The organism is Cryobacterium sp. PH29-G1 (genome assembly GCF_030063365.1).
GTDB lineage: Bacteria > Actinomycetota > Actinomycetes > Actinomycetales > Microbacteriaceae > Cryobacterium.
Window position 1 is genome coordinate 56290 of record NZ_JASISY010000002.1, and the last position, 57671, is coordinate 113960.

Here is a 57671-nt window from a genome sequence, read left to right on the forward strand (position 1 = left end):
AGGCCGCGCAAGTCCTCGATTACCTCAGCACCGAAATGGATGCCCCGTTGATCACCGGTGCCATCACCAAGCCCGGCGATACGTACTACAACAGTTCGCTGCTCTGGGAGGCCGGCCGGGGAGCCGTTGACGTCTACGACAAGGTCCATCCGGTTCCCTTCGCGGAATATATGCCGGACCGGGCGTTCTGGCGGCCGTTTGCGCCGGAGCTGATCGACTTGATCGGTCGAGACTACGGCATCGGCACGCGGGATAATATCTTTGATATCAACGGGGTTCTGGCCGGGATCGCGATTTGCTTCGACATCGCCGACGATCAGCTCGTGCACGAAATGATCGATGATAAGGCCGAAATCATTCTCGCGCAAACCAACAACGCCGATTTCGGACACACCGACGAAAGCGTGCAGCAGTTGGCGATCGCCCGCCTGCGCGCGCTGGAAACGGGACGCACCGTGGTGAACATCTCCACGGTCGGGTCCAGCGCCATCATCACGCCTGACGGCCAGACGCTCGATAGCCTGCCGACGTTCACGGCGGGCGCCATGGTGCAGACGGTTCCGCTGAGCAACACCATCACGCCGGCGATGGTGGCCGGCCGCGGCTGGGAATGGCTCGTCTCGGGGCTCGGTCTGGCCGGATTGGCGCTGTGCGCTGCTGCTGCTCGGCGCCAACGACGAGGGTAGCCAGATAGCTGGTTAACCAACAACGACCCCGCCACGAAGTGCGGGGTCGTGCGGAGTGCTCTCGGCCGTTATGCGCCGATTTTCTGCTGGCCACCGCGACGGAGGCGTAATACGGAGAGGCGCTCTTCGAGCAGCTCTTCGAGTTCGTCCCTGGTGCGGCGTTCCAACAGCATGTCCCAGTGGGTCCGAGGAATCTTCTCGTCGGAGTGGTCAACGATCACCGGCAAGGAATCGACGAGTCGAGTCGCCGTCCGTGCGCAGTACTTGCATTCCCATTCGTCCGGAGCTTCAGCTTCGGCCGAAAAAATCATTACCGTCTCTCGCCCGCAGGTGTCACACCGGTAGGTGTGAGGGACTCGGGGGGAGAAGGTGACGCCTTCTTCGCTCTGTAGGCTTTGTGCGCCTAATCTCATGCCACGCAAACTGCGGTCAGCCATAGTGTGGTCTCCTCTCGTTCGCGATCAAGGTTCGATCACGATGCCTTCACAGTTGTAAACCATCAAGCTGGGTGTTAACCTTCCCTGACCCCCATTCTGGGAGGTAATTCTCAGGTTCGGCGGGTAATGACGCCTACGGCAAGGTCCGTGCGATCCGTGACGAGGCCGTCCACTCCCAGATCGAGGAGCCGCATCATATCGATCGGATCGTTGACGGTCCAGACGTGGACCTCGACGTTCAGCCGGTGCATCATGGCGATGAAACGAGGGGTGACGATGTGAGCGGGGCCGGCGCGTTCGGGGACCTGCACCGCGACGCAACCCTGCAGCGAGCGTCGAACGAGGTCGGTCAGTCCCAGGGCGGTCGCCGCCAACGCCCGGGCGACGAGGGGAGACGAAGCCGACGAGACCACGCCGGGCAGCAGTCCGACCACGTGCCTGCGGCGTGTTTCATTGAATGAGGTGACGAGCACCCGGCTGACAGCTCGCTGGTCGCGTATCGCGCGTGCGGCGGGCTCGGCCGCGGCATCCGTCTTGATATCGATATTGAACCGCGCGGTCGGAAACGCCTCGAAGGCATCGGACAGCGACGTGAATGATTGGCCGGACCCCAGGGCGATGCGCTTGAGTTCGGCCATGGTCAGTTGATCAATGCGCACGTCCCGTCCGAGCAAGGAAAGATCAGGGTCGTGGCTGATGACGGCCACACCGTCGAGCGAGACGTGCACGTCGGTCTCGAGGTGCGTCGCGCCGCCGGCGAGGGCTTTCACGAACGCGAGCAGGGTATTTTCCGGCGCCTCCAGGGCGAGTCCGCGGTGGGCAAAAACCCGTGGGTACGGTGCGGCCAGAAAAACCGACTGTGCGCTCGCTGGCACCGCCTAGACCTGCGGCGACGAAGGTGCCGCAGGAGTCGGACTAGGTGGAGGAGTTGGTGCAGGAGTTACCGGCGGGGTCGGTGCGGGGGTCGGTGCAGCAGGACTGGCACCGGTGACGTTTGCACCCGTGACGTTTGCACCCGTGACGTTTGCACCCGTGACGTTTGCACCGAACGCACTGCCGATTCCCTTCATGGCTTCGCTCAGTTCGCTCGGTACGATCCAGAGCTTGTTGGAACTGCCTTCAGCAAGTTTGGGCAGGGTGAGCAGGTACTGGTACGCGAGCAACTTCGGGTCGGGATCGCCGTCGTGAATGGCCCGGAACACGGTGGTAATGGCCTCGGCCTCGCCCTGCGCGCGCAGCACGGCCGCTTTCGCATCACCCTCGGCCTCGAGGATCGCCGCTTGGCGTGCGCCCTCGGCGGTGAGGATTGCCGATTGCTTGGTGCCCTCGGCGGTGAGGATCAACGCACGGCGGTCACGTTCGGCGCGCATCTGCTTTTCCATTGAATCCTGGATGGAGTGGGGTGGTTCGATCGCTTTGAGCTCGACACGGCCAACGCGAATGCCCCATTTGCCGGTCGCTTCGTCGAGCACGATGCGCAACTGGCTGTTGATGTTGTCACGGCTGGTGAGCGCCTCTTCCAGATTCAACCCGCCCACTACATTTCGCAGGGTGGTCGTGGTGAGCTGTTCGACGGCCCCGAGGTAATTGTTGATCTCGTAGGTGGCGGCCCGGGCATCCGTCACCTGAAAGTAGACGACGGTGTCGATCGAGACGACGAGGTTGTCCTCGGTGATCACCGGTTGCGGGGGAAAGGAGACGACCTGCTCACGAATGTCGAGGAGCGGCCGCACCCGGTCGACGAACGGTACCAGAAGGTTCAGCCCCGGCAACAGTGTCTTGTGGTATTTGCCGAGACGTTCCACAACCCCCGCGTTTCCCTGCGGAATGATGCGAATAGCGCGGACCAGCACGACGATGACGAACACCGCCAAAACGGCGAGCAGCGCGATCACGAAGATCTGACCGATGAAAGCAGAGGAGTCGAGCATGAATTAGGACCTTTCGGCGATAGTGACGACGGCGGTGGAGCCTTCAATGAGATGCACGGTGACCGGTCGGCCGGGCTCGATGTTGGTGTCGGTGCCGGTGGCAGCGGGCTGAACGCGCGCCGTCCAGGTCTCACCGTTGGCCAGTTTTACCAGCCCACCGGTTTCGGTGACCGTTGAGACGACCCGCCCGGTCATTCCAATCAGGGCATCGATGTTGCTGAGCGCCGGATCGCCGCCCTTGCGTAAAACGCGCAATAAGAACGGACGGATGGTCAGCAGGAGCAGCACGGACAGGCCCGCGGCCACCACGATCTGCAGCCACCACTCCAAGCCGAGCAAATTAGCGGCCAGGCCGCCGAGACTGCCGATAGAGATCATCAGGAAAGTAAATTCCAGGCTCAGCAATTCGATGATGATTGCCACGAGGATGAATACGAGCCACAAGATCCAGAGATAGTCGGTCAAGTCGACCATTCGTGATACCTCCCATATTCCGATTCCATTAGAAACTAGCAGGTGCCAGTGACAACACGCCGAGGGCGCGACCGGGCTTATTGATAAGGTCGACAGCGAAGACGGTGGAGGAAATTGTGCCCACCGTCCGTCGGCACCAACATGACTGATTTAAGAGGAGCACGCGTGACCAATCCACTGCCAGCAGGATCACTCGAGGGCAAGCGCGTACTCGTCACCGGCTCGTCGCGCGGTATCGGCGCCGACACGGTCGGGTATTTCGCCGAGGCCGGTGCGCGGGTCGTCATCAACTACCGCAATAAAGAGGCGCGGGCCAATAAACTTGCTGAGTCCATCCGCTCTGCCGGGGGAGAGGCGATCACGGTTGGTGCTGACCTGACCGATCCGGCAAGTGTTGCCGCGATGTTCGCGACCATTCAGGCGGAGTACGGCGGCCTCGACATTCTCGTGATGAATGCCTCGGGGGGAATGGAAAGCGGCATGGCCGAGGACTACGCCATGAAGCTCAACCGGGACGCGCAGGTGAACTTGCTGACCGAAGCCATCCCGCTGCTCGGCGACGAATCCCGCGTTGTCTTCGTAACCAGCCATCAGGCGCACTTTATTAAAACCACGCCGACCATGCCGGAGTACGAGCCGGTGGCCCGTAGCAAGCGGGCCGGCGAAGACGCTTTGCGTGCCGTTATCCCGCAGCTCGAAGAATCCGGAATCGGGTTCGTCGTTGTGTCCGGCGACATGATCGAGGGCACGATCACCGCGACGCTGCTCGAACGGTCCAACCCCGGCGCTCTCAGCGCCCGCAAGGAGGCGGCGGGTCGCCTCTACAACGTCAGCGAGTTCGCAGCGGAGATTGTCACGGCGGCCACCGAGCCGGTTCCGGTCGGCAATACCCGTTACGTCGGCGACACGACCGGGTTTTCGGGCGAGTGAGCGGCGCGTGACCGGCGCGCGGCGGGTGAGGAGCTAAAACGAATCATGAAGGCCGCCGATCTGCCACTCCTAGCGTCGGTGTCGCGCCCGACGATTCATCCCGACGGGACGCGGGCAGTGTTCTCCAGGGTGCACGCGAGTTTTGCAGCGGACGACTATATTGGCCAGCTCTTTACCGTCGCGCTGGGGGGAGAAGCATCTCCGCGCCGTCTGACCCGTGGTTTTCGTGATTCGTCGCCCCGGTTCTCTCCGGACGGTAACCTGATCGGCTTTCTCCGGGCCACCGTCAACGGGCCTGCGCAGCTGTACGTCGTTGACGCGGCTGGTGGCGAACCACTGGCGATGACCGACGCAGCCTTGGGCGTGACCGACTTTCGGTGGCATCCGCGCGGTGACCGGATCGCTTTCCTTACGCGGGTTCCCGAGCACGGCCGTTATGGCACGGTGGCGGACGTCTCGGCGGAGTCTGAACCGGCCCGACACATTGTCACGCTGCGGTACCGTTCAAACGGCGTTGGCTACACGACAGACCGTCGCGCGCACGTGTTCCTGGCCGACGTTCCCGATGTTTGGGGCGAACCTATTCCCGCTCCAGCGCCATCGGCGCACGATCTGAACCCGAGCAAATCGGCCGCCGAGCTTGCGGCGCACCGCGACGACGAGCGTGCAGGTGCCGCTCTGCCTGCACCCGGACTTCCGGTTGCGTGGCAATTGACCACGGGCGACTTTGATCATTCCGGGCTGGCCTTTACACCCGACGGGTCGAGTCTGTTCACCATCTCTGCCCGCCACGACGGCCGTGACGACGACCTGCGCAGTGCGGTGCTGGCCATCGATGTCGGCGGCGCAGCCGACGGCCGAGCGGTGTCCTCGACCGCGGTACAGCACGGCGCCGCGCCCGAGGATCCCGCCGCTGCCGCGTCGCGCGGCGCCTCCGTGCGCACCGTGGTGCGCGCGTCGAACAACCTGAGTGTTTCCGCTCTCGCATGCTCGGCCGACGATGCCCTGTGGATGCTCGCGACCGACGTGGGTATCACCGGCCGGGACTTCGTGGGCCGGAATACCGCGCTGTACCGGGTGCCCACCCTCGTTGATGGTTCGGCTCCTATCCGTGTAACCGACTCGGATCGCACCGACCAGGCTCAGCTCGATCTGGATGCCGCGGGGGGTATCACCCCGTTGTCGGACGGCTCCATTCTCGTGCTCCGCCCACATCGGGGTCGAGTCGAGCTGGTACGGGTACACCCGTGGGGCACCTTCGAAGCGGTGGATTGTGGTGCGAGCGTTGTCACCGCCGTCGATGCTCGCGACTCCGCGGTTGTCGCCGCGGTGCAGTCCGGCGGCACTTCCGGCGATCTCGTACTCATTCCGTTCGACTTCCCGAGCACGTTGTCTTCGGCGGGGAAACCCCGGCAACTGACCGATTCTTCCGCGGCAGTTCGCGCGACCGGACTGGTATCGGGCATCGAACTTACAGTCACCGGGCGCGACGGCTACCCAGTTCATGGCTGGGTGCATACCCCGCGCGGACCCGGCCCGCACCCGGTCCTGCTGACCATCCACGGTGGCCCGTTCGCGCAGTACACCACCGCGCTTCTCGATGAGACTCAGGTATACGTCGACGCGGGCTATGCGGTCGTCCTGTGCAACCCGCGCGGGTCATCCGGCTATGGCCAGGCGCACGGGCGTGCAATCCGCCAGCGGATGGGTGCCCTCGATCTCGCCGATGTCCTCGATTTTCTCGACGGTGCGCTCCGATCGGAGCCTTCCCTCGACGCCAAGCGGCTGGGCATCATGGGCGGTTCCTACGGTGGCTACCTGACCGCGTGGACGACGGCGCACGATCACCGATTCACCGCCGCTATCGTGGAGCGTGGTTTTCTCGACCCCGAGGCGTTCGTCGGTACCAGCGATATTGGTGACTTCTTCGGTGACGAATACGTCGGCACGGATGCCGACCTGCTGCGGGAGCAGAGTGCACAGTTCATGGTTGGTCGGGTCACCACTCCGACCCTCGTGCTGCACTCCGAGCAGGACCTCCGCTGTCCGCTGTCGCAGGGGGAGCGTTACTACGCAGCGCTCAAACGCGGGGGAGTCCCCACTGAACTGGTGATTTTTCCGGGGGAGAACCATGACCTCAGCCGCACCGGTCGTCCACGGCACCGGTTGCAACGGTTCGAGATTATTCTGGACTGGTGGGCCCGCCATCTGCCCATTGACCCGACTCACAGGAGCTTCGATGAGCCCGACCGCGAAAACGTCCGTCCCGTCAGCTGAGCTGACCGTGGCGGACAGTCACGATCTGATCCGCGTGCAGGGCGCACGGGAGAACAATCTCAAGAACGTCACCGTTGCGATCCCCAAGCGCCGGTTGACCGTGTTCACTGGGGTATCCGGCTCGGGTAAGAGCTCGTTGGTGTTCGGTACCATCGCCGCCGAATCCCAGCGCATGATCAACGAAACGTACAGCACCTTTGTGCAGGGTTTCATGCCGACCCTGTCCAGGCCGGACGTTGATGTGCTCGACGGGCTGACCACGGCGATCATTGTCGACCAGGAACGGATGGGGGCCAACGCACGCTCCACCGTTGGCACGGCCACCGATGCCAACGCGCTGCTGCGCATCTTGTTCAGTCGGCTGGGCGAGCCGCACATCGGCTCACCCCAGGCCTACTCGTTCAACGTGGCCTCGATCAGCGGCGCGGGGGCGGTGTCGATGGAGCGCGGTGGGCAGACCGTCAAGGAGCGGCGCAGCTTCAGCATCACCGGCGGTATGTGTGCGCGCTGTGAGGGTCGCGGTTCCGTCACCGACATCGACCTGACGGCGTTGTACGACGATACGAAGTCACTCAACGGCGGCGCGCTGACCATCCCGGGGTACAGCATGGATGGCTGGTACGGCCGCATCTTCACCGGTTGTGGATTCTTCGACCCGAATAAGCCGATCGCGAAATTCACCAAAAAGGAACGGGCCGACCTGCTTTACAAGGAACCGACCAAAATCAAAGTCGAGGGCATCAACCTCACCTACGAAGGTCTGATCCCGAAAATCCAGAAATCCATGCTCGCAAAGGACGTCGACTCGCTTCAGCCGCACATCCGCGCGTTCGTCGAACGGGCGGTGACGTTCACCGTGTGCCCAGACTGCAGCGGCACGCGACTCAGCGCTGGCGCCCGATCGTCGAAGATCAACGAGGTCAGCATTGCGGAAGCCTGCGCGATGCAAATCAGCGATCTGGCTGACTGGGTGCGGGGTCTGACTGAACCGTCCGTCGAGCCGCTCATCGTAGCGCTACAGCATCTGCTGAACTCATTTGTTGAGATCGGGCTGGGTTATCTGTCCCTGGACCGCGCCTCGGGCACCCTGTCCGGGGGAGAATCGCAGCGCACCAAGATGATCCGCCACCTGGGTTCTTCCCTCACCGATGTCACCTATGTCTTCGATGAACCGACCATCGGGCTGCACCCGCACGACATTGCGCGGATGAACACCCTGCTGCGCCAGCTGCGCGACAAGGGTAATACGGTGCTCGTGGTGGAGCACAAACCGGAGATGATCGCGATCGCCGACCATGTCGTCGACCTCGGCCCGGGCGCGGGAACTGACGGGGGACAGGTCGTGTACGAGGGATCCCTCGCCGGGCTTCGGAACAGCGGCACGCTCACCGGCCGGCACCTAGACGACCGGGCCGTCCTGAAATCGTCGGTGCGGGCGCCTTCGGGCGTGCTGGAGGTGCGTGGTGCCAGCGCGCATAACCTGCAGAACGTCGATGTGGACATCCCGCTCGGTGTTCTCGCGGTGCTGACCGGTGTGGCCGGCTCGGGAAAGAGTTCACTGGTCCGGGAGTCGATTTCCGGACGAGACGGGGTGGTGACCGTTGATCAGGGCGCGATCAAGGGATCCAGGCGGAGCAACCCCGCCACATACACGGGAATGCTCGAATCGATCCGCAAGGCATTCGCCAAGGCCAACGGCGTCAAACCTGCACTGTTCAGCTCCAACTCCGAGGGAGCCTGCCCCAATTGCAACGGCGCGGGCGTCACCTATACGGACTTGGGCATGATGGCTGGTGTCGCCATACCCTGCGAGGTGTGTGACGGGAAGCGGTTCCAGGCCTCCGTTCTGGATTTTCACCTCGCCGGGCGGGACATCAGCGAGGTGCTGGCAATGTCGGTGTCCGAAGCCAGAGAATTCTTCGGTGCGGGGGAGGGGCGCACGCCGGCCGCCCACGCGATCCTGGGCCGGCTCGTCGACGTAGGGCTCGGCTATCTCAGCCTCGGCCAGCCGCTGCCGACTCTGTCCGGCGGCGAACGGCAGCGGCTGAAACTCGCGACCCACATGGCAGAAAGGGGTGATGTGTACGTTCTGGACGAGCCGACTGCCGGACTCCACCTCGCCGATGTGGAGAATCTTCTCGGCCTGCTCGACCGACTCGTCGACTCCGGGAAATCGGTCATCGTCATCGAGCACCATCAGGCGGTCATGGCGCACGCCGACTGGATCATCGACCTCGGCCCTGGCGCCGGCCACGACGGCGGCCTGATCGTCTTCGAAGGCACACCGGCCGACCTCGTGGCTGCTCGACCGACCCTCACCGGCGAGTATCTCGCGGCCTACGTCGGCGCCTGAGCGAACTGCGACGCGAGCTGGGACGCGAGCTGGGACGCGAGCTGGGACGCGAGCTGCGGGCCAATTGGGTCGACGCCACCACACGCGTGGGCTCGCGGGCTGCCTTTCGCGGACTGGGCAGCACCCGTGTACTGGCTGCTGCTGCCAACCCCGCGGACCCGACCCGTCCACGTTGGACGGTGCTCGTACCGGAGGGCAGCCGTTCCTGACGGCACGTCCGCCGCTCGACATTTGGTAGCGTGATGCTCGGGCACGCAGGGCGTGACCGGTATTTCCGCACCTATGGGGGTTTCACATGCATCGCATCCGCACGATCAGCGCGTTCATCGGGCGTTGGTTCGCACTGATCGTCCTGGCAGCCGGTGGTCTGGCACTCGTCACTCCCGACACGTTCTCGGGCTTGACCGTGGCCATCCCGTGGCTGCTGTCCATCATCATGCTCGGCATGGGGATGACACTTCGGCCGGTGGACTTCGCCATCGTGGCCCGGCGCCCTTGGCCGCTGTTGCTCGGCGTGGCCGCGCAATACCTCGTGATGCCACTGCTCGGACTCGGCATCGCGGTCGCGCTCGATCTGTCGCCGCTGCTGACGGCCGGCATGATTTTGGTGGGCGCGTCGCCCGGCGGAACTTCGTCCAACGTCATGGTCTACCTGTCCAAGGGCGACACCGCGCTGTCGGTTGCGATGACCACGGTCTCCACCCTTCTCGCGCCGATTCTCACGCCCATGCTCGTGCTCGTCCTGGCCGGGGAATTCTTGGCCGTTGACCCCGGAGCGCTCTTCATCTCCATCCTGAAAATTGTGCTCGCCCCGGTGCTTGCTGGACTGCTCCTGCGCATGCTGCTGCCGCGCCTGGTTGAGAAATTCCTGGATGTGCTGCCGCTCGTATCCGTGGCCAGCATCACCGTCGTGGTCATGGCCGTGGTGGCTGCCAGCTCGTCCACCCTGCTGTCGGTCGGCATCCTGGTCGTGGTTGCCGTGGTTTTGCACAACTCGCTCGGATACACCCTCGGGTACTTGATCGGCCGCATTTTCAAGTTGCCTATCGCCAGCCGCCGGGCCATCAGCATCGAGGTGGGCATGCAGAATTCCGGACTTGCCGCGGCACTGGCCGTGGCACATTTCAACCCGGTGGCCGCGCTGCCCGCAGCCATCTTCTCGGTCTGGCACAACGTGTCCGGTTCGCTGCTGGCCAGCTATTGGTCCCGCAAGAGCGTGCCGGTGGCCGAAACACCCGCGTCGGAGTTCAGCCACACGTCCGCCTGAAATCAGCCGGCCCGAGAAGCGAGCCATTCTCGCTGAGCCATCTGCACTGAGTTATCTTCATTGATTCGATATTCAGTGAATTACAATTCACTGAGTCGTGTCGGTGAGTTTTGGCCATTCGCCTGACCGGGATGGGCGTGACCGCGGCGACCTCGCGTGAGTGATGACGAGCGCTGTGAGTTGCCGCGTTGCAGGCACGTGTCGTCTGCGCGTGCGCCCTGCGGCTCGGCCGCATCGTCCAGGCATGCTGGCATGACCGATAATGCACATTATGTCAAGTAGTCCTAAGGTCCACTCAAAAATCGCCTGCCGCCGCAGATTCAATAACGGCGTGTCGTGACCTCCCGAATATGGCCGAGAGCACGTGCCAGCCCGGTGTCCGTACTCGCGGCGTAGCCAAAGACCAGCCCGGCAGGAACGGCAGCACCGTCGGGCAAGGCGGAATAAGTCTCCAGGTTCACGACTCGGATCCCCCGGTTGAGCAATTCACGTACTGCCGCCCGTGCCGTTGCCTGGTCGGTCACTTCGAGTACGGCGTGCAGGCCGCCATCCAGAGCGGTCAACGTGGTTCCGGCATGGTTCGACAGTGCGTCCAGTACCAGATTCCGGCGGTGCGCGTAGTCGCGTCGCACGGCAGCGATATGGCGGCGGACGGCACCCGTTGCCAGTAACTCGGTCGCCGCATCCTGCAAGACTCCAGACACCGGGCACGGCAGGTCGCGCCGCACTGCCAGCAGCGCGGCGCGAACGGCCTGCCGTTCCGGCATGACGATATAGCCCAGACGCAACCACGGCGTCAAAATCTTAGAAAAACTGCCAATAAGTACGACGCGACCATCTGTATCGAGTGAGGCTAGAGCCGGAAGCGGCGGTCCGACGTGTCGAAACTCGCTGTCATAGTCATCTTCGAGCACCCACGCGTTGTGGTGACCCGCCCAGCGCAGCAGACGAAGCCGGGCGTCCACCGGGAGTCGTCCGCCGAGCGGATACTGATGGCTGGGAGTAACCAATACGGCGTCGGGCGGGCTGGCTTGATCTTCCAGGATGGTTGTCGGCATTCCGTCGGGTTCAACCGGAATGGGCAGAAGTATCGCCCCGAGCCGCCGCAGGACCCGCGCGGCGGCGGGATAGCCCGGTGTTTCCACGGCGACGACGGGGGCTGGGATCGGTTCGGATTCGGGCTGCGCGCCGCTTCTGCGCGACTCCCCCAGCGCCAGGGCGACCAGTGCGAGTGCCTCACTCGTCCCCGCCGTGACCACAATATCCTCGGCAGCACAGAGTACGCCCCGGGCGTGGCGGAGGTGCTCAGCGATTTTGATGCGCAGGGCCCGTGTTCCCTGCAGCGGAGGCTCGGTGTGCGGAATGGGGCGCGCAGCAGCGGTACGCCATGCGGCGCTCCAGGATGGCCCGGACAAGCGGTGGGTCGATGGGTACCCCGGTGTCAGATCAATCAGATCGGTGTCCTGCCCGCGGGAGGATGCCGCAACGGATGACGGTGGCTTCTGGTAGGGATCACCGCGTAACAAGACCGCCACCCGCGTCGGTGCGCCCTGCGTGCTAACCAGGTATCCTTCCCCGCTGAGCTGGTCGTAGGCCGTGACAACACTCCCCCGGGAGATGCCCAGCACGGCGGCGAGAGCGCGGGTCGACGGAAGGCTCTCCCCCGAACGCACCTCCCCCAGCAAAATGCTGCTCCGCAGCCGGACGGCAATTTGGGAGCTCAACGACGTGCTGCCCGAACGGTCGAGGGTGATTGTGGGGAAATACAGCATGGATCGGCTCCTTGCCCGACAGACTGGACCAATAGATATTGGACAAGCTGGATCTTTTGGTAATCCAGTTGCAGCATCAGCATAGTGATATGACACTCTCAAGCGCAGCCGAGCCCCTGCCTATTACGCCTCGTACGAGGGTCGGCCGCCTGCCCGCTCAGCAGGTTGTGGACCGCACCGCGCTCTACGCCCTGCTGGACAGTCAGATTCTCTCGCACGCTTCCCTCGTTGTTGACGGGGACCCCCTTATGATTCCCCTTGCGTTCGCGCGCGACGGCGACAGTGTGCTCATTCATGGTTCGAGCGGAGGGGGGCTGCTGCGTCACGCGGCAGCAGGTTCGGGCCTGGGACTGAGTGTTGCCGCGCTCGACGGGCTGGTTTACGCCCGTAACCTCTTTGACAGCAGCATGAACTATCGAAGCGCCGTGATCTATGGCGTTCCTCGCCCTGTGCCGGAGGAGGAGAAGGAACAGGCGCTGCTCGTGCTCTCGGAGCACCTTATGCCCGGCCGTGGCCAGGAAGTGCGGCCGATGACGCGCCGGGAGCGGGCGGCGACGGTCATATTGCGGATCCCGCTCGACGAAGTGAGTATGAAGGTACGAACTGGGCCCCCGAGCGAAAGCCTCGATGACGGCGAGGACCACGGTGTCTGGGCAGGAGTCGTGCCCATGTCCATTCGCGCGACGGCGCCGATTACGTCACCGCTGACCGCCGCGGAGACGCCGTTCCCGGCGTCCGTGCTTCGACAGTGCGATTGCGCTACCGCCGCAGTACTTCCCGCCGCACTGCATTAGCCGCAGCCTGGATGCCACGTCAGGACTGGGCCTCCTCCGGATCTCGCCGCCCGTCGAGTCGGAGCGTGGCTGCAAAGCCGAGTGCGAGAAAACCGGCGGCGGCAAAGGCCGCGTTGCGGGTACCCTCGCTAAAGGCATCTCTTGCCGCTAGGGCGGTATCCGGGTCAGCAATCGAGGGGATGGCCGTGCCGGCGCTCTCAACAACGGCGGTCACGATGGCGGTTCGCTGGGATTCCGGCACACCGTCGAGTTTCGCATCGAGGATACCGCCAACGCTGGAGAACAGGATCGTACCGAGAATGGCGATGCCGAGGGCCGAGCCCACCTGGCGTGCGGTGCTCTGCGTCCCCGACCCCTGCCCGCTCTGCTCCACCGGGATATCCTTGAGGATGACACCCGTCAGCTGTGCTGTCGCGAGCCCGACCCCAAAGCCATAGACGAACAAAAATGGCACGATCGCGTACCAGGGGGTGTCTGATGCGATGGCGAGGCCGATGCCCGCGACTCCGATAATCTCGGCGACGATACCTGCGCGCACGATCATGACGGGTGAAAAACGATTGCTCGTGGCCCCCGCGAATCCTGACGCGACGAAGGATCCCACGGCGAGGGCCAGCAGCACGAAACCGGTGTGCAGAGCGTCATAGCCGAGCACATTTTGCAGCCAGAGGGGCAACGACAAAATTATGCCGAACTCGCCGAGCGAGACGATCATCGCAGCGATGTTGCCGTTTCGAAATGAAGCGATACTGAACAGCGAAAATGCTATGAGGGTGCTGCGTCCGGCTTTCTGACGACGTCGTCCCCACCAGACGAACGCGAAACCGGAGGCAAGCGTGACGGCGAAGGTGAACGGGATGGGCGACACATCCAGGCTCCACCAGGAGGGTGGAGTGTCGCTGGCCCACCAGCCGTAGGTGCGGCCTTCAATGAGGCCGAAGACGAGGGATGCCGTCGTGAGTATGGCAAGCACGGCCCCGATCAGGTCGATGGTCTGCGTGTTGGTTTCCCTGGATTCGGTGACGTAGACCAACAGCCCGACGATGATGATTACACCCAGGGGGACGTTGATGCCGAATGCCCACCGCCAGGAAAAATAGGTGGTGAGGAAGCCGCCAAGTAACGGTCCGACAGCGGCCATGCCCCCGATTGTCGAACCCCAGATCGCGAATGCGATGCCACGTTCTTTACCGCGGAAAGTCGCGTTGATGATCGAGAGTGTCGTGGGCAGGATCATTGCGCCACCGACGCCCTGCAAGACCCGGGCGCCGATCAGCAGGTCGCCGGATTGCGCGAGTGCCGCGAATACTGACGATAGGGCGAAGATCGTGACGCCTCCGAGCAGGAGCCTGCGGCGGCCGAAGCGGTCGGCCAGCGTGCCGAAGACGAGCAGCAGGGCGGCGAAGACGAGCGTGTAACTTTCCTGCACCCACTGCACCTGCGTCGAGGTAATGGTGAGATCGTTTACGATCGAGGGGATCGCAACGTTGACGATGGTCGAGTCAACAATAATGAGAGCAACGGCGATGCTGATGAAGACGAGACCGATCCACCGGCGACGATGGGTGACCTTCGAAGAATTAGTAAGCTGGCTGACCATTCCGATAAGATAGCATGGCTACGTGCCGGACGACATCACAAAATGGCCGATCGGCCGATTGCTCTCGACAGCCTCGCGCCAGGTCGAGAACGGGTGGCAAGAAGCACTCGCGGCACACGGGCTCACCCACGCCGGTGTGATCGTCCTGCACTTCCTCTCGGAAGGCCCGCGTAGCCAAACTGAGCTGGCGGTGCTGGCTAAGGTGGGAAATCAGACCATGTCGCGCACGATCGATCGTCTCGAACGTGCCGGGCATGTCACTCGCCGACGTGACCCGGGCGACGGTCGGCGGCAACGCGTCTCCATAACCGATGCGGGATCATCGGTCTTCCGCGTCACCCGCACGATTGAAGCTGACCTGTTTCCCGACGTCGGTGAACAGGAAATTCTTCGCGCCAAGCTCGTGCAGATAATTCAGGCTCATGAGAACCGGGTCGGCTGACGAGAACAAATAGGGGCTCGGGTGCTTCGTGAGACCGGGGTGATCGACGAAAATCAGGTGTCTGCCTTGTGAATCACCATGCCAAACTCATTGACCGGTTCAAAGGCGTCGCGGTCCCAGGCTCCCGGGTGAGGAACCGGACAGTTAACGACGGTATTTCGCGATGAATGATCGATCGTGTGTTCACGCATGGCATGACCGCAGATCGGGCAGGATTTCATGTCGTTGTCGTGCTGTGTGTCTGGACTGCTCGAGGTGTTCCCGTCCTGATTCATGCCGTTAAGATACGCCCGATTGAACAAAACCACACGCATGTTCCCGGGGAACTTGTCGAACTGAGCTGGTGGAGCGTTAGTCTTCGCCGAAGCCGGATTCCAGCAGTTCGGCCAGGGCATTGATTGCCGGCCCGGCAGAGGGGTCCGGTGACGACAGCAGCACGGTACTCCCCCGGGATAGCCCCAGCGCCATGATGCTCAGCAGGCTGTCCGCATCTGTTCCATTCACGGTGATCGGAACGGAAAAAGAACTCGCCAAGGTCACGAATTCGGCCGCCGGCCGCGCATGCAGGCCGTCCTTATTGGTCAGGGTCACGGTGCGTGAGATTGATTCCATAGTGGAATCTCCGCTCGCCGGCGACGCATCAGGCTCGGCGGCGCTAGTGGTTGTGCTGTTCGTCCGAAACGCGCTCTGCGCGGCAGCCATCACTGCTTTCAGGTCTCCCCCGGTCTCGGCAGCCACAGCTGCGGACACACCGCCCTCGACGAGCGGAGCGTCAACGATAAGCACCTGGTTTTGCTCGGGCTCGTCGAGAAAATCACGGGCTGTTTCCGCGGTCAGGATGGCCGAGCCGAGGTCGCAGAGGATCACCACGCCGCCGCCCGTGTTCGCCTGCGTGATTCCGTCACTGATCTTCTCAAAGCTCGTTCCGATCCCACCGGAGTCCGTGCCACCCGCGGCGACGAGATGCACGGTCGGTGCCATCTGACGGGCCAGTTCGACGAGTCCGTTGGCGATCTTCTCGCTGTGCGACACGAAAACAAGGCCGACGCGGTCAGCGGATGCCGCTTCGATCATTCGGTCACCGTCGCGACGTCGGCAGCAGCGCGCAGCAGCAAGGCCGTCGATTGGGCACCCGGATCGCGGTGCCCGATCGCGCGTTCACCGAGGTAGCTTGCTCGGCCCTTTCGTGCCACCAGCGGCTCCGTGTCGACGGCGCCCTGCGCGGCAGCATCGGCGGCGGCGAGCAGGATGTCGCCCACGCCAGAACCGGCTGCGTGTGCGGCGGCCGCCGCGTCCACAGCCGGTGTCCAGGAATCGATCATGGTTTTGTCGCCGGACTCGGCTTTGCCGCGCAGCACGATGCCGTCGCGGGCCGCCGTCAGCACGGCAACCAGCGCGGCGGCGTCGATCCCATCCGCTGCAGCGACGGCACCGGCCGCTTTAAGAAATGCCGTGCCATACAGCGGTCCGGCGGCGCCGCCGACGGTGGAGATCAGGGTCGTGGCGACGAGCTTCAATACTGCTCCGGGGAGAGTTTCATCGGCCAGGGCGTCGAGTTTGGGCAGAACCGCCTGAAATCCTCGATCCATGTTTTCCCCGTGATCACCATCGCCGATGTCCCGGTCGAGGGTATTCAGAGCGGGGCGGTTGGCCGCCAACACTTCGGCACCCTGTCGAATCCACCGGAGCGTCCACGCGGTATCCAACGTCGCTGCTGACTGTGGTTGATCCGGGCTGGTGTGTGATTCCACGCTCATCTGGTTCTCCTTCTACCGTCCCCACCGTAGTGCCGCTGTTTGCACCGGCGCGTCCCACAGGGTCGTGAGTTCATCATCCAGTTTAAGAACGGAGATGGACGCCCCCGCCATTTCGAGACTCGTCGTGAAGTTACCCACCAGACTGCGAGTGACCGTGATGCCGTGTTCTTTCAGCACTTCTGCGGCCCGGCGGAACACGATGTACAGTTCGATCTGCGGTGTGCCGCCCATCCCGTTGACGAGCAGCAGCACCTCATCACCGTTGTCAAAAGGCAAGTCTTCGAGGATGGGGCCAAGTAGTCGGTCAACGATGGCATCGGCGGGCTCGAGCTTGATCCGCTCGCGTCCCGGCTCACCGTGAATGCCAATTCCAATCTCAATTTCATCGTCGGCGAGCACAAAGCTCGGTTCCCCCGCATGGGGCACGACACACGGGGTCAGCGCGACGCCCATCGTACGCACGCGCGAATTCACCTTCTCGGCCACAGCAACAACGGCATCGAGATCGTCGCCGCGCTCGGCGGCGGCCCCGGCAATCTTTTCGACGAGCACCGTTCCGGCTACGCCGCGGCGGCCGGCCGTATAGAGCGAGTCCTTCACGGCGACGTCATCGTTGATCACGACAGCCCGCACGTCGATTCCTTCAGCGGATGCCAAATCGGCGGCAGTCTCAAAGTTCAGCACGTCGCCGGTGTAATTCTTCACGATGTGCAGCACGCCGGCGCCACCATTGACGGCCTGGGTCGCCGCCACGATCGGGTCGGGTGTGGGCGACGTGAAGACAGGTCCGGGTACCGCAGCATCCAGCATGCCGTAGCCGACGAAACCGCTGTGCAGCGGTTCATGACCGCTGCCACCGCCGCTGACGATTCCCACTTTGCCCTGGACGGGTGCATCGTGTCGCACAATGAAGATCGGGTCGTGCGACACCCGCACAATATCGGCATGGGCAGCTTCGAAGCCGGCGGCGGCCTCGTTGACGACGTTCTTGGGATCGTTGATGAGCTTCTTCATGACCATCCATTCACTTGGTGATGCCGGGGTCGTATCGGGGTTCGTCTCGAGATTTCTACCGGGAGGTGGGCCACAGCGAGTACGGGCAGCATTGCCCACCGAAGCCACGGCCCCACGGTCAACATACGCGCTGTGACCGCGCTGGGTAAATGGCGGGAACGAACTCCACCAGCCTATTCCCCCCAATGGCACCCCGCGCTATGTTGTTGCCAACCGCTCACCGCAGAGGGGCCGCTTCGGCATCCCCGGCCTGACCAGAAAGGTTCTCGTGGAAAATATCGGAGCTGTATTCATCTCGGAGGTCGTCGGCACCGCCATGCTGGTTCTCCTTGGAACCGGCGTCGTCGCCAACGTCGCTTTAGCAAAGAACAAGGGCGTCGGCGGTGGGTTCCTCATGGTGACCATCGGCTGGGGTTTCGCAGTGTTCGCGGGTGTTGTGGTCGCCTACCGGTCAGGGGCGCACATCAACCCGGCGGTCACCCTGGGTCTCGTCGCCAACGGTGCCACTGAATTCGGTATGGGCGTTCCCGTCAATGTCGTCTCGGTGCTCGTCTATATCGGCGGTCAGATGATCGGCGCCATCCTCGGCGCCGTTGCCTGCTGGCTGGCCTACAAGCAGCACTTCGATGCCGAACCGGACGCGGCCAACAAACTCGGCGTCTTCTCCACCGGACCGGCCATCCGCTCCTATGGCTGGAACCTTGTCACCGAAATCATCGGTACCTTCGTGCTGGTCTTCGTCGTCATTGCCTTCGGTGGCAACCGGCAGGGCGACAACGGGGGGTTGGCGTCGCTCGGAGCACTACCGGTCGCCCTCCTCGTTATTGTCATCGGTACATCGCTCGGCGGCCCGACCGGATACGCGATCAACCCGGCCCGTGACCTCGGGCCCCGGATCGCGCACTTCATTCTGCCCATCAAGGGTAAGGGCAGCTCGGACTGGGCCTATTCCTGGGTTCCCGTCGTCGGCCCCATCATTGGCGGACTGCTTGCCGGTTGGTCCGCACTGATTCTGCTTCCCCTACTCACCTGACCTGATTGAACGGGCCGGTTCGACGTCGAACCGGCCCGTTGTCGCGTGACGACACCGGAACCGTCAACCATCTACTCAGAGGACATCTACCAATGACTGACTACATTCTCGCCATTGACCAGGGCACCACGAGTTCCCGGGCCATCATCTTCGACAAGGCCGGATCGATCGTGTCTACCGGGCAACTGGAACACGAACAAATATTTCCTCAGGCTGGCTGGGTCGAGCACGATCCCAAAGAAATCTGGGACAACACCCGCGAAGTGATCGGGCAGGCGCTGTCCAAGGCCAACCTCACGCGTCACTCCATAGCGGCAATCGGCATCACCAATCAGCGTGAAACGGCCGTGGTATGGGACAAGACGACCGGTGTTCCCGTCTACAACGCGATCGTTTGGCAGGATACCCGCACTCAGCCCATCGTGGACCGCCTCGCCGCTGACGGCGGTGTTGAACGGTTCAAAAAGACGGTCGGGTTGCCCCTCGCCACCTATTTCTCCGGCACGAAAATCGTCTGGATCCTCGAAAACGTCGAGGGAGCACGGGCCAAGGCCGATGCCGGGGACCTGCTCTTCGGCACAACTGATTCCTGGGTGCTGTGGAACCTGACCGGCGGAGTGGACGGCGGTGTGCACGCGACGGACGTGACCAACGCGAGCCGCACCCTGTTTATGGATCTGGAAACCTTGCAGTGGGACGAGGAGATTCTGGCCATCTTCGACGTGCCCAAGTCGATGCTGCCTGCCATCCGCTCATCGTCGGAGGTGTACGGTACGGCGCACAGCTCAAGCCTGCTGCGTGAGGTTCCCGTTGCAGGTATCCTCGGCGACCAGCAGGCCGCGACGTTCGGTCAGGCCGCGTTCGACCAGGGCGAAGCCAAGAACACCTACGGCACCGGCAACTTCCTCATTTTCAACACCGGCACGGAGATCGTGCACTCCAAGAACGGGCTGCTCACCACCCTCGGCTACAAGCTCGGCGATGATGCCCCGCACTATGCCTTGGAAGGATCCATCGCGGTGACCGGATCGCTCGTGCAGTGGATGCGTGACAATCTCGGCATGATCAGTTCGGCGGCCGAAATTGAGACCCTGGCGAAAACGGTTGATGACAACGGCGGTGCCTATTTTGTACCGGCATTTTCGGGCTTGTTCGCGCCATACTGGCGTTCCGACGCTCGCGGCGCACTGGTGGGACTCACTCGATTCGTGAACAAGGGCCACATCGCTCGTGCGGCTCTCGAAGCGACGGCATTTCAGACCCGAGAGGTCATCGACGCGGTCAATGCCGACTCGGGTGTTCCCCTCACCGAGATCAAGGTTGACGGCGGCATGATCGCCAATAACCTACTCATGCAATTTCAGGCCGATATTCTCGGCGTTCCCGTCGTTCGCCCGGTTGTGGCGGAGACGACGGCACTGGGCGCCGCTTATGCCGCCGGCCTCGCAGTCGGATTCTGGAGTGGACTGGATGAACTGCGCACCAATTGGCAGGAAGACAGTCGCTGGACGCCGAACATGGACGAAGACGAGCGCAATCGCCAACTGCGAAACTGGAAGAAGGCCGTTACGAAGACCTTCGGTTGGGTCGACGACGACGTGCGTTAGCGGCCACCTACACTGCGGTCCGCTGGTGAGAGCTGGGTCGCTGCAATCCACGCTGACAGCTTGGCCGTGGCCGCGCCGGAATCGATGGCTTCGGCGGCCACGGCCAATTTGTTGCGAAAACGATCAAGAATGGCAACCTGAACCTGGGAGGCGTCCTGGGCGAGATCGAACGCAACGAGTCCAGCGGCGGCGTTGAGCAGGACGATATCGCGGATCGGCCCGGGCTCGCCCGAGAGGACGGATTGTACGACGTGCGCGTTGTGCTCGGGCGAACCGCCGATGAGATCGCTGATCTGCGCACGCTGAATGCCGAGATCGCGCGGGTCGATGTCGTGTTCGGTTACGAGTCCGCGCGAGACTTCCCACACGTGGCTATGACCGGTGGTCGTCATTTCGTCGAGTCCATCGTCACCCCGGAATACCAGGGCGGTCGCGCCACGCGTTTGAAACACGCCAACGAAGAGCGGTACGCGATCGAGGCTCGCGACACCGACGGCGGATGCCTCGGGCCTCGCCGGGTTGCACAGCGGGCCTAAGTAATTGAATACGGTCGGTATGCCAAGTTCTTTGCGAGTGAGCGCTGCGTGCCGAAATCCGGGGTGAAAGGCCGCTGCGAAGGCAAAGGTGATTCCTGTCTCCGTGAAGACTTCGGCGACCCGCGCTGCGTCGTGCGAGAGATCAATGCCCAATGCACCCAAAACGTCCGATGACCCGGAGGCTGAGCTCGCGGCCCGGTTGCCGTGCTTGACGATGGGCACGCCGGCCGCAGCGCACACGATTGACGCCATTGTAGAAATATTCACGGTGCCGAACTGGTCTCCACCGGTGCCGACGATATCCAGGGCCATGGGGTCAACGGGCAGTGCAATTGCCTGATCGAGGATTGCATCGCGGAATCCAACAATTTCGTCAACGGTCTCACCCTTGGCGCGAAGTGCCACCAGGAAAGCGCCCAGTTGAGACGGAGTGGCCTCCCCGAGCATGATTCGTTCCATGCTCCAGGCGGCATCCGCCACGCTCAGGTCCCGTCCGTCGAGAAGGGAATTTAATATGTTCGGCCAAGACTGCGATTCAAGCATGATTCCGATCTTAGAAGAACAGGCCCAACTCCCCCGAATTCACGCCCTTCGCACGCCGAAATAGTCCACCAAAACGGGGTGAAAACTCGCACTCGCACGCCTGAATGAGAAAAACCTGTGGGAATATCGGCCATAATGGAGGGGTGACCAGCACCTCAATTACTCAGACGGCGAGTGCGCCCGTCGTGAACCGGCCCAACAGCGTGGCTGTGGGCACCATTGTGTGGTTGGGCAGCGAGGTGATGTTTTTCGCGGGGCTCTTCGCAATCTACTTCACGCTCCGTTCAACCTCCCCCGAGCTCTGGCTTTTCGAGGCCGATAAGCACAACTTCACCTTCGCGTTGATCAATACGCTCATCCTGGTGTCGTCCTCGGTGACCTGCCAGTTCGGAGTGTTTGCCGCCGAACGGCTGCAGGCGCGCTCGACCGGCTGGAAGCCGAGTGAGTGGGGAATGGTCGAGTGGTTCTTCCTCACGTACGCGCTCGGCGCTATCTTCGTTACCGGTCAGGTGTTTGAATACGCCACCTTGGTATCGGAGGGAATCTCGCTCTCGTCGAATGCTTATGGGTCTGCCTTCTACATCACGACCGGCTTCCACGGCATCCACGTGACCGCCGGCTTGCTCGCCTTTCTCCTCGTTATTGGTCGCGGCTTCGCGGTTAAGAACTTCGGCCACAAGGAAGCCACCAGCGCCATCGTGGTTTCTTACTACTGGCACTTCGTCGACGTCGTCTGGATCGGGCTCTTCCTGGTCATCTACGTTCTTAAATAGAAACAGGAACGGACTACTTCAGCATGACCACGATCAAATCTCCTCGCGCACGCCGGACACGTAAAACCGGACGGCGCCATCCGCTCGCCAGCGTTGCTCTCATCGCCATCGGGCTGCTCTTCACCGGTGGCGCCTATGTGGCCTTCAGCTCGAGTACCGCTGTTGCCACCACGGATGCCTCGTCACAGCAGACCATTGCCGAGGGCGAAAAGCTCTTCGCTGCCAACTGCGCCACCTGCCACGGCCTGAGCGCCCAGGGTTCGTCAGAAGGACCCAGCCTGATCGGCGTGGGCGCCGCCTCGGTCGACTTTCAGGTCGGAACCGGCCGGATGCCGATGCAGATGCAGGGTCCGCAGGCTCAAAAGAAGCCCGTGCAGTTCACGACCGAGCAGACCGCCGCTCTGGCCGCTTACGTCGCCTCGCTCGCTCCTGGCCCCGCCGTTCCGGCCGCTGAACTGCTCGACGCCGCCGGCAACGCTGCGACCGGTGCCGAACTGTTCCGCATCAACTGCGCCATGTGCCACAACGTGGCCGGCGCCGGTGGCGCGCTCACGGAGGGTAAGTTCGCCCCCGCGATCGAGAACGTTTCCGCCCAGCACATCTACGAGGCCATGATCACCGGCCCGCAGAACATGCCGGTCTTCAACGACATGAACATCACCCCCGAAGACAAGCGCGACATCATCACCTACCTCAAGTACGTCGAGGACAACCCGTCTCCGGGCGGATTGGCACTCGGTTCCTTGGGGCCGGTAGCTGAAGGCCTCTTCATCTGGATCTTCGGACTGGGCGCAATCGTGGCCCTCACCGTGTGGATCACCGCAAAATCAAACTAAGCACCAAAATTCGGGTGTGACGCGCCGTTCAGTTCCGATTGAACGGCGCCTCACATCCCGCGCAGAGTATTTACACAGCCCACGAAGGAGAACAATGGCCAAGGACGATAACGGCGCGGAGGACGTAACCGCCGCCGCCGACTCGCCTGGCGCGCAGCTCGCGACATCCGCCGCAAGCACAGCCGTCGTTACACCGGACGCCCTGGTCAACCCAGGATTCCCGCCGCACCGTCCGCGCATCACTGACCTTGACCACAAGGAAGAGCGCAAGGCTGAGCGCACCGTGTACACGTTGTTCTACGTGTCCATCGTTGGCAGTGTCTTCGCAATCGCCGCGTACATGGCTTTTCCGATCGTTGCCGAAGACCCGGGCTCCGTTCGCCTGAACAACCTGTTTATCGGGATCGGACTCAGCCTCGCGTTGCTCGCCATCGGTATCGGAGCCGTGCACTGGGGCAAGGCCCTCATGAGCGATCATGAAGGTGTCGACGAACGTCACCCGGTGCGCGGGACCGAACCCGTGCGTGCGCGTGCGGTTGAGATCTTTCAGCAGGCCAATGAGGAATCTGGCTTCGGTCGCCGGACGCTCATTCGCAACAGCCTGATCGGCGCCCTGGTCGTCTTCCCCCTCCCGGCAGTTGTCCTCTTCCGTGGCCTCGGCCCGATGGATCAGGACCCGGTCGCACTCCTCGGCGAGACCATGTGGAAAAAGGGCGTTCGCCTCACCATGGACCCGAGCGGGACCCCGATCAAGGCATCGGATGTCACGCTCGGTTCCTCCTTCCATGTCATTCCCGAGGGCCTGTCCGAGATGGAACACGGTCGGCTGGAAGAAAAAGCGAAAGCGGCAGTTCTGCTCATTCGTATGGATCCCGCTGACCTCGTCGAAGAGGAGGACCGCAAGTCGTGGTCGTACGACGGAATCGTGGCCTATTCCAAAATTTGCACCCACGTCGGGTGCCCGGTCGCTCTCTACGAGCAGCACACGCACCATCTTCTTTGCCCGTGCCACCAGTCGCAGTTCGATGTTGAGAATCACTGCAAGGTCATCTTCGGACCGGCCAAACGGGCACTACCCCAGCTCCCGATCGCCGTGGATGCTGAGGGCTACCTGATCGCGCAGAGCGATTTCACTGAACCCGTCGGCCCGAGTTTCTGGGAGCGAGCATGACAACGTTAACCACCCGCGAATCCGCTGAGGATCAAGCTGTCGGGGCGAAGAAAACCGGAGGCTTCACAGCCGCCGCGGCCAACTACATTGACGAACGCACGAGCATCTCGGGCGCCGTCAAGGAACTGGGCCGTAAGATCTTCCCCGACCACTGGTCGTTTCTTCTCGGTGAGGTGGCGCTGTACAGCTTCGTCATCATTCTGCTGTCGGGCTCATTCCTGACCTTCTTCTTTCAGGCGTCGATGGCCGAGGTCATCTACGACGGCTCTTACGCGCCCCTCAAGGGCATCCCGATGTCTGCGGCCATGTCCTCGACAATGGACATCTCGTTCGACATTCGCGGTGGCCTGCTCATGCGTCAGGTACACCACTGGGCGGCCTTGCTCTTCGTGGCGTCCATCGGCCTCCACATGCTGCGCATTTACTTCACGGGTGCATTCCGCAAGCCGCGCGAGCTCAACTGGGTTATCGGCTTCGTGCTCTTCATCCTGGCCATGGCCGAAGGCTTCACCGGCTACTCCCTCCCCGACGACCTGCTGTCCGGCAACGGACTTCGCATCATCGATGGTCTGATCAAGGGCATCCCCGTCGCTGGTACCTGGGTTTCCTTCCTCCTCTTCGGTGGAGAATTCCCCGGTACCGACATCGTCGGACGGTTGTACTCACTGCACATCCTGTTGCTGCCGGCTATCATCGTTGCGTTGATTGCCATGCACCTGCTGTTCGTGGTCGTGCACAAGCACACTCAGTACCCGGCCGCCGGGCACACCAACCAAAACGTTGTCGGTTACCCGGTTCTTCCGGTCTACGCCGCCAAGGCCGGTGGGTTCTTCTTCATCGTCTTCGGTGTTGTCATGCTCATCGCCTCGTTCTTCACGATCAACCCGATCTGGAATTACGGCCCGTACGACCCCTCACCGGTGTCTGCCGGAACCCAGCCCGACTGGTACATCGGTTTCGCCGACGGTGCGATGCGTCTGATACCGACCGGGTGGGAATTCGTCTGGTTGAATCACACCTACTCGCTCAATATCTTCCTGGTGCTGGTTGTGGTCGGACTGTTTATCGTTACCGTCATGATCTATCCGTTCATCGAAGGATGGATCACCGGCGACAAGCGTGAGCACCACGTGCTTGACCGCCCGCGCAACGCACCGACCCGCACCGCAATTGGCGCTGCCGGTGTCACGTTCTACGCCTCCCTGTGGGCAGCGGCATCGTCGGACATCATGGCGACGCACTTTCACCTCACCATGGAGGGGGTCATCCACACCCTGCAGGCGACCACGTTGCTCGGCCCGTTCGTTGCGTTCTTCATCGCCAAGCGCGTGTGCCTGGCGCTGCAGAAGAAGGACCGCGAGATCGTGCTGCACGGTTATGAGTCTGGCCGAATCGTGCGCCTCCCCGGTGGCGAATTCGTCGAGGTCCACCAGCCCGTTGACGAGTACGAGCGTTGGAAACTGGTCAGCTACAGCGACTTCAAGCCGCTCATGCTGCGTCCCAACGCCCAGGGCAAGATTGGTGCGAGCGAGAAGATTCGTGCCGGTCTGTCTCGCTGGTTCTTCGAAGACCGGATCACACCGGTTACGCAGACCGAACTGAACCACGCTCATGGCGATCACCCCGCGGAGATCACCGACAAATAGCAGCACCCCAACAGATCGGGCATCGATGTCACTCCAGACGTTATCGGAGTGGCTTCGGTGCCCGAACTGTTTTCTCCCCCTCTCCCCCCGCGGTGATCTGCTGCTGGGATGCGATCACGGTCATTCCTTCGACGTCAACAAGCGCGGATTCGTCAATCTGCTTACCGGACCGCGCAAGTTTATTGGCGATAGTGCTGCCATGCTCGATGCCCGCGATCGGTTTCTTGATGCCGGGTGGTACGAGCCCCTGCAGAGCATTATTCGCACCGTTGTTGCCGGTGAATCTCCGCGGCGCATTCTCGACGTCGGCTGCGGTACCGGATATTATCTTGGCGCAGCGGTGCCTCCAGGAGACGACGTGCGCGCGCTGGGCATGGACCTCTCCCCCAATGCCGTGGGGCGCACCATCCACTCGCACGATCGCGTTGACGGGCTGGTAGCGGACGTCTGGTCACCGCTCCCCCTCCGCGACGGCGGCGTTGACGTCATCATGAATGTTTTTGCACCACGCAACGCCGCCGAATTTCACCGCGCCCTTCAGGCAGGCGGGCTCCTCGTGGTCGTGGTGCCGCAGCCGGCGCACCTGCGCGAGCTGCGCGAATTGGGCCTGGCTGTGGAAATGCAGGCCGACAAGGCGGCCCATTTGACCAACAGTCTCGCTGCCTGGTTTCGGCTGGAGTCACATCATCAGCTCGACCGTTCGGTACTACTCTCCCCGTCTGAGGTAGCGTCCCTCATCGGGATGGGCCCGTCCTCGCACCATTCAGGCTCCGCACCAGATAGCTCTGTCAGTGCCGATCGTTCCGTTACGGTCGCCTTCGATATCTTCGGGTTCCGCCGCCGCTGACACCCGCGCGCGCGTCCGCAGCCGGAGGCTGTGGCCAAGGCATGCGCTGGGCTGCGCAACGCCCTGGACCGCGGGGCGCCCGAGCCTGCTGGAGCATTACAGTCACGCGTGGAAACCCGCTGAATCGGCCGGTTCGTCCGTCTTTTGCGGGTTAAAGCACGATACCGACCTGCCCTTGGGGAAGATCGGTATCGACGGTGTTGGTCGTTAGCGGGCGAACAGACCCCGATAGTACTCGTAGACCCAGCCGGTGAGGGCTACGAGTCCAAGTCCCAGACCGATGAAGCAGACCCAGAATCCCACGGCGAGGCCGAGGAAGAGCAGTGCTGTCGCGGCAGCCAGAAAGATCGGCCACCAGCTCCACGGGCTGAAGAAGCCCATTTCCGGGTCTCCGTCGTCGATGTTGCCATCGAGGCTGTCCTCGGGAAGTTCTGCGCCCTGAGCGGCATGCACCTTGTCGAGGTAGAAGGCGATGAACGCCACGAGCAGCGTGGATAGAGCCAGCATGAACGTGCCAGCCCATTCCACCTTTCCGTGGTCAGGGTCAAGTAGATTCCACGAAACGTAACCGACCGTTACGATCCCGAAGAAGACGGTGAGGACCCAGAGAATGTTGACGTTGGTCTTCATTTACTTAACCTGATTCGAATCGATGTCGTAGACCGCAGCGTCGGGCGCATCCTTGCCCGGGCCGATGCCAACGGGAAGGCCGGCTTCGGGGTGGTTCAGGTCGAAGGCCGGACGCTCGGAGCGGATCCGCGGGATGGAAGTGAAGTTGTGTCGCGGCGGCGGGCACGACGTCGCCCACTCGAGCGACGAACCGTAACCCCACGGGTCGTTCACGGTAACCAGCGGCGCCTTGCGTGCTGTGATGTAGACGTTGAGGAAGAACGGAATCATCGATACGGCGAGGATCATGGAGCCGATCGTCGATACCTGGTTCATCCAGGTGAAGCCGTCTTCCGGTGAGTAGGTGGCGTACCGACGCGGCATGCCCATGACGCCCAGCCAGTGCTGAATGAGGAAGGTGGTGTGGAAGCCGATGAAGAGTAACCAGAAGTGCCACTTGCCGAGGCTCTCGTTGAGCATCTTTCCGGTCCACTTGGGCCACCAGAAGTAGAAACCACTGAACATGGCGAAGACCACGGTGCCGAACACGACGTAGTGGAAGTGCGCGACGACGAAGTAGGTGTCGGATACGTGGAAGTCGAGCGGCGGCGAGGCGAGGATGACACCGGTCAGACCACCGAAGGTGAACGTGACGAGGAAACCGATAGCCCAGATCATGGGGGTTTCGAAGGTGATGGACCCTCGCCACATGGTGCCGATCCAGTTGAAGATTTTCACCCCGGTGGGCACCGCGATCAGCATGGTCATGAGCGAGAAGAACGGCAGCAGCACTGAACCGGTGACGTACATGTGGTGCGCCCAGACCGATACTGAGAGAGCGGCGATCGAGATGGTCGCGTACACCAGGGTCTTGTACCCGAACATCGGCTTCCGGCTGAAGACCGGGAAGACCTCGGAGACGATGCCGAAGAACGGCAAGGCGATGATGTATACCTCGGGGTGCCCGAAGAACCAGAACAAGTGTTGCCAGAGAATGGCACCACCGTTGGCCGGATCATAAATGTGCGAGCCGAAGATGCGGTCGGAAGCAGCGGCGAGCATGGCGGCGGCCAGAACCGGAAAAACCATGAGGGCGAGCAGCGACGTGATGAGTGAGTTCCAGGTGAAGATGGGCATCCGCCACATCGTCATGCCCGGGGCGCGCATGGTGATGATGGTCGTGATGAAGTTGACGGAACCGAGAATGGTCCCGAACCCGGACAGACCCAGACCAACCATCCACAGGTTGCCACCGATTCCCGGTGAGAATGTGGTGCTGGCCAGCGGCTGGTAGGCGAACCATCCGAAGGATGCCGCGCCCTGCGGGGTGAGGAATCCGGAAACGGCGATGAGGCTGCCGAAGTTGAAGAACCAGTAAGCGAGGGCGTTCAGCCGCGGGAAGGCAACGTCGGGTGCACCAATCTGGAGCGGAACCAGAAAGTTGGCGAAGCCGAAGAAGAGCGGCGTTGCGAACATCAAGAGCATGATCGTGCCGTGCATCGTGAAGAGCTGGTTGTACTGCTCTTTCGTCGACACGACGTCAAGGCCCGGGGCGAACAGCTGAGCACGAATGATCAGTGCCATGACCCCGCCGAGGCAGAAGTACAGGAACGAGGTGATCAGGTACATGTACCCGATGACCTTGTGGTCGGTGGAAGTTATCCACCGAACGAGGACATTGCCTTTGCGTTCGGCCGAGGTCGATACCGGTGCTACCGGGTGCGACGGGGCGGGTGCGATGGTCGTACTCATGGCTTAGTTGCCCTCCGGAGCCGTCGGGGCACTCGTGCCCGGCTGATTCTGATTGCGGTCATACTCGTTGTCGAGCTGACCGACGTTGCCCGCGGTGCGCAGAGACTGTACGTACGTTTCGTAGTCAGCCTGAGAGACGACCTTGACGTTGAACAGCATGAGCGAGTGGTACTCACCGCAGAGCTCGGCACACTTGCCCGCATAGGTTCCGATGCGCTGCGGGGTGACCGACATGTAATTGGTCTTTCCCGGGATGACGTCCTTCTTGTAGAGGAAGTCGATGACCCAGAAGGAGTGGATGACGTCGCGAGATTCCAGTTTGATTTCAACGGTCTTGTCAACCGGAAGTACGAGAACGGGAATTTCGGACTCAACGAGGGATCCGGTGGCACCATCGGGATCAGGCTGTCCCTGAATTCCGGGCGAGTACACGTCTTCGTCGACATAGTTGAAGTCCCACGCCCACTGCTTGGCCTGCACTTCGATCGTCACGTCTGGATTGTCATAGCGAGTTTCCAAGGCGACCTGGTCGCGCACAGTGAAGGCGAAGAAGCCAATGACCAGAATCAGCGGAACGACCGTGTAGAAGATCTCAATCGGCATGTTGTACCGCAGCTGAACGGGGAGTCCGGTCTGACCCTTACGACGTCGATAGACGACGATCGTCCAGATGATGAGGCCCCACGTGATGAGGCCGACGATGAGGAGGACGATCCAGGAGGTGGTCCAGAGTCCGGCGATACGGTCGGTCTGGTTTGTCACCGCCGTTTCGCCCTCTTCTTCAAAGCCGGGCAGGAAACCGTGGAGCTGGGCTTGCGTGCATCCGGCCAGTACAACGGCTAACGTCGCTGCGAGCGGAATGGCAGCCCAACGAAGGCGGTGGTTATTGCGCACCGGGGACCTTTCGGGAGATTCGAGGACACTTCTCAGGAAGCGTTTTGATCGATTCCTAGCCTACTCCGCGAGAGCGCGCACGAAGTGCACTGCGGGTGGCGTGGCAGACAATTTGTGCGCCGTCAGCCCTGTTAACGGGGCAAATCCGTGCGAATCGGGAACAATCTGAGCATAAAAAAACGGCGGGGACGTCATCGAACTGATGATGTCCCCGCCGACAATGCCCAACAAACATCGTTGCTGGGCCGATCGCGAGCGACTAGTGGAAAGAATCTCCACAGGCGCAACTGCCGCCGGCGTTGGGATTGTCGATGGTGAAGCCCTGCTTTTCGATGGTGTCCTCGAAGTTGATCGAGGCGCCATCGAGGTACGGCACGCTCATCTTGTCGACAACTACTGCGACGCCATCGAAGTCGACGAGCGCGTCGCCGTCGAGTACTCGCTCGTCGAAGTACAGCTGGTAGATCAAGCCGGAGCAGCCACCGGGCTGGACGGCCACCCGCAGACGGAGGTCCTCGCGTCCTTCCTGCGCCAACAAGCTGCGGACTTTGAGCGCGGCTACTTCGGTAAGTCCGACGCCGTGGGCTGCGGTCGGAACGGTAGCGGTGTCAACAGCACTGACGGGTTCAGTCACGGTTTCGGTCACGGTGTCGGTCATGCTTCTCCTCGATTCACGCACGCACGCTGTCACGCACAATTGCGATCTCATAAAATTGTGATCTCATAAATTCTACCAACGACAACCAGAAAGTCGACGGGCGCATTCCCACGCTCTCATATTTTCTTGTGCGCGGTGCTGAGCATTCGGCGGGCTTAGTAGCCCGCGCGTTCGTTCAGGCTGCCGAGCAGAAACGCCTCGCTTAGAACCGCACGCTTGAACACGCCGAGGTGCAGAGATTCATTCGGGCTGTGTGCCCGAGAATCGGGGTCTTCCACTCCGGTGACCAGAATCTGGGCGCTCGGAAAGACGCGCACCAGATCGGCAATGAACGGGATCGACCCACCGACACCGATATCGACGGGTGGCACGCCCCAAGCATCCGTCATGGCTTGCCGTGCTTCGGTCACGGCCCATCCGCTGGTGTCCACCAGGAACGGCTCACCCGTGTCCACATCGTCGATCTCAACCTGCGCACCAAACGGTGCCTGCTCGCGCAGGTGCGTTTGGAGTGCCGCGGCGGCTTGGACCGCGCTCTGGCCGGGGGCGATGCGAGTGCTGATCCGAACGGTTACAGCCGGAGTCAGGGTGTTTGACGCGTTGTCCACGGTCGGTGCGTCGATACCGGTCACGGTGAGTGCCGGTTGCGACCAGATACGACTGAGGATGGAGCCGTGGCCGATTGGGGCGACTCCCGGCAACAGGCCCGTTTCTGCGCGCAACTGTTCCTCGGAATAGTCCGGAGTGGGGACGTCAATGCTGGTGAGGCCCGATACGGCGACGGAACCATCGTCGTTGTAAAGAGAGGCCAGCAATTTGATCGTCGCGAGCATGGCATCGGGTACCGCTCCCCCGAACATTCCGGAGTGCGAGGCGTGCGCTAGGGTACGAACCGTGAGTCGCAGGGTGACGTTTCCGCGCAGGGCCGTGGTGATGGCCGGCGTGTGAATGTCCCAGTTGTTGGAATCGGCAACAACGATCACGTCAGCGCGCAGAGCCTCACGATTCTCGTCGAGGAAGGTCGCGAAGGATCGGCTGCCGAATTCCTCCTCGCCCTCGATGAAGAACGCGAGCCCCAGGTCAAAGTCCGTCCCGACGGCGGCCACGAGTGCGCGAACCGAAGCGACGTGCGCCATGACACCCGCCTTGTCATCGGCGGCCCCGCGCCCATAGAGCCGGTCGCCGCGCACGGTCGGGGTGAACGGATCCGACTCCCAATCCTCAGTCTTCCCGGGCGGCTGCACATCGTGGTGGGCGTACAGCAGCACCGTCGGGCGGCCGTTCCGCGCGGGGCGCGATGCCAGAATGGCCGGCTGGCCCAGTTCCGTGCTGCCGGGAATACCGGCCTGCACGACTTGCACCGAATCAAAGACATTCAGGTCGCGAACAAGCCGGGCGACGGCGTCGGCGCTGGCTGCGACCTGCTCGCGATTGAAGGCGGCCCAAGACACGGAGGGGATGCGCACTAGCGCGCAGAGGTCCGCGATTGTGCTCGGGAGGCCGCGTTCGACCGCGGTGCCGATGGCGGTTCGGGTCACCGACTCCGTACCGCTGCCCGCGGCCATGGAGTTTGAATCGCTGCTCGAATCCATGGCCGAGCCGGCCGTCGAGCCAAGGGGCTGAGAATTTGTCTGTGGGTTACCAGTCATACGGGTAATCTTAAGGCACCCAATTGCAAGGATTTGATGTGGCCAAGCCTCCCGTAAACCCCGACGCACAGCCGTCGATTGAAAGTTCCGACGAGACCGCAGCGCGCCTGGGTCTTTCCCACAACGCGGGCAAGGGTCAGGCGACCCCCACTCGCAAGCAGCAGGAAGCGGCGAACAAGCGCCCGCTGGTTCCCGATGACCGCAAGCTCGCCGCGAAGCAGGCGCGTGCCAAGTCGAGTGCAGCGCGCGACGTGGCCCGGGCCGGAATGGCCGCGGGTGTCGACAAATACCTTCCGATGCGTGAACGTGGCCCGCAGAAACGATATGCCCGTGATTACGTCGATGCCCGGTTCAACGTCGGCGAGTTGATGATCCCGGTCATGTTCCTGGTTATTCTGCTCACGACCATTCCCAGCGTGGACGTGTACGCCATCTTCGGACTCTGGGGCTTCTTTATTCTCGCCGTCATCGACTCCGTCGTGCTCGGTTTCATTCTGACGAAGAAGCTCGAAGCCAAGTTCGGCTCCGACAAGGCCGAGCGCATCCGCTGGTATGCGGCCATGCGCGCCCTGCAGCTGCGTCCCATGCGCCTGCCGAAGCCGCAGGTCAAGCGCCGCCAGTACCCGGTCTGATCGCTCGGATCCATCGCTCGAAGCCGCACGGCGCGTGTTCCCGCGCCGTGCCGGTCGGTTAGGGCGAGCTATCTGGCAAACGCGCCCGCGCGGATCAGAGGAACCCGTAGCTCCTCATCGGTGAGGGAGCCGTGCTGGCCGATCATGCCGCGGGCCTTCTGGTTCGCCGGTCGGGAATCGTAGTAGGCGATCGATTTGCGGGCCGCCACGATCACATCGCCGATCCGCGGTAAGACCTCGTCGGCGACTCGTCCGTACAGACCGGCTGCAACGGCCTCAGCGCGGGTGTAGACCCAGGCTCGGTCCCCCTGCGAGGCCCGCCATGCAGCCGCGAGCGTGTCAGCGGATACCGTGGTCTGCGCCGGCTCAAGATAGAGCTGCACGCAGCGCGGGTCGCCCGCAACGTGGCGCACGCCCGCAACCAGTGCGGGCTCGGTGTCGAACAAGACGTGTTTGGTGTTCGGAACATCGATTACGCCATGATCGGCAGTGAGCAGCAGGCCTTCGTCTGACCGAAGCGTGGCCGCAAACCGAGAGACCTCGGAGTCGAGGTTCTCGAGCTCGGCAAGCCACCGATCGGACTCCCATCCGTGAGCGTGCGCGGCGACGTCGAGCTCGGCCACGTAGAGGTAAATCAGCGCGGTCGGGTTGTCATCGAGGATGCGGCGCGCGGCATCAAATCGGTCAGCGACCTTCTCCGCGGCAACATACCGGGCACCACGCAAAACGGCCTGTGTGAAACCTGAGGCCACGAATCGTTTCGGGCCGATAGCAAAACTCGGAACCCGCTCGTCGGCGGCCCGGTCGAACACGGTGCGTGCTCGTTGCCAGGTGGCCGGCTGCATGCCGTCATCCCAGCCGGTGAGCTGGTTCACCACCCGATCGCGAGCCGAATCGAGCACCTGGTAGCCGACCAGGCCGTGCTGGCCCGGTTCGACGCCGGTGGTCAGCGTTGCGATCCCGGCAGCCGTCGTGGCCGGAAAGACCCCGTCGATGATGCTGGACTTATTGAGGCGGGTAGACAAGAACCGGGCATGTCCGGCGCGCGCCCGAATCGAACTGACGCCGAGACCGTCGGCGAGAATCACGACCGCCTTGTGCGCCGCGGGCAGTCCCAGCGGATTCGGCCGGGCGCAGACGGCATCGAGGGAACTCGTGAGAACATCGGCAAGGCGCAGGGCACTGAATTGGCGGGCCGGTAGCATGGTGGGCATCGGGTCTCATTCTTTCACAGGGACGAACCCGCGCCCTCCAGCGCTCCCGAGAGCGCTCCCTACGTAGTGCAGCGGTAGTCGGTTCGATCGGCCACCGTGGCACGCTTGAAGCAGAATTCGCCAATGAGCCGCTCAGACAGCACCATGCCAGCCGCCAGTATCGCCAACACCGAGCGCATCGAAGATGTCGACGTGTCGGTGGAGATGCAGGGATCTTTTCTCGAGTACGCCTATTCGGTGATTTACTCGCGCGCCCTGCCAGACGCCAGGGACGGCCTGAAACCCGTGCAGCGTCGCATCCTGTACCAGATGAGTGAAATGGGGCTGCGCCCCGACAAAGGTCATGTTAAGAGCGCCCGTGTTGTTGGTGAAGTGATGGGCAAGCTCCACCCGCACGGTGACACCGCGATTTATGACGCCCTCGTGCGCATGGCCCAGTCGTTCTCGTTGCGGGTGCCCCTGATCGATGGGCATGGAAACTTCGGTTCTCTCGACGATGGGCCGGCCGCACCCCGGTACACCGAAGCGCGCCTGGCGGCTCCCGCTCTGGCGATGACCGAGAATCTCGACGAAGACGTCGTCGATTTCGTGCCCAATTACGACAACCAGCTCACCCAGCCGGACGTGTTGCCGGCCGCGTACCCTAATTTGCTCGTCAACGGCACGAGCGGTATCGCCGTCGGTATGGCGACGAATATGGCTCCGCACAACCTGATCGAAGTCGTCGGGGCCGCCCGACACTTGCTGGCTCACCCGAACGCGAGCCTCGACGACCTGATGGAGTTCGTACCCGGCCCGGATTTGCCCACCGGGGGCACCATCGTGGGTCTGGCCGGCATCAAGGACGCCTACAGCACCGGGCGCGGCAGTTTCAAGACCCGGGCTCGCGTCTCGGTCGAGGCCATCAGCGCCCGTAAGACCGGACTCGTCGTGACGGAACTTCCCTATCTGGTCGGCCCGGAAAAGGTGATCGAAAAGATCAAGGACGGCGTCAACTCCAAGAAGCTCAGTGGCATCTCTGATGTCACCGACCTCACCGACCGCACCAAGGGCCTACGCCTAGTCATCGGCATCAAGACCGGGTTCAGTCCCGACGCTGTGCTGGAACAGCTCTTCCGATATACCCCGCTCGAGGACTCCTTCAATATCAACGCTGTCGCCCTCGTTAAAGGCGCCCCGCAGACACTCGGCCTGCTCGAATTGCTTCACGTCTACGTCAACCACCGCATCGAGGTCGTCACCCGTCGTTCGGCCTATCGGCTGGCCCGGCGCAAAGAACGGTTGCACCTCGTCCTCGGGCTGCTCGTGGCTATTCTCGACATCGACGAGGTCATCCAGGTCATTCGGGCGAGTGACGATACCGAGCAAGCCAGAGCCAAACTCATCGACGTGTTCGACCTGAGTCAGATCCAGGCGGAGTACATCCTCGAACTGCGGCTACGCCGCCTGACCAAATTTTCCCGCATCGAACTCGAAGCCGAACGCGACCAGCTCCTCGCTGAGATCGCCAAGCTGGAGAAGCTGCTGTCGTCGAAAGCCGCGATCCGTACGCTCGTGTCCGAGGAATTAGGCGCGGTGGCCGAGAAGTTCGGTACCCCGCGCCGCACGGTCCTCACCGAGGCCAAACCTAGTATCGCCGGCCTGTCGGCAGCTGCCGCCAAACGCCAGGCCGCGGTGCTTGAAGTGCAGGATATACCGACCCGCGTCTTTCTGAGCGTTACGGGGCGCATTGCCCGCGTCGATCTGGTCGCCGTCGACGACGCCGCTCCGCCGCGCATCCAGCCACCGCAGCGACGCAGCAAACACGATGCCGTGCTCTCCACGCTCGACACGACCAGTCGTACCGAGGTTGGTGCGGTGACCAACCGCGGCCGGCTCATCCGCTTCTCCCCCGTGGATCTGCCGGTGATGCCGCCGACGTCCATTCAGCTGGCGGCCGGCGTGCGTATCAATGAATATCTCGTGCTGGCGGACAAAAAAGAGCGCGTGCTCGCGATCGTCTCGCTCGACTCCGAACGGGCGATCGCTCTGGGTACCCGCCAGGGTGTCGTCAAACGGGTCACCCCGAATGACTGGGCCAACAAGCCTGACTTCGAGATCATCGCACTCAAGCCCAAGGACGAGGTGGTCGGCACGGTGCAGGGCGGAGAGGATGACGACCTCGTCTTCATCACGTCGGATGCCCAATTGCTACGATTCTCCGCCGCGGGCGTGCGCCCGCAGGGCCGAGCCGCCGGCGGTATGGCCGGGATCAAGCTGACACCGGGCGAATCCGTCGTATTCTTCACGAGCCTCTCGGTCGAGGACTCCGCGACGGCCGTTGTTGCCACGGTGGCGGCGAGTAGCCAGACCCTGCCCGGAACCGACCCTGGCAGCGCCAAGCAGAGCGAATACTCCGAATACCCTGCCAAGGGGCGGGCGACCGGTGGCGTGCGCGCCCAGCGTTTCCTGAAGGGCGAGGACACCCTGGCCGTGGCCTGGGTGGGTCGTGCTCCGGCCCGTGCCGTTGCCCCCGATGGTTCTCCGCGCCCCCTGCCGGAGTCGGGGTCGCGCCGGGACGCATCCGGGGTGATGCTCGACGCTTTCATCGGCGCCATCGGTACCGAAATCTAACCCGACAACTTGGGAGGCAACGAGGGGAAGCCGGGGAAGGCCCGAGCTAGACGTCGATCCGGTCGCGCGAAAGGGTGTCGGAACTGCTGATGATGAACTCTTTGCGTGGGGCGACATCATTGCCCATCAGCAGTTCGAACACCTTACCGGCAGACTCGGCGTCGTCGACGCGCACCCGTCGAAGCGTGCGGTGTGCCCGTTCCATCGTCGTCGTGGCCAGTTGGTCAGCATCCATTTCTCCGAGGCCCTTGTACCGCTGGATCGGGTCTTGGTAGCGCCGGTTCTTCTTCTCCAGTGCGCTCAGCACCGAGTGCAGTTCCGTCTCCGAATAGGTGTAAATGGTCTCGTTGGGCTTGCTGCCGGGATTCATGACAACAACCCGGTGCAGCGGCGGAACGGCGGCAAAGACGCGGCCTTCGGTAATCATCGGTCGCATGTAGCGAAAAAAGAGGGTGAGGAGCAGGGTGCGAATGTGGGCGCCGTCAACGTCGGCGTCGCTCATGATGATGACCTTGCCGTAGCGCGCCGCTGAGAGGTCAAAACTGCGGCCGGAGCCGGCACCGATCACCTGGATGATCGAGGCGCACTCGGTATTGGACAGCATGTCGGCAACGGATGCCTTTTGCACGTTGAGAATCTTGCCGCGAATCGGCAGGAGCGCCTGGTGTTCGCTGTCGCGTGCGAGCTTGGCGGTGCCCAGGGCCGAGTCCCCCTCGACGATGAACAATTCGCTCGTCGACACGTCGTTGCTGCGGCAGTCCACGAGCTTCGCGGGCAGAGAGGAGCTCTCCAGGGCATTCTTTCGTCGTTGGGTTTCCTTGTGCGCCCGGGCCGAGATGCGCGATTTCATTTCGGCGACGATCTTGTCAAGCAGGAGCGCTGCTTGTGTCTTGTCGTCACGCTTCGGCGAGGCATACCGTTCGGCCATCGCCTTGGCCACGACGTTGGCCACGATCGCTCGCACAGCCGGGGTGCCCAGCACCTCCTTGGTCTGGCCTTCGAATTGTGGTTCGGGCAGGCGCACGGTAAGTACGGCGGTGAGACCGGCCATCACATCGTCCTTGTCGAGCTTGTCGCTGCCGACCTTCAAACGACGGGCGTTCAGGTCTACCTGGGCGCGCAGAAACTTGAGCAGCCCGGCGTCGAAGCCGGCCTGATGGGTACCGCCTTTGGGGGTGGCGATGATATTGACGAAGCTTTGCACGATGGTGTCGTAGCCGGTACCCCAACGCAGGGCGATATCGACCTGGCAATCGCGCACAAGCTCGGTTGGCACCATGGCGCCCGTTGCGGTGAGCACCGGCACGGTCTCGCTGAACGTTCCGTTGCCGGTCAGCCGCCAGGTGTCGGTGATCGGCGCATCCGTGGCGAGATGCTCAACGAATTCGGAAATTCCACCATCGAACTGGAACAGGCTCGTTACCGGCTCGTCCGTGCGTCGATCGGCCACTTCGATCGCCAGCCCGGGAACGAGGAAAGCAGTTTGGCGGGCACGGCCGAGCACTTCGTCCGTCTGGAACGATGCACCCTTGGTAAAGATTTGGCGGTCCGCCCAATAGCGGATCCGGGTTCCCGTCACACCGCGCTTGACCTTGCCGATCACCCGCAGCTCGCTCTGGTTCTCAAACGGAGTGAAGGGCGCATCGGGGCTCTTCTCCCCCGTATCCGCAAACAGCCCAGGCTCGCCGCGGTGGAACGACATGGCCCAGGTCTTGCCGTCACGATCAACCTCAACGTCGAGTCGTTCGGACAGAGCATTCACGACGGATGCTCCCACGCCGTGCAAACCGCCCGATGCAGCGTATGAGCCGCTGCCGAATTTTCCGCCGGCGTGCAGCTTCGTGAACACGACCTCAACACCGGTCAGACCGGTTTTGGGCTCGATGTCTACCGGGATACCGCGGGCGGTGTCGCGTACCTCCACGCTGTGGTCGGGGTGGAGCTCAATGTTGATCGAGGTACCGAAACCGCCGAGCGCTTCATCGACGGAGTTGTCGATGATTTCCCACAGGCAGTGCATCAGCCCACGCGAGTCGGTGGAACCGATATACATGCCGGGGCGTTTGCGCACTGCCTCCAGTCCCTCAAGGACCGACAGGTGGCGCGCGGAATAGTCAGAGCTCACAACAACCAAGAATACCGGCCCCGATCGGCTATCTTTTGCCTCGGACTCTCCGGTCACGATCCCCGACCGGTCGAACACGGCTACGCGGTGAGCGAAATACGGGCTGTTCACCTCGTCAACGGTCGCTCCTGTGCTTACATTAGTGACAAGGGTTCATGCAATTCAGTCTGGAGGAGGAGAATATGTCCCAGATCGCCACCGAAAATGGTGCCACAGACAACCAGGGCGCCCCCCACCAGCTCACCGCAGCCGACCGCTGCGACGCTTGCGGCGCCCAGGCTTACATTCGTGTTGTCGTCAAGAACAGCGAACTGCTGTTCTGCGCTCACCACGGCCGTAAGCACCAAGAAAAGCTCGCGAGCATTGCCGAGAGCTGGCACGACGAATCGAGCCGGTTGCTCGAAGACCAGCGTTCCTAGCTAGCGCAGTGTTCGAGTCAAGCTCGAACGAATGCCGCGCAGGCAGTTGACTTCGGTCGGCGGCCTGCGCGGCTCTCTCATTTAACGGTGCCTTTCGGCGGTGCAGCTCCCGGGCTATTCAACAGGTTGCCCCAGGCGCACGGCCACGAGGTTGCGGGCGGCCTGTGCGGTCTCATCAACGGATGCTGCCACCGGGCCACGCGAATACTCCAGACCGTGGCGGGTGAAGGCCGCACCCAAAAGATGGTCGGCCAAGGTCGGGTTGCGCGCGAGCACCGGGCCGTGCAGGTGCGTGCAGAACACTTCACCCATGGTCAGTCCTTCAATCTGCGGACCGGATTCTCGTTCGCCGTTCCCCGTGCCGTGCAGCACGCGCCCGAGCGGACTGGCTTCGGCGCCGACATAGTCGCGGGCATGGTTCTCAAATCCGACCAGCCGCCCATACTTCGAAGCGACCATGATGTCGTCCGTGGCCCGAGTCGTCCGTGGTACAGCGTGGCCGGCGACGAGTCCGAGGCCCTCAACGACGGTGCCGTCCGCGAGATCGATGCCCCAGCTGAGCAATTCCCAACCGGTGCCGACAGCCAGAACGGGTACGCCGGAGTTCGACCAGATCCGTAGTTCCTCAACCAGGCTGCGGAGCCCGTCTCGAGCGCTCACCAGCGCAGCATCCGTTCCGGATCCGATCGCCACGGCGTCGACGTGCTCGGGAAGATCTGCCGTCGAGTGCACGTCGACGACCCGCGCATCATGGCCACTCCAGCGAATGCGTTGAGCGAGCACCCGCGCATTGCCGGCGTCACCGTTGGTGTCGAGCAGGCGGGGCAGGATCGACACGACCGTGAAGGGCCGCTGAAGCGAGGTGGCGGTCATTTACGATTCCTCAGCGTTGGAGACGAGGCCGAGGTGCGCGCGCGTGCGTCGCATGCCGTCGGCGGAAAAGATGATAGTTTTCACCCCGGTTGCGGGATCGGGCAGCGCCATGAACGCGTCGAGCGCGGTCGGGACATCCGGCTCGATCCGGTCGACCTGAACGTTGTCATAGGCGAGCTGCAGGGCGATATCGTGCGCTTTGAGCCCCGACGCGATGAGCACGTGGCCAAGACCGGAGGTGTCCACCGGCCAGAAATACGAGGGATCACGCACGTCGGATCCGATGATCACCAGAATTTGCTCGGTGTTGGCCTCGAGGCTGTCAACGTTGAGTTGAAAGCTCGACGGGTTCTGCACGAGGACGAATTCGATGGTTTTGCCGCCCACGGTCACGACTTCGCCGCGGCCGAAAACGGCCGGCATGGCCGACAGCGCGGTGCAGGCCAGGGTCGGATCAAACCGCTCTCCAAGTGTCGCCTGCGCTGTGCTGAGAGCGGTGAGAGCGTCAACGGCATAGTGGATGCCGCGGGCGGGCAGCCGGATACCGTGGTTGCCCCCGACAAATTGCACGTCTGCGTCTCGGCCGACGATGTTGGTGAGTTGCACACCCGTACCAGTCGCCAGGCGGGTCGGAGCCGTCTGGGCGTAACCGAGTCCGCGGGGATACCTGCGGAGAACATCGGCGGTCACGCCGTAACGGTCGACCTGAACGGTCGATTCCAACGCATCGCCCAGATCGGCCAGGTAGCGGTCGTCGGCATTGAGTACAACGGTCTCCGTGGCGCGCGCGGCAATTTTCGCGAGCAGACCCGCCACCATTTCAGAGTCGTGGAACCGGTCGATTTGGTCGACCATCACGTTGGTGAGGGAGACCACCCGCGGGGACAAAGACCCGGCAATGAACGCGCCGTGGCCTTCATCCATCTCGAGAACGGCTACGTCCCCGGCGATCCGCCCGGACAGGGTGACCTGCTCCAAAAGCGCACTGGTCAGCCCTTGGCTGATGTTGGCCGTCGACTGGTTGGTGAACACGGCCAGGCCGTGGGCGCGCAACACACCGACGAGCATTTTCGTCGTCGTCGACTTACCGCTCGATCCCGTCACGATCACCAGCCCAAGGGGGAAGCCATTGAGGGTGGTGGCGAGAAACCCTGGGGCGATGCGGTTCACCACGACGCCGGGGATGGCAGAGCCACCACCCGGCTTGCGCCATCGGGCCAGCACCCGAACGACTCGACCGATCAGAATCGCGGGGGCATACCGCAGGGAGCTCACAAAACCTGCTTCGCCAGCCGGGCAGGCCGTGTCACTGTCACGTTTACTCGAGGTAGTCGCGCAGGGACTGCGACCGGGACGGGTGGCGCAGTTTGGCCATTGTTTTGGACTCGATCTGGCGGATGCGTTCGCGAGTGACCCCAAAGGTGTCACCGATCTGGTCGAGCGTCTTCGGCATGCCGTCACCGAGGCCGAAGCGCATGCGGATCACGCCCGCCTCGCGCTCGGAGAGTGAATCGAGCAAACTTTCCAACTGCTTCTGCAGCATGGTAAATCCGACGGCATCCGCCGGAACAACCGCTTCGGTGTCTTCGATGAGGTCACCGAATTCGCTGTCGCCGTCTTCACCAAGCGGGGTGTGCAGGGAGATCGGTTCGCGACCGTACTTCTGCACCTCGACGACCTTTTCAGGCGTCATGTCGAGTTCGCGGCTGAGCTCTTCCGGGGTGGGTTCGCGACCGAGATCCTGCAGCATCTGGCGTTGCACGCGGGCGAGCTTGTTGATGACCTCGACCATGTGCACCGGAATGCGGATGGTGCGGGCCTGGTCTGCCATGGCGCGGGTGATGGCCTGACGAATCCACCAGGTGGCGTAGGTGCTGAACTTGAAGCCCTTGGTGTAGTCGAACTTCTCGACGGCACGAATGAGGCCGAGGTTGCCCTCTTGGATCAGGTCGAGAAACTGCATGCCGCGACCGGTGTAGCGTTTGGCCAGCGAAACGACCAGACGCAGGTTGGCGCCGAGCAGGTGGCTCTTGGCGCGGGCACCGTCTTTGGCAACCCACTGCAGTTCGCGTCCGAGCGAGTTCTTCTTTTCGACGTCGGTCATCTCGGAGAGCTTGTCTTCCGCGAACAGACCGGCTTCGATGCGCATTGCCAGTTCGACCTCTTCGGCCGCGTTCAGCAGGGCTACCTTGCCGATTTGCTTGAGGTAGTCCTTGACCGGGTCGGCCGTGGCGCCGGTGATGGCGCTGGAGTAGACCGGAACTTCGTCGTCATCGTCGACAAGCGAAAGAACGAGGGCGCCGCTGGGAAGCGGTTCCGTCGAGGCCGGGCGCTTGGTGCTTTCGTCGTCTGACTCGTCTTCGTCGGCTTCCGGGGCACCGTCGGCCTCGGCCGGAGCGACCTTCTTGACGACCTTTGCCTTGGTGACGCGTTTTTTCGGGGCCGGCTTGTCGGCGGCTGCGGCCTTCTTCGTTGCTGCGGCTTCGGCGGCAGCAAGCTTCGCAGCTGCAGCCTTGGTGACGGTCTTCTTGACCGGTGATTCTGCCGAAGTCGCTACGGACTCGTCGGTCACCTCGGTCTTGACGGTGGTTGCCATTCGAACACCTCTCATGCGGAGTCTTACCTGCTTCTGGTAGCCGCAAAAGGCTCCACAAGCGTTTTTGGGCAGAACTTGGACCCATGTCAAGTCCCGGGATGCCCATGCCGAAGTGACTTCGGCATGCCCCGGACCAGAACGGGTCCTAGAAATAATTATTGCACGGTTTGTCTGGACGACAAGCCACGACGCGTACTACGATCGTTCATCACGCCGTTTCCAGGCCCGTGACAGTGCAACCCAAATCGGTGCCACTTCTATTCCCTCATCGACTGATAGCTGGCGGCGCGTACGCGCTCGGGCATGAAGCAAAAAGCCCACGCCGATGCCCACGACGAGGTATTGCACCGAGAAGGCCACGCGAAACGCGTCGAGTGCGTACAGATCGCTCGCGGCTCCCCCGGCCACTCGCCATCCGTTTTGCAGGTCGAGCAGTAGCCCAATCAGATACATCATCACGAAGCTGGCGGTGAAACCGCCGACATTGACGACGCCGTTGGCTGAGCCGAGACTGCGCTGTGGGTTGAAGGTTCGTGCGAAGTCGAAACCGATCAGCGAGCCGGGTCCGCCGATACCAAGCACCACGAGCAGCAGCACGATTGTCCACAGCGGCGGCACGCCGGGCCACAACAGCACGAGCGCCCACGCGGAGGCGATGGACGCCACGATGCCCAGCACAATATTGCTGCGACGCAGCGGATGGCGGGCCGTCAGCAGGCCAAGGATAGGGCCGAAGACGAGCCCGGCTCCGACCAGAACCGTGAGCATCGCAGCGGCGAAGGTGGGTGCGTAGCCGAGACCGAAGACCATGAAGGGATAGCCCCAGAGCAGGCTGAACACCGTGCCGGAGGACTGCGAAACGTAGTGCGACCAGAAGCCGAGTTGCGTGCCCGGGCGCCGAAAGCTGTGCCGCAGATGGGTCAGCGCCATGCCGAGACTATTGGCCCGGGTGTGCTCGGTGACGTTCTCGGGGCGGTCCTGCACAAAGATAATGACCACGATGAGGGCGATCACAGCGACGGATGCGGCGGAGAGAAACGCCGCGGTCCAGCCGCTCGTGTGCAGTAACCAGGCCAGGGGCACGGCGGAGAGCACTTGGCCGAGCTGGCCGATATTGCCCATCCACTGCGAGAGCAGGGGAACCATGCGACCGCTGAACCAGGAGCTGATGAGGCGAATCATCGAGATGAAGATGGTCGCGTCGCCGGCGCCGACGAGAATACGCCCGATGATGGCGACCGTGACGTCCGGCGCGAACGCCAGGGTGATTTGGCCGGCGACCATCAATGCAGTACCGGTGATCATGAGTACCCGAGGCCCGAACCGGTCGATTAAAACGCCGACTGGAATCTGCGCGGCGGCGTAGACGACAAGCTGCACAACGGCCAAGCTGGAGAGGATTGCCGCTGAGCCTCCGAAGCGCTCCGTGGCGGCGACGCCGGCGATTCCCATCGAGGTTCGCTGCAACACGGCGGACAGGTACGCGAACGACCCGATAATGAAGATAAGGGTTGATCGACGAGAGTTCACTCGATCTAATCTATCGCGTTCCCTCTGCCGGTGAGTTCGCGCCGCGGGCCGCCCGGCGCTTCCTAGTTGGCGGTTCCGTCATCCCGACTGCGGCGCAGGGCAAGAAAATTCTCTAGTTCCGCGGCGATTTCATCAGCGGATGGAAGCTCACCGTCTTCGTCGGTCAGGGGCGAGCGCAGGGGGCTGCCCTCCATGTAGGCGTCATAACGTTGCTCGAGGGTGCCCACGAGCTTGGCCAACTCGGGATTGCCCTGCACCTGATCGTCGATGCGCGCGATGAACTCGCGATTCGCTTCGCGCAGGCGATCGGTGGGAAAGATCAAACCGGTCGATGCGCTCGCACTTTCGAGCGCGCTCAGGGCCGCGGCGGGAAACTCGGTATCGCCCAGATAGTGCGGGATCAGTAGCACGTACCCCACGGTCGAGGCCCCGAGTTCCTGCAAACGGAATTCGAGTAGGTGCAGGGCGTTGGCCGCAACCTGGGTGTGCGGCCGCCAGACCGAGCGGTTCTCGATGAGGTCCGAGCGCGTACCGCTCACGGTGACGCCGATCGGACGGGTGTGCGGAACGGGCATTGGGATGGCATGCACCCACGTCGTCGACGCCACCCGGAATCGATCGATGAGCTGAATCACCGCGGCGGTGAACTGCTCCCAGCGGAAGTCCGGTTCAAAACCGGTCAGAAACAGGAACGGTTGACCGATCTCATCGCGGGCGAGGTACAGCCGCAGCGATGGCGGCTGGTAATTCGTGAGGTGATCCTGATCGAAGTAGATGATCGGGCGCCTGGCCCGATAGTCGAGGAGGGTATCGGTATCGAATGAGGCCACCACTGTGTGATCCAGGGTGGTCAGGAGGTAATCGGTGAACTGCGCTACCGCGCCACCGGCATCCGCGAAGCCGGTCAGGCCTGCGATCAGGTGTAATCCCTCCGGGACGCCTTCGGCGTCTGCGGAGAGTTCGTACAGCTCGTCGGGGTCTAACATTCCTTAACTCTAATCCGGGGACCCTGTTTTCGCTGTGTTTGGGGGCGTTCACCATCGCGCCCACAGCGAACAGCCGCCGGCAGCTCTGAGCTCGCGTCGACGACCCCACGGCTACCATCGAGTATGACTGTTCCTACCCTGTCCCTGTCCACTGAGTCCGCGCGGGGTTCCGCCGCCGACATTCTCATCCTCGCCTCACTCCAAACGGATGACGGCGTGCAGCTGCTCGCGGATGCAACGCTCGGGGACGATCTCATCGCGTCGGTGGCGGCTCAGCTGCCGCTGCTCAACGTGACCGGGGCTCGTGACGAGGTGGTGCGCCTGGTCGCAGCGGTCGGCACCCCGCGCAGCATCGCCGTGGTCGGACTGGGCCGCGTGGTCAACGTTGATTCTCTCCGGCATGCGGCTGGCTCCGCTGTACGTCAGCTGACCGGCGCGGCATCGGTTGCCTTCGCTGTGCCGTTGCATAACGTCGATCAGGTGGAGGCCGTGCTCGAGGGAGCTGCACTCGGCGCATACTCCTATACGAGTTACCGGCACAGCTCACTGGCCGCCGCCAAGCTGCCGGCAAAAAATATTGCGGTCCACACCGAGACGGCGGCAGCCTCCGCCGTTGAGCGCGCCCTGATCAACGCCGAGGCGATCCGCCTGGTCAAGGACCTCGTGAACATGCCGCCGCTCGACCTCTACCCGGCGTCGCTGGCCGAGCTGGCGATTGAGGCCGCGACTGGGCTGCCCCTGGACGTAACCGTCTGGGACGAACACCAGCTCGCCGCCGACGGGTTCGGTGGTATCGCCGGTGTCGGCGCCGGATCCACCCGTCCGCCACGCCTGGTCAAGCTCAGTTACACGCCGAACGGCGCCACCAAGCACCTCGCGCTGGTGGGCAAGGGCATCACTTTTGATACCGGCGGGCTCTCGCTCAAGCCGCCGGCATCCATGGTCGGCATGAAGTACGACATGACGGGTGCCGCAACGGTTCTCGCCGTCGTCATTGCTGCTGCTCGCCTGCAGCTGCCGGTGCGGATCACCGCGTGGATGTGTATCGCCGAAAATATGCCATCGGGTTCGGCCATTCGTCCCAACGACGTGCTTCGCCTGCGCGGCGGCCGTACCGTCGAAGTGCTCAACACGGATGCCGAAGGTCGGCTGGTGCTCGCGGACGGCCTCGTGGCTGCTGGTGAAGAACACCCCGATGCCATCATCGACGTCGCCACGCTCACCGGTGCGGCCGTGGTCGCGTTGGGCAACCGCTATTTCGGCGCAATGGGAGATGATGCTCTCGTGCAGAACGTGCTCGATGCCAGCGCCGCCGTCGGTGAAACGGCCTGGCCTATGCCGTTCCCCGAGGAATTGCGCGCCACACTCAACTCCGACGTTGCTGACATCGCCAATGCGAAGATTGGGAGCTCGGCCGGAGGAATGCTGCTGGCGGGGGTCTTTCTGCAGGAATTCATTGGAACGGATGCCGCGGGCACCACGATCCCCTGGGCTCACCTAGACATCGCCGGGCCGGCCCAGAATTCGGGAGCCGGGTGGGGATTCACTGCCGCCGGACCGACCGGAGTGTCTGTTCGAGCGCTGCTTCGACTGGCCGAGGACTTTTCACGCCCGTAGTACAGTCGTAGGGGCAAGAAAAAGCTTGTCAAACCACGCGGCCGATCAATACAACATTCTTGGCCGACGTGACAAAGCGTAATGCGCGAGGGAGTAGCTGAGTGTCGGAACAGAATTTTGACATTGTCGTTCTCGGTGGCGGAAGCGGTGGATACGCAGCAGCGCTGCGCGCCGTGCAGCTGGGATTCACCGTTGGTCTGATCGAGAAGGGCAAACTCGGCGGCACCTGCCTGCACGTCGGTTGCATTCCGACCAAGGCCCTCCTGCACTCGGCCGAGGTCGCCGACGTCAGCCGTGAGGCCGCTAAATACGGCGTCAAGACCGCGTTCGAAGGCATTGATATCGCCGCTGTCACCGCGTTCCGCGAGGGCATCGTGGCGAGCAAGTACAAGGGACTTCAGGGCCTGATCAAGGCTCGTGGCATCACCGTGATCCAGGGTGAAGGCCGTCTGGTCTCCCCCACGACCGTGCAGGTCGGCGATGACATGATCGTCGGTAAGAACGTGATTCTGGCCACGGGTTCCTATTCCCGCTCGCTGCCCGGCCTTGAAATCGGCGGACGCGTCATCACGAGCGAGACCGCTCTGGCCTTGGACTATGTTCCCAAGAAGGTCGCCGTACTCGGCGGCGGCGTCATCGGAGTCGAGTTCGCGAGCGTATGGAAGTCTTTCGGCGCCGACGTCACGATCATTGAAGCACTGCCGCACCTCGTTCCCAACGAGGAAGAGTCCATTTCGAAGCAGTTGGAGCGCGCGTTCCGTAAGCGCGGAATCGAGTATTCCCTCGGCATCCGCTTTCAGAGCGTCACGCAGTCCGACGCGGGCGTTGTCGTCACCCTGGAAAACGGCGCAACCGTTGAAGCCGACCTCCTGCTCGTTGCCGTCGGCCGCGGCCCGGTCACGGCCGGCCTCGGCTTCGACGAGGTGGGCGTCACCATGGACCGCGGCTTCGTCATCACCGATGAGCGTCTCGCTACGAACATCCCCGGCGTCTATGCCGTCGGCGATATCGTTCCCGGCCTGCAGCTGGCCCATCGCGGGTTCCAGCAGGGAATCTTCGTCGCCGAGGAAATCGCCGGACTCAACCCGATCCTCGTCGAGGACGTGAACATCCCCAAGGTCACCTATTGTGACCCTGAGGTTGCTTCCGTCGGCTATAGCGAAGCCAAGGCGGCCGACAAGTTCGGTGCCGACCAGATTTCTACTTACGAGTACAACCTCGGCGGCAACGGCAAGAGTTCCATTCTTGGCACCGCCGGTTCGGTCAAGCTCGTGCGGGTCAAGGACGGCCCCATCGTCGGCATCCACATGATCGGTGCCCGCGTTGGCGAGCTCATCGGTGAAGGCCAACTCGTTGTGAACTGGGAAGCGTACCCGGAGGACATTGCTCCGTTCGTGCACGCCCACCCGACCCAGAACGAAGCGATGGGTGAGGCCTTCCTGGCTCTCGCCGGCAAACCGCTTCACGCGATGTAGTCGGTGCCCACTATTTTCATCCAATTTTTAGATAAGCAAACGGTTTTGAAGGAGACATACGCATGAGCGAATCCGTCAGCCTCCCGGCACTCGGAGAGAGTGTCACTGAGGGCACGGTCACCCGCTGGCTCAAGAACGTGGGCGACCGCGTGGAGGTCGACGAGCCGTTGCTCGAGGTATCGACCGACAAGGTGGACACGGAAATTCCGTCCCCGGTCGCCGGCATCATTGAAGCCATCCTGGTTCAGGAAGACGAGACCGTCGAAGTTGGCACGCCTCTCGTCACGATTGGCGACGGGTCTGGCGCTGCCGCACCCGCTGCTGAGGTACCTGCTGCTGAGGCTCCCGTAGCTGAGGCACCCGCTGCTGAGGCACCCGCTGCTGAGGCACCGGCTGCTGAGGCTCCCGTAGCTGAGGCACCCGCTGCTGAGGCACCGGCTGCTGAGGCTCCCGTAGCTGAGGCTCCTGTTCCGGCTGCGGCGCCCGAGCCGGCGCCGGCTCCGGCAGCTCCGGCAGCTCCAGCAGCTCCCGCGGCTCCGGCAGCTCCCGCCACGCCGGCCCCTGCCGCTGCTGCGGTTCCGGCCGCTGCTGCGCCCGCTGCCCCCGCAGCGCGTGGCTCGCACGCCGGCACCAGTGGCTACGTCACCCCGATCGTGCGCAAGCTTGCCAACGAAGCTGGTATCGACTTGTCGACGATCAGCGGCACTGGCGTGGGCGGACGCATCCGTAAGGAAGACATCGTGCAGGCCGCGTCGGCGGTCGGTTCGACCGTCGCTGCCCCGGTTGTCGAGGTGTCGCCGCTTCGCGGAACCACCCAGCCGATGTCCCGTCTGCGCAAGGTCGTGGCTGAGCGCGCCGTCATCTCCATGCAGTCGTCCGCCCAGCTCACCACAGTGGTTGAGGTTGACGTCACCCGCGTCGCCATGCTCCGCGACCGGGTCAAGGGCGCATTTGCCGAGAAGACCGGCAACAAGCTCTCGTTCCTGCCTTTCTTCGCTCTTGCTGCGGCTGAGGCGTTGCGTGCCATCCCGATCGTGAACGCCACGATCGATGGTGACACCATCGTCTACCCGGCCCAGGAGAACATCAGCATCGCGGTTGAGACCGACCGTGGCCTGCTCACGCCGGTTGTGCGCAACGCCGGGGAACTGGATCTGGCCGGTTTCGCTGACCAGATCGCTGACCTGGCTGCCCGCACTCGCGACAACAAGCTCAAGCCTGACGAGCTCAGTGGCGGAACGTTTACGCTGACCAACACGGGTTCGCGTGGCGCCCTGTTCGACACGCCCGTGGTGTTCCTGCCGCAGAGCGCGATTCTCGGCACCGGAATCGTCTACAAGAAGCCGCTCGTTGTCACCAACGATGGTCTTGACTCGATCGCGATTCGTTCGAGCGTGTACCTGGCGCTGTCCTACGACCACCGCATCATCGACGGTGCGGATGCAGCTCGCTTCCTCACCACGATGAAAGCACGGCTCGAAGCCGGTGCGTTCGAGGGCAACCTCGGAATCTAAAGGTCCTGCTTGATCGGCCCTGCTTGATCGGCGCTGATTGAATGGCACTGCCGAGTCGGCTGTGGATCAACTCAGGAGTCGAAAATCTCACGAAGACGCCAGCCGCCCTCGCCCTTGACCACAAGGACAGAGGCCGGCTGGCGTTCTTCGTGCCCGGGTACCGGTGACAACGCGATCACGGCCAGGTCTCCGTTTCGTTCAGCGAGCACGGCACGATACTCCAGATAGTCGGGCAGGTCCTGGCTCGACGCGTCGCTCTGGCGCTCGCGCACGTTGTAGCTGTCCAGGGCGAGCATCGCCGAACCGCTCTGGTCCACGTCGACCAGACAGAGAAGTGAGTCGGCGGCCAGACAGATCGCACGACGGGCGAGCAGGGCGCGCACGGCGGCGACGGGGTCATCGCCCGTAATCGCTGCTGGGTTCGGCGGCTCGGCGGCAGGCTGGCCGGGGTCAGGCTGGCCGGGGTCAGGCTGGCCGGGGTCAGGCTGGCCGGGATTCTGGCCGGTATCCGGCCCTGAGTCAGCGCCGGAACCCGTGATATCGGGATCGGCGCCGTCAGGAACCGCGGTGTCAGGCACGCCGATCCCGTGCGTCGCGGCATCCGTTTCAGCAACGTCTGGAGCTGTCGCTGAGGCTGTACCGGGCGGTATGTCGGACTCCCTCGCCGTTGTCCCCACGGCGCCGGCCACACCAGCGTCACCGGCACGCCCCAACACCGGAAACAGTGTCAGAGCCAGCACGAGAACGCTGGCACCCCCCAGAAGGGCCACCAGAAGCGGCCGCTGGTGGCCGTGCAGTCGTTTGCGTAGTGCATGCCCGACGGCTTTGACGGGGTGTGAATCGACCCGGGTTCGAAGCAGCTGCCCGAACCGTGCCCATCCGCGCGCTGCCCGCCCTGACACTCGCTGCAACAAGGCTGCACCCCGCCCGGAGAGCTGACGCACAGTGTTGCTATGGCGGCCGAGGCGCCCACTGGGTGATACGTCTGTCCAGCCGGTCAGACTGTCGTCGACGCCCAGGATGAATTGGCCCGCCATCTGGTCGGCGACGGCGTTGGACGCATCGTTGGCCCGGCCGTGAGCGACACCCCCACGCCGGTCGTGGTCGCTGCCTGCCAGGATCGGTGCGATCCGGCGAGGAGGGCTTCCATCGGGCACCCGTGGAGTGCCGATATGGCGGCGAATCCGTACACTGTCGATGCGTCCCGCAGCGTCAGCGTCGGTCCGGCCATTGGCGTGGGATGGGCGGGACTCCGGCCGTTCGCCGGGGTCGAAGCCGCGCAGGGGCATGGCATCGGCCCACTCGAAGAGGTCACGCTCCAATCGCACCAGGACCGAACCGAGCGCCTGCCGCTCAGCTGCTGTCGGCCCGGACGTCAAGGCACCTCGTTGCGGGTTCACGCGGCTCTGGAATCGCTGCAGGAACCCGACCTCGGTAGCGCGCTGCACCATGGTCTCATCGAGTGCGTCACAGACAGTCTGCAACACCAGTCCAAGACGCGCATAGTCGGCGTGCAGCAGCCCCGCGCGTTCGCGGGGCCGATCGGTAAGGTGCCGGGCTGCGCGGAAACCGGTCAGCACGGGTCGGCCGTTTCCGTCGAGCAGAATTGTGGCTTGACTGAGGCTCCCGTGCGCGAAACCGGCCGAGTGCAGGGCAGCGAGGGAAACCGTGATGGGGGCGAGCAGGGTCACCGCCTCCCCGGGCGACAGACGAGGGTGCTCGATGAGGTATTTGGCCAATGATCCCCCCGACAGCCGTTCCAGAATCAGACAGATGCGGCCGTCGCCCAGTTGCGCGACATCGAGTAACCGCACGAGTCTCGGAGCAGCCGCCGACGTGAGTACGGCGATGTCGAGTTCAATGCTCGCTGGTGGGGTGTCCGCGTGGAAAATCTTCAGGGCAACTGCGTTTGCCGTGCCGGAATGACCCAGATACACCACGGCCCGATCCCCCGTGCCGAGCAACCGGATGACGCGGTGCCCGGCCAGCACGGCACCGGTTTCGGCGGCCGGCTCGGCCGGTTCATCAGGGTCAGGATTGCTGCGCGCTCTCACACACCCATGATTGGACCTAATCCCCAGAGGCGACTTGCGCAACCGCTATCCGTGCACAAGTCGATACCACCGGAACTGTGGAGGATCAGCGCGAGACGATCTGGAGAACGCCACGGGCCCCGCTGGTCCCGACCAACCGGGTCCCCTAGACTAGTCGGATGCTCGACTTTGTCGTCGCGGGGCTAAGCGCCAACTCCGTGCCGTATGTTGAGGGCCTTGAGCTCCAACGCGCAGTCCATCGTTCCGTCGTCGCCTGTGAGCGACCGGACACCGTCCTCCTCCTGGAGCATCCGGCCGTTTACACCGCCGGAAAACGCACCCTCCCCGAGGAACGTCCCGTCGACGACACGCCGGTCATCGACGTTGACCGAGGGGGCAAGATCACCTGGCACGGCCCCGGCCAACTCGTGGGGTACCCGATTCTGCACCTGCCGGAGCCCGTTGACGTCGTCGGCTACGTTCGAACACTCGAAGAGATCCTGATCGAGGTCCTGATCGAGTTCGGCATCGATGCGGTCCGAGTCGTCGGACGATCCGGTGTGTGGGTCGGTCCGGCCGGTCACGAAGACAAGATTGCCGCCATCGGAATCCGCGTTGCCCACGGGGTGACCATGCACGGCTTCGCGCTCAACTGCAGCAACTCGCTCGAGGCCTATTCCCGCATCATCGCCTGCGGAATCCGCGATGCCGGAGTGACCACGATGTCACGCGTACTCGGACGCACCGTCGACCCGAGCGACCTGATCGACCCGATTACGGCCGCCTTCCAGCGCGCCACGACCCTGAATTCAGCCAACGCGAGCCCGACCGAGATGACCCCGATCAGCCTGGACACCGTCAGCCTCGATACCGTCAGCCTCGATACCGTCAGGACGAACGCATGAGCGCAGTACCCGAAGGCCGCAAGTTATTGCGTCTGGAAATTCGAAACGCGGAGACTCCGATCGAACGAAAGCCCGCCTGGATCAAGACGGTCGCCAAAATGGGGCCGGAATATCAGAAATTGCAAAGTCTGGTGAAGAGCGAAAACTTGCACACTGTGTGTCAGGAAGCCGGGTGCCCGAATATATTTGAATGTTGGGAGGATCGCGAAGCTACCTTCCTGATCGGTGGATCGCAGTGCACGAGACGGTGCGACTTTTGCCAGATCGACACCGGAAAGCCGGCTGACTACGACACGGACGAGCCGCGCCGCGTCGGTGAATCCGTCGTAACGATGAACCTGCGCTACGCGACTGTGACCGGTGTCGCTCGCGACGACCTGCCCGATGAGGGCGCCTGGCTCTACGCCGAAACGATCCGCCAAATTCACCAGCAAAGCCCGGGTACCGGAGTCGAAATTCTGGTGCCGGACTTCTCCGGCAATCCGGAGCACCTCGCCCAGGTCTTTGACGCCAAGCCGGAGGTTTTCGCTCACAACGTGGAAACCGTGCCGCGCATCTTCAAGCGGATACGCCCGGCGTTTCGGTATGAACGCTCACTCGACGTGCTCACACAGGGTCGTACGGCCGGAATGATCACCAAGTCCAACCTCATCCTCGGTATGGGTGAGGAACGCGCCGAAATCACCCAGGCATTGCACGACCTGCACGAGGCCGGCACCGACATCATCACGATCACGCAGTACCTGCGTCCGAGTGCACGGCATTTGCCTGTGGCCCGCTGGGTACGGCCCGAGGAATTCGTCGAACTCAACGAGGAAGCCAAGGAGATCGGCTTTCTTGGCGTTCTATCCGGACCGCTCGTACGATCCTCGTATCGTGCGGGTCGACTGTGGGCCCAGTCCATGGTCGCGACCGGTCGGGAGATCCCCGCAGAATTGCGCCAGCTGGCGGATGCCCAGCTCGGATTTGCCCAGGCCGTTTCGTGAGCGAATTCGGTTACGCAGCATTGGAGTGACTAGGTAGTCTTATACCCATGGCACGCAGCAAGGAAAAGACCCCCAAAAAACCAAAACAGCCCGGCCGCTTGAAGCAAATGTGGCAGGTTTTCCAGATGACGAGGCGCTACGACTCGAACATCGTCTGGATACTGGTTTTGGCCTTCCTCATACCCGTTCTAATCAGCCTGGCTTTGGCCCTGTTGATCCCGGGCAGCAACGTCTTCACGATGGTGCTCTGGATCGTTGCCGGCGTGCTCGCCGGAATTCTGGCGATGCTCATCATTCTGGGCCGACGCGCTGAAAAGGCGGCCTATTCTCAGATCGAAGGTCAGCCCGGTGCCGTCGGTGCCGTGCTGCGCAGCTCACTCAAGCGCGGTTGGGTAGGCAGCGAGATGCCGGTGGCCGTGAACGGCAAAACCCAGGATGCGATTTACCGTGCTGTCGGTCGCGGCGGCGTCGTGCTGATCAGTGAGGGACCCAAAACACGCACTGCTCGCATGCTCGACGAAGAAAAGCGCAAGATCGTTCGAATCGGCGGCAACGTCAGCGTCACGGTGATCTCGGTCGGACCGGACCTCGACGCCGTGCCGCTACACAAACTGGCTCGCCGTCTGACCAGAATCAAGCCCACCCTGACCAAGGCCGAGGTGCTCGCCGTCAACAACCGACTCAACTCCATGGGAACGAAGCTTCCCATTCCCAAGGGCGTTGACCCAATGAAGGCCCGACCGCAGCGCGGCTGACCATATTGACACGGGAACGATGAAGGGGCCGGGCGAAAGCCAGGCCCCTTCATCGTCCCCCTTCGATCTGCTACTGGCGAATAAGTGCGGTTCCCGCGATCTTGTCGTGAAAGCCGCGCTGGTCCGAGTCCCAGACCAACGCGGGAATGGCGATTCCCAGAAGTGCGGAACGCACCACGGGACGCCACAACCCCACCCAGCCACCGTGGATGGAAATGACACGCAACCCGACGACGCGGTGGCCGATGCTGGCACCGATCGTGGGGATGAAGACGATTTGCAGGATCACAAAAATGATGAGGTTGGCTGCGGGATCGTAGTCAAAAAAGACCGCAGAGACGCCGATGGCGATGGCCCAATCGATGGCGAAACCGAGTAGGCGTCGCCCGGGCCGGCCAATGGAACTGGGCCCGGTTGGTGGTAATCCGAGCCGCTCCCCCGGCCATTTACTGGGTGGAAGCTGACCAAAAGTGTTCGGGCGGGGATCGGAGTCTGGCACCCGATGAGTCTACCGACGAGGCATCCCTGTAACATGGGCGAAACATAAGCGTCACGGACAGGTAACGCAGCGCTACTAATCTCAGTGAAGCCGATGTGTCCGATTCGGCCGTTTCCACACCCTCGTCGTCTGGAGTTAAACCGCATGTTCCGCGATTCGTCCGAAGTGCTTAAATTCATCAAAGACAATGACGTCAAGTTCCTTGACATCCGTTTTACCGATCTGCCCGGTGTGCAGCAGCACTTCAACATTCCGGCATCCACCGTCGATGAAGAATTCTTCACCGTTGGCCAAATGTTCGATGGCTCCTCGATCCGCGGCTTCGCGTCGATCCACGAATCGGACATGCAGCTTATCCCCGACGTATCAACGGCGTACCTCGACCCGTTCCGCGCCGAGAAGACGCTCATCATGCTCTTCGACATCTACAACCCGCGCAACGGCGAGATTTATGCCAAGGACCCGCGTCAGGTAGCCAAGAAGGCCGAGAAATACCTCGCATCGACGGGAATCGGCGACACCGCATTCTTCGGTTCCGAAGCCGAGTTCTACATCTTCGATGATGTGCGCTACGAAGTGAACCAGCACACGAGCTACTACAAGGTCGACTCGAGCGAGGGTGCCTGGAACTCGGGACGCGACGAAGACGGTTCCAACCTTGCCAACAAGACCCCGTTCAAGGGCGGCTACTTTCCGGTCAGCCCGGTTGACCAGCACGTTGACATGCGCGACGACATCTGCCTCAAGCTGATCGAATCGGGCCTCGTGCTCGAGCGCAGCCACCACGAAGTGGGTACCGGTGGCCAGGGCGAGATCAACTACAAGTTCGACACCATGGTGGCCGCTGCCGACGACCTGCTGAAATTCAAGTACATCGTCAAGAACACCGCGCACGAGTGGAACAAGACCGCAACGTTTATGCCCAAGCCGCTCTTTGGCGACAACGGCTCCGGAATGCACACCCACCAGTCCCTCTGGGCCGACGGCAAGCCGTTGTTCTACGATGAGGCCGGCTATGGCGGACTGTCCGATCTGGCTCGCTGGTACATTGGCGGCCTGCTCAAGCACGCCCCCGCCGTGCTCGCCTTCACGAACCCCACGGTCAACTCATACCACCGTCTCGTTCCCGGCTTTGAAGCCCCGGTCAACCTGGTCTACTCGGCCGGTAACCGCTCCGCGTCCATCCGGATCCCGATCACCGGAACCAACCCGAAGGCAAAGCGCCTGGAGTTCCGCGCTCCGGACGCTTCCGGTAACCCGTACCTCGCCTTCGCCGCGCAGCTCATGGCGGGCCTGGATGGAATCAAGAACCGTATTGAGCCGCATGAGCCCGTCGACAAGGACCTCTACGAGCTGCCGCCCGAGGAAGCCAAGAACATTCCCCAGCTTCCCGGATCGCTCGAGGAAGCCCTGCAGGCTCTCGAAGCCGACCACGACTTCTTGCTGGCCGGAAACGTGTTCACGCCGGAACTGATCGAAACCTGGATCCAATACAAGCGCGAAAACGAGATCAAGCCGCTCGCTCAGCGTCCGCACCCGTTCGAGTTCGAGCTCTACTACGGCGTGTAGGCCCTGACCGCACACAGAAGGGACCGCATCTTCGGATGCGGTCCCTTCTGTGTGCTGGCAGTGCATGCGGCGCCAGCGACCGGCGGTCGGGTCCCCGTGCCGAAGCCAGCGTCAGCCTCGGGTGGTTCCTGGCCCTTCGACCGGTCCATAGAACAGGCGTTCAAACACGGCGCGGGCCCGTCGGGTCACGGCGAGATAGTCGTCTTCGAGCTGATTGCCCGAACCGGGCGGGTATTCCATGACCCGGGCGATGCCCTCGAGGGCAGCACGATCGGTGGGCAAAACGTTCGAGGTGTGATTCGTCCACAGCGTGATGGCCGAACGGGCGCGTGAGGCAAAGATCCACGCGCTGCGCAACACTGCGGCATCCGCTGCCGGAATAAAACCGGCGGTGACCGCCTCGGCCAGAGCAGCCAGGGTTGACGTCGTGCGCAGCGCCGGAATCGCAGCAGCGTGCTGCAGCTGCAGAAGCTGGACCAGCCATTCAACGTCGCTGAGCGAACCGCGGCCCAATTTGAGGTGGCGGTTTGGATCGGCTGCCTGAGGCAGGCGCTCATTCTCCACTCGAGCCTTGATCCGGCGAACCTCACGCACGGCCTGCTCGCTGATGGCGGCGGGATACCGCACCTCGTCGGCAACGGCCTCAAAGTCGCGCAGTAGTGCGGCGTCGCCCGCAACGCCGCGCCCGCGGAGGAGTGCCTGAGCCTCCCAGGTCAGGGACCAGCGACGGTAGTACGCCTGGTACGAGTCGAGTGAGCGTACCACCGGTCCGTTGCTGCCCTCCGGGCGCAGCCCAATGTCCAGGTCGAGCGGCAACCGGGCGTCGTCAGTGAGCCGGTTGAGTTCGCGCACGATAAAGCGGGCACGATCATTGGCCGCTTCGCCCTCCAGCGACCCAGCGCGGAAGACATACATGACGTCGGCGTCGGAACCGAAACCGAGCTCAGCGCCGCCGAAGCGGCCCATGCCGATGACCCCAAACTCGATGCCATCGCCGCTGCCGGCGGAGTCGGAGCCATCCGGGGTGAGGAAGTCTCCCCCA

At 62.8% G+C, this 57671-nt stretch carries 50 protein-coding genes (2 of these 50 only partly in view); 24 read left to right on the plus strand and 26 right to left on the minus strand.

From position 1 onward, the window contains the following. A protein-coding gene (gene lnt / locus QMK22_RS02700) for an apolipoprotein N-acyltransferase (protein ID WP_283496096.1) crosses the window boundary here: on the plus strand, positions 1 to 686 show its 3' end. Its footprint begins 841 nt before the window's first position; the window shows 686 of its 1527 coding nt (coding positions 842-1527); its start codon lies beyond the left edge, outside the window; the stop codon is at positions 684 to 686. Positions 687 to 754: 68 nt separating this feature from the next. Here the strand turns inward: lnt and QMK22_RS02705 are convergent, their stop codons facing one another. The 4 genes from QMK22_RS02705 to QMK22_RS02720 all read right to left on the minus strand — a co-directional run bounded on the left by QMK22_RS02705 (position 755) and on the right by QMK22_RS02720 (position 3528). After that, a complete protein-coding gene (locus QMK22_RS02705) occupies positions 755 to 1123 on the minus strand; it encodes an RNA polymerase-binding protein RbpA (RefSeq protein WP_283496097.1) in 369 nt (122 codons plus the stop codon). Positions 1124 to 1233: 110 nt separating this feature from the next. Next, positions 1234 to 1998: a glycerophosphodiester phosphodiesterase family protein gene (locus QMK22_RS02710; protein WP_283496098.1), complete on the minus strand. Its 765-nt coding sequence runs from the start codon at positions 1996 to 1998 to the stop codon at positions 1234 to 1236. A 3-nt stretch (positions 1999 to 2001) separates the two neighbouring features. Further along, positions 2002 to 3054, minus strand: a complete 1053-nt coding sequence (locus tag QMK22_RS02715; RefSeq protein ID WP_283496099.1) for an SPFH domain-containing protein — start codon at positions 3052 to 3054, stop codon at positions 2002 to 2004. Between the two features lie 3 nt (positions 3055 to 3057). After that, the gene (locus QMK22_RS02720; protein WP_283496100.1) at positions 3058 to 3528 is read right to left on the minus strand and encodes an NfeD family protein; all 471 of its coding nucleotides are present in this window, start codon (positions 3526 to 3528) and stop codon (positions 3058 to 3060) included. 165 nt (positions 3529 to 3693) lie between these two features. Between QMK22_RS02720 and QMK22_RS02725 the strand changes: the two genes are divergently transcribed. The 4 genes from QMK22_RS02725 (at position 3694) to QMK22_RS02740 (ending at position 10355) form a co-directional block, all read left to right on the plus strand. Further along, entirely contained in the window at positions 3694 to 4458 is a 765-nt protein-coding gene (locus QMK22_RS02725; RefSeq protein ID WP_283496101.1) for an SDR family oxidoreductase, read from the plus strand. 45 nt (positions 4459 to 4503) lie between these two features. Continuing rightward, positions 4504 to 6735 carry a S9 family peptidase gene (locus QMK22_RS02730; protein ID WP_283496102.1) on the plus strand — a complete coding sequence of 744 codons (2232 nt, stop codon included), beginning with the start codon at positions 4504 to 4506 and terminating at the stop codon, positions 6733 to 6735. Continuing rightward, positions 6698 to 9088: an ATP-binding cassette domain-containing protein gene (locus QMK22_RS02735; RefSeq protein WP_283496103.1), complete on the plus strand. Its 2391-nt coding sequence runs from the start codon at positions 6698 to 6700 to the stop codon at positions 9086 to 9088. The genes QMK22_RS02730 and QMK22_RS02735 overlap by 38 nt, the downstream gene beginning before the upstream one ends. Before the next feature lie 295 nt (positions 9089 to 9383). Next, a complete protein-coding gene (locus tag QMK22_RS02740; RefSeq protein WP_283496104.1) occupies positions 9384 to 10355 on the plus strand; it encodes a bile acid:sodium symporter family protein in 972 nt (323 codons plus the stop codon). Between the two features lie 320 nt (positions 10356 to 10675). Here the strand turns inward: QMK22_RS02740 and pdxR are convergent, their stop codons facing one another. Further along, positions 10676 to 12127, minus strand: coding sequence for a MocR-like pyridoxine biosynthesis transcription factor PdxR (gene pdxR / locus QMK22_RS02745; protein ID WP_283496105.1), 1452 nt, complete (start codon positions 12125 to 12127; stop codon positions 10676 to 10678). A gap of 89 nt (positions 12128 to 12216) precedes the next feature. On the opposite strand from pdxR, the gene QMK22_RS02750 reads away from it, so the two are divergent. Beyond that, entirely contained in the window at positions 12217 to 12921 is a 705-nt protein-coding gene (locus QMK22_RS02750; RefSeq protein ID WP_283496106.1) for a pyridoxamine 5'-phosphate oxidase family protein, read from the plus strand. A gap of 19 nt (positions 12922 to 12940) precedes the next feature. Here the strand turns inward: QMK22_RS02750 and QMK22_RS02755 are convergent, their stop codons facing one another. Further along, positions 12941 to 14521, minus strand: a complete 1581-nt coding sequence (locus QMK22_RS02755) for a DHA2 family efflux MFS transporter permease subunit (RefSeq protein WP_283496107.1) — start codon at positions 14519 to 14521, stop codon at positions 12941 to 12943. Between the two features lie 22 nt (positions 14522 to 14543). Here QMK22_RS02755 and QMK22_RS02760 point away from each other — a divergent pair, with 22 nt between their 5' ends. Continuing rightward, positions 14544 to 14963, plus strand: coding sequence for a MarR family winged helix-turn-helix transcriptional regulator (locus QMK22_RS02760; protein WP_283496108.1), 420 nt, complete (start codon positions 14544 to 14546; stop codon positions 14961 to 14963). A 53-nt stretch (positions 14964 to 15016) separates the two neighbouring features. Here the strand turns inward: QMK22_RS02760 and QMK22_RS02765 are convergent, their stop codons facing one another. The 4 genes from QMK22_RS02765 to dhaK form a co-directional block, all read right to left on the minus strand. After that, on the minus strand, positions 15017 to 15238 hold the full coding sequence (locus QMK22_RS02765) for a hypothetical protein (RefSeq protein ID WP_283496109.1): 222 nt from the start codon (positions 15236 to 15238) through the stop codon (positions 15017 to 15019). Between the two features lie 76 nt (positions 15239 to 15314). Next, on the minus strand, positions 15315 to 16037 hold the full coding sequence (dhaM, locus tag QMK22_RS02770) for a dihydroxyacetone kinase phosphoryl donor subunit DhaM (protein WP_283496110.1): 723 nt from the start codon (positions 16035 to 16037) through the stop codon (positions 15315 to 15317). Further along, positions 16034 to 16720, minus strand: a complete 687-nt coding sequence (gene dhaL, locus QMK22_RS02775) for a dihydroxyacetone kinase subunit DhaL (protein WP_283496111.1) — start codon at positions 16718 to 16720, stop codon at positions 16034 to 16036. The genes dhaM and dhaL overlap by 4 nt, the downstream gene beginning before the upstream one ends. A gap of 12 nt (positions 16721 to 16732) precedes the next feature. Beyond that, positions 16733 to 17734 carry a dihydroxyacetone kinase subunit DhaK gene (gene dhaK / locus QMK22_RS02780; protein ID WP_283496112.1) on the minus strand — a complete coding sequence of 334 codons (1002 nt, stop codon included), beginning with the start codon at positions 17732 to 17734 and terminating at the stop codon, positions 16733 to 16735. A 268-nt stretch (positions 17735 to 18002) separates the two neighbouring features. Between dhaK and QMK22_RS02785 the strand changes: the two genes are divergently transcribed. Both QMK22_RS02785 and glpK read left to right on the plus strand, forming a co-directional pair. Continuing rightward, complete coding sequence (locus QMK22_RS02785; protein WP_283496113.1) at positions 18003 to 18767, plus strand: MIP/aquaporin family protein; 765 nt, start codon at positions 18003 to 18005, stop codon at positions 18765 to 18767. A 92-nt stretch (positions 18768 to 18859) separates the two neighbouring features. Beyond that, on the plus strand, positions 18860 to 20374 hold the full coding sequence (gene glpK, locus QMK22_RS02790; protein ID WP_283496114.1) for a glycerol kinase GlpK: 1515 nt from the start codon (positions 18860 to 18862) through the stop codon (positions 20372 to 20374). Here glpK and trpD read toward each other — a convergent pair. Next, complete coding sequence (trpD, locus tag QMK22_RS02795) at positions 20371 to 21453, minus strand: anthranilate phosphoribosyltransferase (RefSeq protein ID WP_283496115.1); 1083 nt, start codon at positions 21451 to 21453, stop codon at positions 20371 to 20373. The two genes, glpK and trpD, sit on opposite strands and share 4 nt — an antisense overlap. A gap of 143 nt (positions 21454 to 21596) precedes the next feature. On the opposite strand from trpD, the gene ctaE reads away from it, so the two are divergent. The 5 genes from ctaE to QMK22_RS02820 all read left to right on the plus strand — a co-directional run bounded on the left by ctaE (position 21597) and on the right by QMK22_RS02820 (position 26726). Continuing rightward, positions 21597 to 22226, plus strand: a complete 630-nt coding sequence (gene ctaE, locus QMK22_RS02800) for an aa3-type cytochrome oxidase subunit III (protein ID WP_502856914.1) — start codon at positions 21597 to 21599, stop codon at positions 22224 to 22226. Positions 22227 to 22249: 23 nt separating this feature from the next. Next, the gene (gene qcrC / locus QMK22_RS02805; protein ID WP_283496117.1) at positions 22250 to 23062 is read left to right on the plus strand and encodes a cytochrome bc1 complex diheme cytochrome c subunit; all 813 of its coding nucleotides are present in this window, start codon (positions 22250 to 22252) and stop codon (positions 23060 to 23062) included. Between the two features lie 94 nt (positions 23063 to 23156). Next, the gene (gene qcrA, locus QMK22_RS02810) at positions 23157 to 24233 is read left to right on the plus strand and encodes a cytochrome bc1 complex Rieske iron-sulfur subunit (protein ID WP_283496118.1); all 1077 of its coding nucleotides are present in this window, start codon (positions 23157 to 23159) and stop codon (positions 24231 to 24233) included. After that, positions 24230 to 25879, plus strand: coding sequence for a cytochrome bc1 complex cytochrome b subunit (gene qcrB, locus QMK22_RS02815; RefSeq protein WP_283496119.1), 1650 nt, complete (start codon positions 24230 to 24232; stop codon positions 25877 to 25879). The genes qcrA and qcrB overlap by 4 nt, the downstream gene beginning before the upstream one ends. A gap of 25 nt (positions 25880 to 25904) precedes the next feature. Further along, entirely contained in the window at positions 25905 to 26726 is an 822-nt protein-coding gene (locus QMK22_RS02820) for a methyltransferase domain-containing protein (RefSeq protein WP_283496120.1), read from the plus strand. Between the two features lie 207 nt (positions 26727 to 26933). On the opposite strand, the gene ctaF is transcribed toward QMK22_RS02820, so the two are convergent. From ctaF to QMK22_RS02845, 5 genes are all read right to left on the minus strand, one after another. Next, on the minus strand, positions 26934 to 27356 hold the full coding sequence (ctaF, locus tag QMK22_RS02825; RefSeq protein ID WP_283496121.1) for an aa3-type cytochrome oxidase subunit IV: 423 nt from the start codon (positions 27354 to 27356) through the stop codon (positions 26934 to 26936). Next, positions 27357 to 29087 carry an aa3-type cytochrome oxidase subunit I gene (gene ctaD / locus QMK22_RS02830; RefSeq protein WP_283496122.1) on the minus strand — a complete coding sequence of 577 codons (1731 nt, stop codon included), beginning with the start codon at positions 29085 to 29087 and terminating at the stop codon, positions 27357 to 27359. A gap of 3 nt (positions 29088 to 29090) precedes the next feature. Then, the gene (ctaC, locus tag QMK22_RS02835; protein WP_283496123.1) at positions 29091 to 29981 is read right to left on the minus strand and encodes an aa3-type cytochrome oxidase subunit II; all 891 of its coding nucleotides are present in this window, start codon (positions 29979 to 29981) and stop codon (positions 29091 to 29093) included. A gap of 259 nt (positions 29982 to 30240) precedes the next feature. After that, the gene (locus QMK22_RS02840) at positions 30241 to 30639 is read right to left on the minus strand and encodes a HesB/IscA family protein (protein WP_283496124.1); all 399 of its coding nucleotides are present in this window, start codon (positions 30637 to 30639) and stop codon (positions 30241 to 30243) included. Positions 30640 to 30794: 155 nt separating this feature from the next. Next, positions 30795 to 32204 carry a dipeptidase gene (locus QMK22_RS02845; RefSeq protein WP_283496457.1) on the minus strand — a complete coding sequence of 470 codons (1410 nt, stop codon included), beginning with the start codon at positions 32202 to 32204 and terminating at the stop codon, positions 30795 to 30797. 122 nt (positions 32205 to 32326) lie between these two features. On the opposite strand from QMK22_RS02845, the gene QMK22_RS02850 reads away from it, so the two are divergent. Continuing rightward, on the plus strand, positions 32327 to 32920 hold the full coding sequence (locus QMK22_RS02850) for a DUF3043 domain-containing protein (RefSeq protein WP_283496125.1): 594 nt from the start codon (positions 32327 to 32329) through the stop codon (positions 32918 to 32920). Positions 32921 to 32988: 68 nt separating this feature from the next. Here QMK22_RS02850 and QMK22_RS02855 read toward each other — a convergent pair whose 3' ends face one another. Continuing rightward, entirely contained in the window at positions 32989 to 34134 is a 1146-nt protein-coding gene (locus QMK22_RS02855; protein ID WP_283496126.1) for an alkaline phosphatase family protein, read from the minus strand. 123 nt (positions 34135 to 34257) lie between these two features. Between QMK22_RS02855 and QMK22_RS02860 the strand changes: the two genes are divergently transcribed. Beyond that, a complete protein-coding gene (locus QMK22_RS02860; RefSeq protein WP_283496127.1) occupies positions 34258 to 36747 on the plus strand; it encodes a DNA gyrase/topoisomerase IV subunit A in 2490 nt (829 codons plus the stop codon). A gap of 46 nt (positions 36748 to 36793) precedes the next feature. Here QMK22_RS02860 and QMK22_RS02865 read toward each other — a convergent pair whose 3' ends face one another. Next, the gene (locus QMK22_RS02865; protein WP_283496128.1) at positions 36794 to 38872 is read right to left on the minus strand and encodes a DNA gyrase/topoisomerase IV subunit B; all 2079 of its coding nucleotides are present in this window, start codon (positions 38870 to 38872) and stop codon (positions 36794 to 36796) included. A gap of 182 nt (positions 38873 to 39054) precedes the next feature. Here QMK22_RS02865 and QMK22_RS02870 point away from each other — a divergent pair, with 182 nt between their 5' ends. Beyond that, positions 39055 to 39291, plus strand: a complete 237-nt coding sequence (locus QMK22_RS02870; protein ID WP_283496129.1) for a DUF7455 domain-containing protein — start codon at positions 39055 to 39057, stop codon at positions 39289 to 39291. Positions 39292 to 39405: 114 nt separating this feature from the next. On the opposite strand, the gene QMK22_RS02875 is transcribed toward QMK22_RS02870, so the two are convergent. The 5 genes from QMK22_RS02875 to QMK22_RS02895 all read right to left on the minus strand — a co-directional run bounded on the left by QMK22_RS02875 (position 39406) and on the right by QMK22_RS02895 (position 45276). Then, a complete protein-coding gene (locus QMK22_RS02875) occupies positions 39406 to 40164 on the minus strand; it encodes a type 1 glutamine amidotransferase (RefSeq protein WP_283496130.1) in 759 nt (252 codons plus the stop codon). Further along, a complete protein-coding gene (locus QMK22_RS02880) occupies positions 40165 to 41439 on the minus strand; it encodes a MurT ligase domain-containing protein (protein ID WP_283496131.1) in 1275 nt (424 codons plus the stop codon). It lies immediately after the preceding gene. 43 nt (positions 41440 to 41482) lie between these two features. Next, positions 41483 to 42760: an RNA polymerase sigma factor gene (locus QMK22_RS02885; RefSeq protein ID WP_283496132.1), complete on the minus strand. Its 1278-nt coding sequence runs from the start codon at positions 42758 to 42760 to the stop codon at positions 41483 to 41485. 195 nt (positions 42761 to 42955) lie between these two features. Beyond that, on the minus strand, positions 42956 to 44290 hold the full coding sequence (locus tag QMK22_RS02890; RefSeq protein WP_283496133.1) for an MFS transporter: 1335 nt from the start codon (positions 44288 to 44290) through the stop codon (positions 42956 to 42958). Between the two features lie 62 nt (positions 44291 to 44352). Then, positions 44353 to 45276 (minus strand): proteasome assembly chaperone family protein, encoded by a 924-nt coding sequence (locus tag QMK22_RS02895; RefSeq protein ID WP_283496134.1) that lies wholly within the window; start codon positions 45274 to 45276, stop codon positions 44353 to 44355. Between the two features lie 123 nt (positions 45277 to 45399). On the opposite strand from QMK22_RS02895, the gene QMK22_RS02900 reads away from it, so the two are divergent. The 3 genes from QMK22_RS02900 (at position 45400) to QMK22_RS02910 (ending at position 49882) form a co-directional block, all read left to right on the plus strand. Then, a complete protein-coding gene (locus QMK22_RS02900; RefSeq protein ID WP_283496135.1) occupies positions 45400 to 46893 on the plus strand; it encodes a leucyl aminopeptidase in 1494 nt (497 codons plus the stop codon). A gap of 101 nt (positions 46894 to 46994) precedes the next feature. Next, a complete protein-coding gene (gene lpdA / locus QMK22_RS02905) occupies positions 46995 to 48368 on the plus strand; it encodes a dihydrolipoyl dehydrogenase (protein ID WP_283496136.1) in 1374 nt (457 codons plus the stop codon). A 62-nt stretch (positions 48369 to 48430) separates the two neighbouring features. Next, a complete protein-coding gene (locus tag QMK22_RS02910) occupies positions 48431 to 49882 on the plus strand; it encodes a 2-oxo acid dehydrogenase subunit E2 (RefSeq protein ID WP_283496137.1) in 1452 nt (483 codons plus the stop codon). Positions 49883 to 49953: 71 nt separating this feature from the next. On the opposite strand, the gene QMK22_RS02915 is transcribed toward QMK22_RS02910, so the two are convergent. Continuing rightward, on the minus strand, positions 49954 to 51936 hold the full coding sequence (locus tag QMK22_RS02915; RefSeq protein ID WP_283496138.1) for a protein kinase domain-containing protein: 1983 nt from the start codon (positions 51934 to 51936) through the stop codon (positions 49954 to 49956). Positions 51937 to 52094: 158 nt separating this feature from the next. On the opposite strand from QMK22_RS02915, the gene lipB reads away from it, so the two are divergent. Genes lipB through QMK22_RS02930 form a run of 3 tightly spaced genes read left to right on the plus strand, consistent with a single transcriptional unit; the run spans position 52095 to position 54561 of the window. After that, a complete protein-coding gene (gene lipB / locus QMK22_RS02920) occupies positions 52095 to 52820 on the plus strand; it encodes a lipoyl(octanoyl) transferase LipB (RefSeq protein WP_283496139.1) in 726 nt (241 codons plus the stop codon). Next, positions 52817 to 53806 (plus strand): lipoyl synthase, encoded by a 990-nt coding sequence (lipA, locus tag QMK22_RS02925; protein WP_283496140.1) that lies wholly within the window; start codon positions 52817 to 52819, stop codon positions 53804 to 53806. Before lipB ends, lipA begins: the two co-directional genes overlap by 4 nt. Positions 53807 to 53853: 47 nt before the next feature. Continuing rightward, entirely contained in the window at positions 53854 to 54561 is a 708-nt protein-coding gene (locus tag QMK22_RS02930; RefSeq protein WP_283496141.1) for a DUF4191 domain-containing protein, read from the plus strand. Positions 54562 to 54631: 70 nt separating this feature from the next. On the opposite strand, the gene QMK22_RS02935 is transcribed toward QMK22_RS02930, so the two are convergent. Further along, entirely contained in the window at positions 54632 to 55060 is a 429-nt protein-coding gene (locus tag QMK22_RS02935; protein ID WP_283496142.1) for an RDD family protein, read from the minus strand. Positions 55061 to 55204: 144 nt separating this feature from the next. Here QMK22_RS02935 and glnA point away from each other — a divergent pair, with 144 nt between their 5' ends. Then, complete coding sequence (glnA, locus tag QMK22_RS02940) at positions 55205 to 56629, plus strand: type I glutamate--ammonia ligase (RefSeq protein WP_283496143.1); 1425 nt, start codon at positions 55205 to 55207, stop codon at positions 56627 to 56629. A gap of 111 nt (positions 56630 to 56740) precedes the next feature. Here the strand turns inward: glnA and QMK22_RS02945 are convergent, their stop codons facing one another. Then, a protein-coding gene (locus QMK22_RS02945) for a bifunctional [glutamine synthetase] adenylyltransferase/[glutamine synthetase]-adenylyl-L-tyrosine phosphorylase (RefSeq protein WP_283496144.1) crosses the window boundary here: on the minus strand, positions 56741 to 57671 show its 3' portion. Its footprint extends 2153 nt past the window's final position; the window shows 931 of its 3084 coding nt (coding positions 2154-3084); its start codon lies beyond the right edge, outside the window; it ends in the stop codon at positions 56741 to 56743.

Bases quoted from the DNA above. Each gene is read 5' to 3' on its own strand.
- pdxR (WP_283496105.1), bottom strand. From the start codon at position 12,127: ATGCTGTATTTCCCCACAATCACCCTCGACCGTTCGGGCAGCACGTCG.
- qcrA (WP_283496118.1), top strand. From the start codon at position 23,157: ATGGCCAAGGACGATAACGGCGCGGAGGACGTAACCGCCGCCGCCGAC.
- QMK22_RS02875 (WP_283496130.1), bottom strand. From the start codon at position 40,164: ATGACCGCCACCTCGCTTCAGCGGCCCTTCACGGTCGTGTCGATCCTG.
- QMK22_RS02720 (WP_283496100.1), bottom strand. From the start codon at position 3,528: ATGGTCGACTTGACCGACTATCTCTGGATCTTGTGGCTCGTATTCATC.
- QMK22_RS02730 (WP_283496102.1), top strand. From the start codon at position 4,504: ATGAAGGCCGCCGATCTGCCACTCCTAGCGTCGGTGTCGCGCCCGACG.
- glnA (WP_283496143.1), top strand. From the start codon at position 55,205: ATGTTCCGCGATTCGTCCGAAGTGCTTAAATTCATCAAAGACAATGAC.
- QMK22_RS02860 (WP_283496127.1), top strand. From the start codon at position 34,258: ATGAGCCGCTCAGACAGCACCATGCCAGCCGCCAGTATCGCCAACACC.
- QMK22_RS02845 (WP_283496457.1), bottom strand. From the start codon at position 32,204: ATGGCCGCGGGCAGCGGTACGGAGTCGGTGACCCGAACCGCCATCGGC.
- ctaD (WP_283496122.1), bottom strand. From the start codon at position 29,087: ATGAGTACGACCATCGCACCCGCCCCGTCGCACCCGGTAGCACCGGTA.
- QMK22_RS02765 (WP_283496109.1), bottom strand. From the start codon at position 15,238: ATGAATCAGGACGGGAACACCTCGAGCAGTCCAGACACACAGCACGAC.
- dhaK (WP_283496112.1), bottom strand. From the start codon at position 17,734: ATGAAGAAGCTCATCAACGATCCCAAGAACGTCGTCAACGAGGCCGCC.
- QMK22_RS02930 (WP_283496141.1), top strand. From the start codon at position 53,854: ATGGCACGCAGCAAGGAAAAGACCCCCAAAAAACCAAAACAGCCCGGC.
- glpK (WP_283496114.1), top strand. From the start codon at position 18,860: ATGACTGACTACATTCTCGCCATTGACCAGGGCACCACGAGTTCCCGG.
- dhaL (WP_283496111.1), bottom strand. From the start codon at position 16,720: ATGAGCGTGGAATCACACACCAGCCCGGATCAACCACAGTCAGCAGCG.
- dhaM (WP_283496110.1), bottom strand. From the start codon at position 16,037: ATGATCGAAGCGGCATCCGCTGACCGCGTCGGCCTTGTTTTCGTGTCG.
- trpD (WP_283496115.1), bottom strand. From the start codon at position 21,453: ATGCTTGAATCGCAGTCTTGGCCGAACATATTAAATTCCCTTCTCGAC.
- QMK22_RS02740 (WP_283496104.1), top strand. From the start codon at position 9,384: ATGCATCGCATCCGCACGATCAGCGCGTTCATCGGGCGTTGGTTCGCA.
- QMK22_RS02735 (WP_283496103.1), top strand. From the start codon at position 6,698: ATGAGCCCGACCGCGAAAACGTCCGTCCCGTCAGCTGAGCTGACCGTG.
- QMK22_RS02840 (WP_283496124.1), bottom strand. From the start codon at position 30,639: ATGACCGACACCGTGACCGAAACCGTGACTGAACCCGTCAGTGCTGTT.
- QMK22_RS02715 (WP_283496099.1), bottom strand. From the start codon at position 3,054: ATGCTCGACTCCTCTGCTTTCATCGGTCAGATCTTCGTGATCGCGCTG.
- QMK22_RS02750 (WP_283496106.1), top strand. From the start codon at position 12,217: ATGACACTCTCAAGCGCAGCCGAGCCCCTGCCTATTACGCCTCGTACG.
- QMK22_RS02870 (WP_283496129.1), top strand. From the start codon at position 39,055: ATGTCCCAGATCGCCACCGAAAATGGTGCCACAGACAACCAGGGCGCC.
- QMK22_RS02900 (WP_283496135.1), top strand. From the start codon at position 45,400: ATGACTGTTCCTACCCTGTCCCTGTCCACTGAGTCCGCGCGGGGTTCC.
- lipA (WP_283496140.1), top strand. From the start codon at position 52,817: ATGAGCGCAGTACCCGAAGGCCGCAAGTTATTGCGTCTGGAAATTCGA.
- QMK22_RS02895 (WP_283496134.1), bottom strand. From the start codon at position 45,276: ATGTTAGACCCCGACGAGCTGTACGAACTCTCCGCAGACGCCGAAGGC.
- QMK22_RS02755 (WP_283496107.1), bottom strand. From the start codon at position 14,521: ATGGTCAGCCAGCTTACTAATTCTTCGAAGGTCACCCATCGTCGCCGG.
- ctaF (WP_283496121.1), bottom strand. From the start codon at position 27,356: ATGAAGACCAACGTCAACATTCTCTGGGTCCTCACCGTCTTCTTCGGG.
- QMK22_RS02885 (WP_283496132.1), bottom strand. From the start codon at position 42,760: ATGGCAACCACCGTCAAGACCGAGGTGACCGACGAGTCCGTAGCGACT.
- QMK22_RS02910 (WP_283496137.1), top strand. From the start codon at position 48,431: ATGAGCGAATCCGTCAGCCTCCCGGCACTCGGAGAGAGTGTCACTGAG.
- qcrB (WP_283496119.1), top strand. From the start codon at position 24,230: ATGACAACGTTAACCACCCGCGAATCCGCTGAGGATCAAGCTGTCGGG.
- qcrC (WP_283496117.1), top strand. From the start codon at position 22,250: ATGACCACGATCAAATCTCCTCGCGCACGCCGGACACGTAAAACCGGA.
- QMK22_RS02855 (WP_283496126.1), bottom strand. From the start codon at position 34,134: ATGCCCACCATGCTACCGGCCCGCCAATTCAGTGCCCTGCGCCTTGCC.
- QMK22_RS02705 (WP_283496097.1), bottom strand. From the start codon at position 1,123: ATGGCTGACCGCAGTTTGCGTGGCATGAGATTAGGCGCACAAAGCCTA.
- lipB (WP_283496139.1), top strand. From the start codon at position 52,095: ATGCTCGACTTTGTCGTCGCGGGGCTAAGCGCCAACTCCGTGCCGTAT.
- QMK22_RS02820 (WP_283496120.1), top strand. From the start codon at position 25,905: ATGTCACTCCAGACGTTATCGGAGTGGCTTCGGTGCCCGAACTGTTTT.